41 protein-coding genes, 2 tRNA genes and 6 pseudogenes (2 of these 49 running past the window's edge) are annotated in these 57,671 nt (G+C 39.0%); 11 read left to right on the forward strand and 38 right to left on the reverse strand.

Features of this window, described 5'->3' with window-relative positions:
- Nucleotides 1-552, reverse strand: the 5' portion of a protein-coding gene (locus IPK31_21530; protein MBK8090269.1) for a DUF4270 family protein. Its footprint begins 777 nt before the window's first position; the window shows 552 of its 1,329 coding nt (coding positions 1-552); the start codon lies at nt 550-552; its stop codon lies beyond the left edge, outside the window.
- Nucleotides 553-673: 121 nt separating this feature from the next.
- Entirely contained in the window at nt 674-1,729 is a 1,056-nt protein-coding gene (locus tag IPK31_21535; GenBank protein MBK8090270.1) for a galactose oxidase, read from the reverse strand.
- 527 nt (nt 1,730-2,256) lie between these two features.
- Between IPK31_21535 and IPK31_21540 the strand changes: the two genes are divergently transcribed.
- The 3 genes from IPK31_21540 (at nt 2,257) to trxA (ending at nt 4,394) form a co-directional block, all read left to right on the forward strand.
- Nucleotides 2,257-3,138, forward strand: coding sequence for a histidine kinase (locus IPK31_21540; GenBank protein ID MBK8090271.1), 882 nt, complete (start codon nt 2,257-2,259; stop codon nt 3,136-3,138).
- A complete protein-coding gene (locus IPK31_21545; protein ID MBK8090272.1) occupies nt 3,135-3,941 on the forward strand; it encodes a response regulator transcription factor in 807 nt (268 codons plus the stop codon). Before IPK31_21540 ends, IPK31_21545 begins: the two co-directional genes overlap by 4 nt.
- 75 nt (nt 3,942-4,016) lie before the next feature.
- Nucleotides 4,017-4,394, forward strand: coding sequence for a thioredoxin (gene trxA, locus IPK31_21550; GenBank protein ID MBK8090273.1), 378 nt, complete (start codon nt 4,017-4,019; stop codon nt 4,392-4,394).
- Nucleotides 4,395-4,427: 33 nt separating this feature from the next.
- Here the strand turns inward: trxA and IPK31_21555 are convergent, their stop codons facing one another.
- From IPK31_21555 to IPK31_21575, 5 genes are read right to left on the reverse strand one after another with little or no spacing between them, the layout of a single operon-like run.
- The gene (locus IPK31_21555) at nt 4,428-5,237 is read right to left on the reverse strand and encodes a GHKL domain-containing protein (protein ID MBK8090274.1); all 810 of its coding nucleotides are present in this window, start codon (nt 5,235-5,237) and stop codon (nt 4,428-4,430) included.
- A complete protein-coding gene (locus tag IPK31_21560) occupies nt 5,234-7,771 on the reverse strand; it encodes a hypothetical protein (GenBank protein MBK8090275.1) in 2,538 nt (845 codons plus the stop codon). The genes IPK31_21555 and IPK31_21560 overlap by 4 nt, the downstream gene beginning before the upstream one ends.
- 17 nt (nt 7,772-7,788) lie before the next feature.
- A complete protein-coding gene (locus IPK31_21565) occupies nt 7,789-8,178 on the reverse strand; it encodes a hypothetical protein (protein ID MBK8090276.1) in 390 nt (129 codons plus the stop codon).
- A gap of 9 nt (nt 8,179-8,187) precedes the next feature.
- On the reverse strand, nt 8,188-8,970 hold the full coding sequence (mazG, locus tag IPK31_21570; protein MBK8090277.1) for a nucleoside triphosphate pyrophosphohydrolase: 783 nt from the start codon (nt 8,968-8,970) through the stop codon (nt 8,188-8,190).
- Between the two features lie 3 nt (nt 8,971-8,973).
- Entirely contained in the window at nt 8,974-10,098 is a 1,125-nt protein-coding gene (locus tag IPK31_21575; GenBank protein ID MBK8090278.1) for a DUF3667 domain-containing protein, read from the reverse strand.
- A gap of 191 nt (nt 10,099-10,289) precedes the next feature.
- On the opposite strand from IPK31_21575, the gene IPK31_21580 reads away from it, so the two are divergent.
- The 3 genes from IPK31_21580 (at nt 10,290) to IPK31_21590 (ending at nt 11,700) form a co-directional block, all read left to right on the forward strand.
- The gene (locus tag IPK31_21580) at nt 10,290-11,132 is read left to right on the forward strand and encodes a hypothetical protein (GenBank protein ID MBK8090279.1); all 843 of its coding nucleotides are present in this window, start codon (nt 10,290-10,292) and stop codon (nt 11,130-11,132) included.
- A gap of 89 nt (nt 11,133-11,221) precedes the next feature.
- A tRNA-Gly gene (locus tag IPK31_21585) sits at nt 11,222-11,294 on the forward strand.
- Nucleotides 11,295-11,451: 157 nt separating this feature from the next.
- On the forward strand, nt 11,452-11,700 hold the full coding sequence (locus tag IPK31_21590) for a GIY-YIG nuclease family protein (GenBank protein MBK8090280.1): 249 nt from the start codon (nt 11,452-11,454) through the stop codon (nt 11,698-11,700).
- A gap of 1,008 nt (nt 11,701-12,708) precedes the next feature.
- On the opposite strand, the gene IPK31_21595 is transcribed toward IPK31_21590, so the two are convergent.
- On the reverse strand, nt 12,709-12,912 hold the full coding sequence (locus IPK31_21595; protein MBK8090281.1) for a hypothetical protein: 204 nt from the start codon (nt 12,910-12,912) through the stop codon (nt 12,709-12,711).
- Between the two features lie 48 nt (nt 12,913-12,960).
- Complete coding sequence (locus IPK31_21600) at nt 12,961-13,983, reverse strand: glycosyltransferase family 2 protein (protein ID MBK8090282.1); 1,023 nt, start codon at nt 13,981-13,983, stop codon at nt 12,961-12,963.
- A gap of 60 nt (nt 13,984-14,043) precedes the next feature.
- Between IPK31_21600 and IPK31_21605 the strand changes: the two genes are divergently transcribed.
- The 4 genes from IPK31_21605 (at nt 14,044) to IPK31_21620 (ending at nt 16,423) form a co-directional block, all read left to right on the forward strand.
- A complete protein-coding gene (locus tag IPK31_21605) occupies nt 14,044-15,192 on the forward strand; it encodes a HAMP domain-containing histidine kinase (GenBank protein ID MBK8090283.1) in 1,149 nt (382 codons plus the stop codon).
- A gap of 139 nt (nt 15,193-15,331) precedes the next feature.
- A tRNA-Leu gene (locus tag IPK31_21610) sits at nt 15,332-15,415 on the forward strand.
- A 123-nt stretch (nt 15,416-15,538) separates the two neighbouring features.
- On the forward strand, nt 15,539-15,943 hold the full coding sequence (locus tag IPK31_21615; GenBank protein MBK8090284.1) for a DUF1801 domain-containing protein: 405 nt from the start codon (nt 15,539-15,541) through the stop codon (nt 15,941-15,943).
- 12 nt (nt 15,944-15,955) lie between these two features.
- Nucleotides 15,956-16,423 carry an SRPBCC family protein gene (locus IPK31_21620; GenBank protein ID MBK8090285.1) on the forward strand — a complete coding sequence of 156 codons (468 nt, stop codon included), beginning with the start codon at nt 15,956-15,958 and terminating at the stop codon, nt 16,421-16,423.
- 75 nt (nt 16,424-16,498) lie between these two features.
- Here the strand turns inward: IPK31_21620 and IPK31_21625 are convergent, their stop codons facing one another.
- The 21 genes and pseudogenes from IPK31_21625 to IPK31_21725 all read right to left on the reverse strand — a co-directional run bounded on the left by IPK31_21625 (nt 16,499) and on the right by IPK31_21725 (nt 47,988).
- Nucleotides 16,499-17,449: a glycoside hydrolase family 5 protein gene (locus tag IPK31_21625; protein ID MBK8090286.1), complete on the reverse strand. Its 951-nt coding sequence runs from the start codon at nt 17,447-17,449 to the stop codon at nt 16,499-16,501.
- Complete coding sequence (locus tag IPK31_21630) at nt 17,446-18,570, reverse strand: beta-mannosidase (GenBank protein ID MBK8090287.1); 1,125 nt, start codon at nt 18,568-18,570, stop codon at nt 17,446-17,448. The genes IPK31_21625 and IPK31_21630 overlap by 4 nt, the downstream gene beginning before the upstream one ends.
- Nucleotides 18,571-18,574: 4 nt before the next feature.
- Nucleotides 18,575-20,552 (reverse strand): annotated as a pseudogene (locus tag IPK31_21635) (glycoside hydrolase family 97 protein).
- A gap of 29 nt (nt 20,553-20,581) precedes the next feature.
- Nucleotides 20,582-23,479: a DUF4982 domain-containing protein gene (locus tag IPK31_21640; GenBank protein ID MBK8090288.1), complete on the reverse strand. Its 2,898-nt coding sequence runs from the start codon at nt 23,477-23,479 to the stop codon at nt 20,582-20,584.
- A gap of 79 nt (nt 23,480-23,558) precedes the next feature.
- Nucleotides 23,559-25,088 carry a TolB family protein gene (locus IPK31_21645; GenBank protein ID MBK8090289.1) on the reverse strand — a complete coding sequence of 510 codons (1,530 nt, stop codon included), beginning with the start codon at nt 25,086-25,088 and terminating at the stop codon, nt 23,559-23,561.
- 97 nt (nt 25,089-25,185) lie between these two features.
- Complete coding sequence (locus tag IPK31_21650) at nt 25,186-28,047, reverse strand: DUF5110 domain-containing protein (GenBank protein MBK8090290.1); 2,862 nt, start codon at nt 28,045-28,047, stop codon at nt 25,186-25,188.
- 32 nt (nt 28,048-28,079) lie between these two features.
- Nucleotides 28,080-28,568, reverse strand: a complete 489-nt coding sequence (locus tag IPK31_21655) for a hypothetical protein (GenBank protein ID MBK8090291.1) — start codon at nt 28,566-28,568, stop codon at nt 28,080-28,082.
- A 59-nt stretch (nt 28,569-28,627) separates the two neighbouring features.
- Nucleotides 28,628-29,047 carry a hypothetical protein gene (locus tag IPK31_21660; protein MBK8090292.1) on the reverse strand — a complete coding sequence of 140 codons (420 nt, stop codon included), beginning with the start codon at nt 29,045-29,047 and terminating at the stop codon, nt 28,628-28,630.
- Between the two features lie 134 nt (nt 29,048-29,181).
- Complete coding sequence (locus IPK31_21665; GenBank protein MBK8090293.1) at nt 29,182-31,431, reverse strand: glycoside hydrolase family 3 C-terminal domain-containing protein; 2,250 nt, start codon at nt 31,429-31,431, stop codon at nt 29,182-29,184.
- Entirely contained in the window at nt 31,428-32,672 is a 1,245-nt protein-coding gene (locus IPK31_21670; protein MBK8090294.1) for a glycoside hydrolase family 27 protein, read from the reverse strand. Before IPK31_21670 ends, IPK31_21665 begins: the two co-directional genes overlap by 4 nt.
- A 107-nt stretch (nt 32,673-32,779) precedes the next feature.
- A pseudogene (locus IPK31_21675) lies at nt 32,780-34,520 on the reverse strand (alpha-L-arabinofuranosidase).
- Between the two features lie 15 nt (nt 34,521-34,535).
- A complete protein-coding gene (locus IPK31_21680) occupies nt 34,536-35,756 on the reverse strand; it encodes an AGE family epimerase/isomerase (protein ID MBK8090295.1) in 1,221 nt (406 codons plus the stop codon).
- Nucleotides 35,756-36,985 carry a glycosidase gene (locus tag IPK31_21685; protein MBK8090296.1) on the reverse strand — a complete coding sequence of 410 codons (1,230 nt, stop codon included), beginning with the start codon at nt 36,983-36,985 and terminating at the stop codon, nt 35,756-35,758. Before IPK31_21685 ends, IPK31_21680 begins: the two co-directional genes overlap by 1 nt.
- An 18-nt stretch (nt 36,986-37,003) precedes the next feature.
- Nucleotides 37,004-38,833, reverse strand: coding sequence for a Na+:solute symporter (locus IPK31_21690; protein MBK8090297.1), 1,830 nt, complete (start codon nt 38,831-38,833; stop codon nt 37,004-37,006).
- Nucleotides 38,834-38,924: 91 nt separating this feature from the next.
- Nucleotides 38,925-40,084: pseudogene (locus IPK31_21695) on the reverse strand (beta-mannosidase).
- A complete protein-coding gene (locus IPK31_21700) occupies nt 40,081-40,305 on the reverse strand; it encodes a hypothetical protein (protein MBK8090298.1) in 225 nt (74 codons plus the stop codon). Before IPK31_21700 ends, IPK31_21695 begins: the two are co-directional and overlap by 4 nt.
- 163 nt (nt 40,306-40,468) lie before the next feature.
- Nucleotides 40,469-41,296, reverse strand: a complete 828-nt coding sequence (locus IPK31_21705) for a cellulase family glycosylhydrolase (GenBank protein MBK8090299.1) — start codon at nt 41,294-41,296, stop codon at nt 40,469-40,471.
- A 594-nt stretch (nt 41,297-41,890) separates the two neighbouring features.
- Nucleotides 41,891-43,039, reverse strand: a complete 1,149-nt coding sequence (locus IPK31_21710) for a hypothetical protein (protein ID MBK8090300.1) — start codon at nt 43,037-43,039, stop codon at nt 41,891-41,893.
- 17 nt (nt 43,040-43,056) lie between these two features.
- Nucleotides 43,057-44,753, reverse strand: a pseudogene (locus IPK31_21715) (RagB/SusD family nutrient uptake outer membrane protein).
- Between the two features lie 26 nt (nt 44,754-44,779).
- Nucleotides 44,780-45,586: a hypothetical protein gene (locus tag IPK31_21720; GenBank protein MBK8090301.1), complete on the reverse strand. Its 807-nt coding sequence runs from the start codon at nt 45,584-45,586 to the stop codon at nt 44,780-44,782.
- 32 nt (nt 45,587-45,618) lie between these two features.
- A complete protein-coding gene (locus IPK31_21725) occupies nt 45,619-47,988 on the reverse strand; it encodes a SusC/RagA family TonB-linked outer membrane protein (GenBank protein MBK8090302.1) in 2,370 nt (789 codons plus the stop codon).
- A 217-nt stretch (nt 47,989-48,205) separates the two neighbouring features.
- On the opposite strand from IPK31_21725, the gene IPK31_21730 reads away from it, so the two are divergent.
- Complete coding sequence (locus IPK31_21730) at nt 48,206-49,087, forward strand: helix-turn-helix domain-containing protein (GenBank protein MBK8090303.1); 882 nt, start codon at nt 48,206-48,208, stop codon at nt 49,085-49,087.
- A 37-nt stretch (nt 49,088-49,124) separates the two neighbouring features.
- On the opposite strand, the gene rhaM is transcribed toward IPK31_21730, so the two are convergent.
- The 8 genes and pseudogenes from rhaM to IPK31_21770 all read right to left on the reverse strand — a co-directional run.
- Nucleotides 49,125-49,439, reverse strand: a complete 315-nt coding sequence (rhaM, locus tag IPK31_21735; GenBank protein ID MBK8090304.1) for an L-rhamnose mutarotase — start codon at nt 49,437-49,439, stop codon at nt 49,125-49,127.
- A 37-nt stretch (nt 49,440-49,476) separates the two neighbouring features.
- Nucleotides 49,477-50,177: pseudogene (locus tag IPK31_21740) on the reverse strand (rhamnogalacturonan acetylesterase).
- Nucleotides 50,178-50,262: 85 nt separating this feature from the next.
- The gene (locus tag IPK31_21745; GenBank protein MBK8090305.1) at nt 50,263-51,024 is read right to left on the reverse strand and encodes a rhamnogalacturonan acetylesterase; all 762 of its coding nucleotides are present in this window, start codon (nt 51,022-51,024) and stop codon (nt 50,263-50,265) included.
- Between the two features lie 59 nt (nt 51,025-51,083).
- A complete protein-coding gene (locus IPK31_21750) occupies nt 51,084-52,886 on the reverse strand; it encodes a rhamnogalacturonan lyase (GenBank protein ID MBK8090306.1) in 1,803 nt (600 codons plus the stop codon).
- Nucleotides 52,887-53,128: 242 nt separating this feature from the next.
- Entirely contained in the window at nt 53,129-54,403 is a 1,275-nt protein-coding gene (locus IPK31_21755) for a glycoside hydrolase family 28 protein (protein MBK8090307.1), read from the reverse strand.
- 26 nt (nt 54,404-54,429) lie between these two features.
- On the reverse strand, nt 54,430-54,726 hold the full coding sequence (locus tag IPK31_21760) for a T9SS type A sorting domain-containing protein (protein MBK8090308.1): 297 nt from the start codon (nt 54,724-54,726) through the stop codon (nt 54,430-54,432).
- A pseudogene (locus IPK31_21765) lies at nt 54,700-56,539 on the reverse strand (rhamnogalacturonan lyase). Before IPK31_21765 ends, IPK31_21760 begins: the two are co-directional and overlap by 27 nt.
- A gap of 27 nt (nt 56,540-56,566) precedes the next feature.
- A protein-coding gene (locus IPK31_21770; protein MBK8090309.1) for a sialate O-acetylesterase crosses the window boundary here: on the reverse strand, nt 56,567-57,671 show its 3' portion. The gene runs 359 nt beyond the window's last position; 1,105 of the gene's 1,464 nt are visible here — the last part of the coding sequence; the start codon falls outside the window, past its right edge — the gene reads right to left on this strand; the stop codon is at nt 56,567-56,569.

Consider the following 57,671-nt stretch of genomic DNA (forward strand, 5'->3'; position numbering starts at 1 on the left):
CCATTCACGCCCCAGCGCATCAGATAACTTTACTGAAACGGCAGTGCCTGATCTTCCGTATAAATTCACTGTCCGTTCGCCAATCGGAACAGGATCGTAACCGAAGGATGAAGTATTGTAGAAATAATCGCCCTTTTCACTGTTCACAATATTTTCAGTAAGACGGTGTACTGCCAGTTTCATGGTTACATTACTGTCGCCATAAAAATTTACGGTTGGTTTTATGATCAGTTCCAGTGAATCAAAAATGGCATCTACATTATAAACTGTATTGGATGATGGCAGGTTGATCTGTGCAAAGGCCCTGGCTCTCATCACACCAAAATCAGGATCAGTATGATAACCTAAACAAAAAACACTGTGAGAGGAAGTTAAAAACGAATCAATTTTAAACGTAGCAATATCTGCTTTGTAACTGTCGATATAAGTAATGTTGGGATCTGCTTCTGAAGCCGTTTCACCAAAGTTGATGTTTACTTTTTCGCAGGAAGCAAACAACAGGATCAGTAAGAACAACGAAAAAAAACGGCTGCTGTGTTTGCTGTAAATCATGTGAAATTGTTTTGTTTGGATTGTTTGCTGTTACTGAGTTATATACAGGGCATGACAGGTTTTGCCGTATTTCCTGTGAACCTTATTCATTATTAACCATTTGCCATACCCTGTATAAAACTTAATTATCGTTATCATCCTGTTCTGTAGAAGGAAAGAATTCCCAGAGGTCATCAAAACGGTAACTGCTGTTATGCCCGGTAGTAATATATCCCCTGTTATTGATTGTAAATGCTACAGCTCCTTCTCTTGCAGAACCTTCAAAGCCTGTTTTCTGTAACCAGATATCAGTGGCCATATCATATTCCCATGTTGTACCAACTACACCGCTGATGCTGCCAACAGAGAGATAGGCTTTGCTGTTCATTACAAAAGCCACTGCATTGCTTCTTGTTATATTGGAACCATAGTCATCATCATAATCGTCATCACTTGCACTGGTGATTTTTCTTTTCTCTGTCCAGGCATTTGTCGTAGCATCATACATCCAGAAATCATTGAGGTAACTTCCGTTATTGATTCCTGATAAGATATAAGCCTGTTCATTGTACACAAAAACAACAGCATCGGTTCGTTTGCTTCCGGTTAAACTTGCTTTCTGTGTCCATGTATTTGTTGTTGGGTTATACTCCCATAAATCTTTCAGGTAGTTGCCATCATAACCGGTGGAAACATATCCTTTACCTCCAATGCTGAAAGCGACTGCACCATACCTTTCTGTACCGCCGAAATCTGCTATCTGTGTCCATGTGTTTGCTGCAGGATCAAATTCCCAGAAGTCTTTCAGTTTCCTGATACCATCATAGCCTGTACCAACATATCCTTTTCCATTGATGGTAAACGCAACGGCGCTGTTTCTTGCAGTGCCGGGGAAATCAGCTTTGCGGATCCATGTTCCCGTTGACTGATTAAATTCCCAGAAATCCTGAAGTCGGTCAATTCCATCATATCCACCGCCCACATATACTTTGCTTCCGATTGTGAATGTTACTGCTTCTGTACGTCCTACACCTTCAAACTCCGAACTTCTTTTCCAGTTGCCAACTACATCTGTATCGGTAGTGCTTGTTTTGCTGCAGGAGGAAAGAACAGCTATTACAATGAATAATATAAGCGTAACTGCTAAATAGCTTTTGTTTTGTTTCATGTGTTCATTTTTATTTGTTTTGGGCCACATAGTATATCCTTTGATTTCGCAGCAAATATTTTTCAAAACAGCGTCAAAGAAAATGTTAAAGGGATTAAAGAGGGCAAAACAATATTTAAAAAGGACAGATTTACAGCTGAAAAAAAGAATCCGTTATTCAGCTTACACAATGAAAGAACTGTTAGCATTTATTAACAGTAAGTACTGTTAAAGCTCCCGCAGAAAGTTTTCAGAACAGCTTCCGTTACACAACTTTGCGGCTTATATTAAAACAGGATGAGTGAACTGCTGAAAGAAAAGAAAATACTGTACAGGCTGATTGTAATTGCTCTTGTTACCACGCCACTGTTTGGCCTACTGGGTGGAACACCTTTCCTGCGCTTTGAATTTGATAAACTGAATTATTTTCTGCCGGGTATCTTCTTTAATTTTTCCATTACTCTATTAATCTGGGCCGTAAATATTTCACTGCTGCTGCTTTCCTGGAAATTTCATTTCCTTGAAAAATTATTCCCCGCTCACTCATCAGCATTGTTCTCTGTATTTCAATTTCAATTTTGCTTTCTTCTTTCTTCAGTAAAAACTTTCCACCACCACAGATCAGGTTTACTGCAAAAAATACTCAGGGAGATAAACTGATGCCTTCTCCTGTGTTGATTAAAAACGGGCTTCTCTTTACAAAAACAGATACAGGTTTTAAATCACTTACTCCTGATGGCAGGGGAATACCACCCCGGCGTTTCTTCTTTTTTCCGCAGGCGGTTCATGCATTAACGATCAATATTATTGTTTTGATCCTGAGCGAATTGATTTTGCTGTATTTCAAAAAGCAAAAAATTGAAGACGAAAATGTTTCACTGAGGCAGTTCAACCTGGAGGCAAAAAACAATCAGCTGAAAATGCAGTTACATCCGCATTTTTTATTCAACTCACTAAATACACTTCGGTTACTGCTGAAGAAAGATGCTGATAAAGCAGAAGATTATTTACTGAAGCTCTCGGATGTGCTTCGTTTTTCAACTACGTCAGCATTAGAACCGGCAGTAGATGTTGCCGATGAATTAAAACTCTGCTTAACCTACCTGCAAATGCAGAAAGTACGCTTCGCTGATATGCTGCATTTTTCTGTAACCAATGAACAGTTATTTTCAGCTAAAGGAATTGTACCTGTGTATTCTTTACAAACACTGGCGGAAAATGCCATCAAACACAATGCATTTTCAATTGAAAGCCCACTGTTCATTTATATTGACTTTGATGAAACAACCAATACAATCACTGTAAGAAATAAACTGCGCAGTAAGCAACTGATTGAAAGCTCTACTAAAATTGGTTTAACCAACCTGGCAGAAAGATACCGGCTGCTGGGTAATGAAACAATAAACATTTCAGATAACGGAGAAGAATTTGCAGTGAGTATTAAAATACTTTACTGGTGAACAGCATCAATCTTACAGCATTTCGTAAACCAAAAACAATCACTATGCCGATGAATATCGTTTTAATTGAAGATGAAAAAATGGTTTCAGATGATCTGGCTGATATTCTTCAGTCGATTGACAGTTCTATTATCATCAGTAAAACCATCAGCTCAGTAAAAGAAGCACTGGACTATTTCAAAACAGATACATCCACACAATTAATCTTCAGTGATATTCAATTAGGTGATGGTTACAGCTTTGAAATTTTTCATGCATTAAATACTACTACGCCTGTTATTTACTGCACAGCTTATAACCAGCATGCACTGGAAGCATTCGACAATAACGGTATTGCTTATGTGCTGAAGCCTTATACAAGAAAAACAATTCTGCAGGCATGGGAAAAATATAAAATGCTGCAACAAACTTTCAAGCAGCCTGTTAACTATGATGATCTGCTGGCAACCTTAACCGGCAGCAACCACAAGCCTCAAACCCTGCTGGTAAACAGTAAAAACAAAATTATACCTGTAAAAATATCCGACATCGCCTGCTTTTCAGTTGAGTATAAAACAACTTCATTTATTACGTTCAGCAACCAAAAATTCAGCATCAGTCACACACTTGATGAGCTGGAAAAAATCTGCGGTGCGGCATTTTTCAGGGCAAACCGTCAGTATCTTATCAACCGGGAAAGTATTAAAGAAGTGGTGCATTACAGCCAGCGAAAACTGTTTGTAACACTGGTGGTTAACACAACGGAAGATGTGATCATTAACAAAGTAAAAAGTACAGGCTTTTTAAACTGGCTGAAAGGATAGTCCACCTGTTTACCGTGTAACAAAAATCACTTAACCCTTTTCCTGTCTTTCTTAACTTTGCAGTAAAGAAAAAATATGGCAACAATCAAACTTACCACACAGGATTTTAAAGATAAGGTGTTTAACTACGAAACAGAGAAAGATTGGAAACATGCGGGTGCTTTACCTGCAATTATTGATTTTTATGCCGACTGGTGCGGACCCTGCAAAATGGTAGCGCCTGTGCTGGAAGAATTATCAAATGAATATGAAGGAAAAATAGTGATCTACAAAGTAGATACAGAAGTGGAACAGGAGCTGGCCGGAGTTTTCGGTATTCAGAGCATCCCGACTTTTTTATTCATTCCGGTTGATGGAGCCCCAATGATGCAACCGGGTGCGTTTCCTAAAAAAGTATTTAAAGAAATCATTGAAGAACAGCTGCTCAAAACAACAGTAAAAGAAGACGAATAAGTGATTGCATAACGGTCAGCTCTGGTTTACTGATCAGTTAATGACAGGCAGCTCCACAAAAAAGGTGCTGCCTTTTTCCTGTTCTGTTTCAAACCAGATCCTTCCTTTCATTTGCTCCACAATACTTTTACACATAGCTAAACCCAACCCTGTGCCTGACGTTTTGGTAGTAAAGTTGGGATAGAATATTTTTTCCTGCAGCTCAGGTTTCACTCCATTGCCATTATCCTGTACACGAATCAATGCAACATTTCCATTTCGTCTGAAGTCGATTTTTACTTCCGGTTCTTTACCTGCTGCTACAGCTTCAATTCCATTACGGATAAGATTGGTGAACAAACGGTTGAGCTGTGTTTTATCAGCCATTACAATAACAGGTTCGCTATTCTGATCAAAACTTACCCTGCCCTCTTCTTCCTGCATGCTGAAAAGATCTACTACTGATTTTATTGATTCACCAAGACTGACTTCTTCCAGTCGTGGGTTTCCGATATTGGCAAAGCTTGAAAAATCAGAAGCAATATTGGATAAATAATCAATCTGCTCCACCAGTGTTTTGGCTACACTCTGCGAAATATTTTTTGCATCGGGCGAATTGGAATCAACTGCTTTCTGCAGGTATTGAATACTAAGCTTCATTGGTGTAAGCGGATTCTTAATTTCATGCGCCACCTGTCTGGCCATTTCACGCCATGCACCTTCCCTTTCACTTCTTGCCAACAGGCTTGCACTTGCTTCCAGTTTCTCCACCATTCGGTTGTACTCCTGCACCAGTTCACCAATTTCATCATTACGCTGCCAAACAATTGCTTCATTCTCTTTCCCCAGTTTAATTTCTTTCATCTTATCACTGATGATAGAAAATGAATTGTGATACGGCTGGTAACAAAGAAGGCAATCAATCCTGCAATTAAGAAAATAAATGCATTAAGGTTGATGAGTGTTACAAGGAAGTTAGAGATTTCCTGTTTCAGTTCATTTTGCGAAGTGAAGTAAGGAATGTTCAGGTAAGCATATGTTTTCCCAGCTTCGTCACGCACCGGAACATAAATGCTCATGTAAGAACGGGTGCCTACTTTTTCATCTTCAATTGTTTGAATAAGATACTCTCTTGATAATTTATAATAAGCCAGTGGATCTGTTTTGCGGCTCAGCAATCCCTTGTTATAATAGTAAGGCTGCGAAGAAATTTTCAGGTTACCGCTGGGATCATAAATATTAACATCCACCCCGTGTATTTCAGAAATATGATTCACTTTAATCTGAAGTTCACCCGACGACATATCATCGTAGAGTTTCAATACATCATCAAAAATAGCATGTTCAGCAAGTGCCGCTTCCACTTCTGTTTTCATAATTGCAATGGTACGTGTAAGCCGTTCTTTATTATTGCGGCTGTGCCGGTTTATAAAAAAGAAAATGGTGGATGCACCAATTACCACGAATGAAAAAATACTGATGCCGATAATGGTAGAATGTACCTGGGTGCGGAATGTTAACTGCAAATGTTTTTTCCAGTTGGAAGGGCGGAAGCCAAACTGTGTTAAAAATCGGATGAAGCGGAACAAGGCACCCATAAACAGAAATACACAAAATAAATAGGCAAATAAGGTAATTGTTTCCAGCCACCTGTTTTGTGCTTTTGCAACTACCACTGTCAGGTTTGCCGAGGCTGAATACCAGAGTTCACTGTACCCGTTTTTATTAATGCGTGTATAAGAAGGTTGTTCTGTTTGCTTACGTGTAAGATGAATGGGGAAAGGATAATCGTTGAAACTGCTGATAAGTTCGTTGCTTTTATAAATGGCGTAGGCATAGGCCGGCATATTTTCCGGCACAAGGTTGAATGTTTTGGAAAAAAGTTCTGGTGAAAATTTTTCATCTGAATAACGCTTGGGTCTCGACAGAATAAATACATACCCAATCGGTTTCCCTATTGCTGTATCCATTACTTCCTTACGGGCGATATAATAAAATTTATCAAACGACTCTTCATGATACAGCCAGTCCCTTGCAGTTGTTGGTGTACTCTGCAGTTTGTAAATGGTATTAAGGCTGCTGAAAGAAGTTGAATCAGAATTATACAGCGGTTGTTCTGCACCGTCAAAGGTGAAAATTTCTGAATCAAACTTATTCAGGTAGCCTGTAAAATTTTCATTGATTAAACTGTCTTTTAAAAACTGGTTACTGCCACTGATGCTGAAACGGGAAAAATTATCCTGCAGGAAATCGCTTCTGAAATTACTGAGTGCAAGGCTTAACAGGTTTTCAGCCGAAGGATCAGTTTGCAGACTGAGTTTTTCTGCCATACGAACCCTGTCTTCCCACTCCTTTTTTGCATTATCATTAATGAGCAATGCAGTTAAGGAAACAGAAAAGAAGAACAGCCAGAAAATTGTTCTTCCACCCGATGGCAGAAACTTGATGTTTTTACTGTGAAACCTGAACAGCAATGCAATTACTAATAACCAGATCAGTAAGCTGAGATGAAAAGAAATGGCTTCTGAATTAATAGTAGCAGTTAAATAAATCAATCCAACAATGGCTAAAGAAATTTGCTGCGGTACAATTTTATTATAACTGAACTCTTTAAAAAAATCAAATAACCAGTCGATCAATAAAAAATAATTGAGCGCCAGTGTACCCAGCACACAAAAACCGGCAAAGCTGAAAACGGTTAAACTGAAGAAGCTGGTTACATTAAATGATATCTGCGAATCAGCAACAAGACTGCGTACAATATCACCAAACAGGATGGTTACTGCAAAGAGCAGAACAGCAGCAACAATTAGCCCTGCAGTAAAATTAAGCCTGATATGAATGGCCGGTTTTCCTTTTCCGTATTTCCGCATAAACAGCAACACCCATAACAGCAGAAAGGAATTAATCAGCAAATCACCCAATGACTTCAGAATATTATTTGACCCGTACACAGCAGGGTCAAACAATTCAAACTGGCGGAAATTTAACGGCACCGGAAAAAAGTAACTGCTTATACGAAGCGATAATATACAGGCGAGCAGAAACAGCAGCCCGAACAGGTAAGAACGTTTTATTGCCAGCTCAGCAGCCACTTTGTGCAGAAAAAACAGGAAGCAGAAAATAGCTAACAACCGAAGCACAACCGTAATCCAGTTAAGCGGCTGTGCAGAACTGTTCCTGTCTCTCAGCCAGAACAAAACCGTTCCGTCGTTACTGTTTACTGCAAGAGAGGTTGGAACAATATCACTGATAGAATAATACTTATCAATTCCATCGAAATAAGCAAAACCGTTACTGAGATAATTGGTGGTAATAAAATAATTCCATTTAACCGGAATCAGTGCCATTGCAAGACAGGTGCGTCCGTTTTTCAGTGTACAGGTTTTCTTGTACACCGTGTAATAACCATTGATCAGCTGTTCAAACCAAACACCATCGGCCCGCTGCCATAATTCATTGCCGGGTAAAATGGTTTGTGTATTCCAGAATACGGTTTGAATACCTTCTGCATTTTCATTGGCAACAAAATGAAATAATCTTTATTCAGCAGTTTCTGAAAAGAAGCTTTGCTGTATTTATTGCTGCTGAGGCGCTGCAGCAGTAAGGTATCTTTTAATATTGTATTGAAATCTTTTTCTCTTTTATTCACCGATCCCTGCAATGCACTCTTTACCTGTGCAGGCGCAGAACTGTACGACCAGTAATATTGAAACAGGTAAGAAAATGTCAATGCCCATCCTGCCAATAAAAGCAGAAATCCATTTTTGTATAAGAACTGGCGGATGGTTTGAATCTTATTCAATGTTTACTGTTATGCTTCCCTGTTTTTAATTTTAATGCGGTTCCAGATGCCGTCCATTTCTTCAAGCGTCATATTCACTAATTGCTTTCCCTCACCCACTGCCTCTTCTTCCATTTGCATAAACCGTTTAATAAACTTGCGGTTGGTACGTTCCAGTGCATGGTCGGCATCAATCTGCAAAAACCGTGCATAATTAACTAATGAAAAAAATACATCGCCCAGTTCTTCTTCCATTTTATCACGGTCATTCAACTGCACCACTTCTTTCAGTTCATTTATTTCTTCTTCTATCTTTTCAAACACCTGATCTTTGTTCTCCCATTCAAACCCAACCTGTTTTACTTTTTCCTGTATGCGGATGGCTTTCACCATAGAAGGCAACCCTTTCGGCACGCCACCCAGCACAGATGTTTTTCCTTCCTTCATCTTCAGTTTTTCCCAGTTGCGTTTTACATCTTCTTCATTACTCACTTTAACATCACTGTAAATATGCGGATGACGGCCAATGAGTTTTTCACAAATACCATTGAGCACTTCAGGCAAAGTAAACTGCTGCTGTTCGGTTCCGATCTTTGCATAGAAAACAAGGTGCAGCATTAAATCGCCCAGCTCTTCTTTTATATGCTGCCAGCTATTATCATCAATAGCATCGGCCAGTTCATAGGTTTCTTCGATGGTTAAATGCCTTAGCGACTCGATTGTTTGCTTTTTGTCCCATGGGCATTTTTCCCTCAATTCATCCATTATCTTCACTAATCGTAAAAAAGCATCCGAAATTTTTTGTTCTTCCATAACTTAAATATTAAAAAACGAATAAGAGAATAAACCAACAAACAGAAAACTGTTGATGAAAAGCGCTATAAATAATAACAGGAAATACTTAATGATTGTTTTAGCCCTGCCCTGCTGGTACATGCGGCGCATGGCTTTGTACAGATAATAAAACATGTACAGCCACAGAAAACCGGATATCCATTCAAAATCATTTACACCCGTAACTTTCTGCAGTTTATTAACACTGAAAATTAGCAGCAGGATTAAAAATGCAAATACAAACAAATGAATGGTAAATACAAGGTGGCTCACATAATAAAATTGTTTTCTTCTTATATACAGCAATAAAAGGATCAGTGCAAATAAAGGCAATGATACAAACAGCATTTTCGGTAATGAATGCAGGGCATGTTCAAACAATGCTTTATTAAATTTTGAATAATCACCCCCATACTTTTCATCCACAATAATAAGCCGGCGTTGAACGGCCCGTTGAATCCAATGATCTCTTTCTTCTGCAGGAAGGCTGTTCTGCGCAGAATCATAAGCAGCCATTGTTTTGTATTTAGTTTTCCTTTTGGCACTTGTACTGTCTTTCTCTGTTGTACTGTCTTTGTCACCTTTGCTCCATTTGTAAATACTATCCTTTGATATCCAGTTTTTACCATTGCCGCCTGGCATGATCTTTTCAATCAATGCAGAATCTTCTTTTGTGTCTACTGCATTTAAAGCTGCTTCTTTTGCCTCATTTTGTGTTACGGGCTTGGTTACTTTAGCAGCTTTTTTATCTGAGTCAGTTACTTTAAATACTTCCGGTGTTTTTTCACTTTCGGAAAAAAAACTGAAAAACATGATAAAGAAAAAGGCCGACGTAAACACATACATTCTTACCGGGTTCATATAACTGGCACGGCGGCCACGCAGGTATTCAGCAGTAAGGAAACCGGGTTTAAATAAAAGATAGCGGAGTGAAGCAATGAACTTTCCTTCAAAGTGAGTGATATCGTTGAAAAAATGCACCACCAGTCCCCATGCCGTTTCTTTCGGCTCAATATTCTCCTGCCCGCAAACATGGCAATAACTGCCAAATACCCTTGCATTGCAGTTAAGACAGTTTTTTTCTTTCCGTTCCTTTCCGTGCGACATCTCTTCGAAGTTTTGCTAAAAATAGAAAATCGGGGTCAACTTTAGCAAAGTTTTGAGCCCCGGCTCCTTTTTTACCGGAATGAGCTGCCCTTCAACGAAATTCTATCCGCAATTCTGCGTTATAATACCGGCTTCTCAAAAGGCAAAAAAAACCAGAAAGTATATCCACTTAAAATATCTTTGAGCCTATCATGCAAACAAAACATCTTCCATTTATCCTGTTTATCCTGCTTTCAATTCCTGTTGCCGGTTTCAGCCAGTTTTATCATAAAGACATTGTGAGTCTGAAACAAACCACCGATCAATTAAAGATTTACAAAGCCAATAAGGTAAAAAAAGTAGTGCTGAATTCTTTTGAACCAAGTGGCGAGCCTACTGATAAGTTTATCTGCTTCCAGGAAGTTTCCCCTTCCTTTAATTTTATTAAAACATACAGCCAGTCGGCGCAAACCATGCAATCGGTGCTCAACAGCCAGTTTAATTTTAAAGGACAGCTCATCCGCAGTGCCGACAGTTCCAATACCACCCTGAATGTTTCATCGTATACTTATGATGCTTTGGGGAGAATGGTTTCTGTTGAATCAGTTTCGCAGGCCTATGCCTACCAGACTAAAGAAATTGAAAAACATCAGTGGTTTTACGACACAACCGGTTTCCCGGTAAAAATGCTGCGGATCAAAAACAATACAGACACGGTTGAAGTACAATTTAAAGCCGATGAAAAAGGAAATGTTGCTGAAGAAGTTTGGCGCAGCAAGGGAGTTGAAACGCAATCCTACTTTTATTATTACGATGAGCAGAAACGGTTAACGGATATTGTTCGCTATAATGACCGGGCAAGAAAGTTATTGCCTGATTATATTTTTGAATATAACGAGCAGGCACAGCTTACTCAAATGACCACCGTACAGTCGGGCACCAGCAATTATGTTACCTGGAAATACCAGTACAACCCGCAGGGGTTAAAAACAAGGGAAAGTATTTACAGCAAACAGAAGGAATTAATGGGCTATATCACGTACAGGTACGAATAAAAAGGCGGGGCCTTTAAAAAAAGTTGGGTGAGATGTTTTGTCAATTAGTGCTGCTTCTTTACATTTGCAACCCAATCGTTCTTTTTCAAGCGGAAGTAGCTCATTTGGTAGAGCACGACCTTGCCAAGGTCGGGGTGGCCAGTTCGAGCCTGGTCTTCCGCTCAGTTCCCGCCCAAGGCGGGATTTTTTTTCACCTTCTTGCCCCGGTGGTGGAATTGGTAGACACGCAGGACTTAAAATCCTGTGACCCGCAACGGTCGTAACGGTTCAACTCCGTTCAGGTGCACATTGAAAGCAAAGAAACTTGCGTTTTTTGTTTATGCACTTTGTATATATTTTATACTCCCAAAAATGCGATCGCTATTATATTGGCTTTTCTGCTGATGTGATGGCCAGGTTAGACCGTCATAATACAGGGAAAGTAACCGCTACTAAAAATTGCAGACCATATATTTTAAAAGCTGCAAAAGAATTTCCTACTGAAACGGATGCACGGAAAGAAGAATACCGTTTAAAGAAGATGAAAAGCAGAGTTTATCTTGAAAAATTAATTGAGGGGAATTGGTAGACACGCCCCGATCTATAATCGGGGTGACCCGCAACGGTCGTAACGGTTCAACTCCGTTCCGGGGCACATTGAAAGCAACGAAAGTTGCTTTTTTTGTTTTAATACTTCTTTCAACTTATTCAACGACAACAACTATTCACTTCTTTCAAATTCAGGTAGCGGTATTAAACTGATTACTATCATACTAAAGTTTAATAATTCGCAGCATTTACTTTTAAAAATGATTATATTTTAGTGCAGGTAAGAACACAAACAAACCTGTTAATCGAAACGATGATACAGTCTATCGATACCCATAGAGTGAAAATTTTGAAACTGGTTTTGTTATTACTATGTATTTCACTTTTTATTGTATCTCTATTTTTGTTACCCTTCACGATAGAAGGTGACAATCCAAAACCATGGCCGATTGGATTATGGTGTTTTTTACTGGGATGGTTGACAGTTGCGAATGGTGCAGGTATTTCCTGGCTGGCAAATCCATTTCTGATATTAAGTTGGTTTATGTTTCATCGAAATATCAAGACTACAATATGGCTAAGTGCGTTTGCGGTATTCTTTTGTTTTTCCTTTATGTTTTTTCATGAAGTTGTCACTAATGGAGCAGGACTTACTAAAAAAATAACTGGTATTGGAATCGGATATTACGTTTGGCTAAGCAGTAGTGTTATAACTTTTGTCTCAACTATCATTCTTCTAATCTTTCAAAGTAAGCAATCTTTTATACATCCGCATAAACTGGATTCTTAAGGCACTTAAGATTAGCTAATGCATCAGTCGAGTCCGGCAATCAACATTTCCAAGCTATTGAAGGGCGCACCTGAACCAGCTGAATGATTATCCTTTCAATCTTGTTAATCCCATAAATCCCGGTTCAGACAATTAGCTGCGAAGAATTCCCGGAGTACAAGTGTGCGACGCAACAAACGATTCATTGAAAATATACAGCCGGTATCAACGCAATAAAAAACCGCCTTTGGGCGGTTTTTTCTATTAAAGAAGAATTTCTTATTTATACTTTGGTGTGTACAAAGAACTTTCAGGTACTTCTACAGCTGGCTTACCTGTGTAACGTGAGCCATACAGTTTGTAGCATCCGCCGAGTAAAAAAGCAGCGATACAAAAGATCTGTACATAAAACAGAAAACGGGATGAAATAACCCAGTTACTGGTAATGTCCTTGTGCTTTTGATCAATTATTTCCTTTGCCATGTTGGTTAATTTTCGTTGCAAATGTAAGGGATGATTGGAAACATCCGGTTATTTGGTCTTCACAATTTCAGAAAAAATTCTTGTTTTTTTTATGAAATACTTCCACACAATACTCCCCCCGTACACCCCCTGTAACGGAGCATATCCGATCCTGTCCTTTTTCTGTTTACCCAGGAACCATGCAGCAAAGGCAAAGTGTGCTTTGTAAATGGCTTTCCAGTAGTTGGTATTTCCTGTACTGAGCAGGGTTTTCCATGCTGAGATGGCATCTAAACAAATCCGCAGGGGCAGCTTCCAGATCAATTGCTCTAAAGGCATGTTGCGGGTGATCATGATGAGGTTATTCCGGAAGTTGAGAAACACTTTCAGCGGGTTACCTGTTGGCAATGTGCCGCCTCCTACATGGTACACCACCGATTGCGGACAAACATAAATAAGATAACCGGTCCGCTGCATCCGCCAGCAAAGATCAATTTCTTCCTGGTGGGCAAAAAAGAATTCGTCGAACCCACCCAACTCATGATACAGGTCTGCTTTTACAAACATCGCTGCACCGCTTGCCCAAAAGATGGGTGCAACATCATTGTACTGACCATGATCTTTTTCAAGCACATCAAACACCCGGCCTCTTGAAAAGGGATAACCCAATGCATCGATCCATCCTCCTGATGAGCCTGCATATTCAAACATTTCTTTGTTCTGATAAGAAAGGATTTTCGGCTGGCAGGCGGCAACCTTACTGTTGGCTTCCATCAGTTCCACAATGGGTTCAATCCAACCAGGTTCAACTTCCACATCACTGTTTAAGAGTACATAATAATCTGCTTTGATTTGCTGCAGGAAAAAATTATAGCCTCCTGCGAATCCATAATTCTTGCTGCTGGTAAGGATTTCAACCATTGGAAACTGCTGCTGCAAAAAAGCAACTGAATCATCGGTTGATCCATTATCGGCAATAATAATCCGTTTGTTGATATAGGTTGATGCAATAACGGAAGGGAGGAACTGTTGCAGGAATTTTTGACCATTCCAGTTTAAAATAACAACAGCAACAGAGGGTTGATGGGACAAGTGTGAAAATATTTTTTCAAAAATAGCTGTTGCCAGCCAAACCTTGTCTAAATTAGGCGCATGCTTTTTCAATATTTTAACTGGCGTACACTTTTAGCACTGATTGCTATTGGTATTGTTACAGGAACCATCTTTTATTCCAATTACCTGGCAACACAAATTGCAAAAGATGAACGGGTGAAAGTGGAGCAATGGGTGGAAGCCGGGAAATTCCTGATCAATGCACCGGTTGATGCGGATACTAAACTGCCTTCCCTGATCCGCAACGAGCAGAAATCGATCCCGATTATTGAAACAGATGAGAAAGACAGCATCGTCAGTTTTATCAATATTGATTCAGCAAAAGCAGCAGCTGACAAAGATTATGTAAAGAAAAAACTGAAATTGTTTAAAACACAAAATACCCCGATCATTCTTGAAGTAAATAAAGAACCGCTGCTCATTAATAAATATTATTACGGTCATTCGCAGCTGCTGCTGCAGGTACAGTACTACCCCATTGTGCAATTATTTATTGTGGCTTTGTTTATCCTCATCACTCTTTTTTCACTGCAGGCAAGAAACAAATCAACACAAAACCAGGTATGGGCAGGTATGGCCAAGGAAACAGCACACCAGTTGGGCACGCCTGTTACTTCTTTACAGGGTTGGGTTGAAATGCTGAAAGAAAATGCCGGTAATGAACAGATAGCCACCGAAATTGAAAAAGATGTGAAACGGTTAAGGCTTGTAAGCGACCGTTTTGGAAAAATTGGCAGCACACCACAGCTTGAACCAAACAATGTGGTGAGGCAGGTGGAAGAAATGGTGGAGTATATCCGCAAGCGTACAACCGAAAAAGTACATCTCGAAGTAAAAAGGGCACAGGCCGATATGATTGCTTCTATTTCACCTCCCCTGTTCGACTGGGTAATTGAAAACTTATTAAAGAATGCACTGGATGCAATGGATGGCAAAGGCTCGATTACTGTTGAGATGACGGAAGAAGAACGTACCATCATTATTGATGTAACCGATACGGGCAAGGGAATTGCCTTTCAAAATATCAGCCGTGTATTTAAGCCGGGCTTCACCACCAAAAAACGTGGATGGGGATTAGGACTTTCGCTGAGTAAACGAATTATTGAACAGTATCACAAGGGCCAGCTGTATGTAAAAGAGTCGGAGTTGGGCAAAGGCACTACTTTCAGGATTGTGTTGAAGAAATAGCTGCAAGCCACCCGCTGCAAGCTGCGAGCAATACAACATCCTAATTTATTTTACCTTTTTTGGTTCTTAAAATAAATTTGACGGGGTGCGGCAGGCATTTTACATTTGCTGCCCGCAAGACATGGTGTTGAACCTGCCTGCCCGGGTGTTGAAATTGGTAGACAAGCCACTTTGAGGTGGTGGTGTTCGAAAGGACGTGCTGGTTCGAATCCAGTCCCGGGCACGAGTAAAACTGAGAAGTCCTGATAGTGAAAGCTATCAGGACTTCTCAGTTTTTGGCATTAACTTCATCGTCAGTTTTTCAACTGGCTTCTCTGCCAAGCTCACAATCATTAAACTATCTCATATGGGAAAATTAGCAGAAATTAAAACGAAGCAAACTTCTTCCAGTGTAGAAGCTTTCATTGAAAGTATCTCCGATGAACAAAAGCGTAAAGACAGTTATGTGATCCTTCAACTGATGGAAAAAGCTACCAAGGAAAAGCCCAAAATGTGGGGCAGTTCAATGATCGGTTTTGGGAATGTAAGATATAAGAGTCCTACCAGCGGCAGAGAAGTAGACTGGTTCAAAATTGGTTTTGCTCCACGCAAAGCTAATTTATCCTTACACCTGATTGATCTGACAAGACAGGCCGATGCATTGACTAAATTAGGTAAACACAAAACGGGCATGGGTTGTGTTTATATCAATAAACTGGAGGACGTTGATATAAAAGTGCTGGAAAAAATGATCATCGCAGCAGCGAAATAAAATAATATACAAATGCAATCAGAAATTATCTCAACAACACCTGACTGTGAAATTCGAAGTACAAGAATTGTCAATTTTCCAAGAGAGCTTGTTTATACTGCATGGACCGATCCAAACCATTTAAAAAACTGGTGGGGACCAGCCGGATTTTCAAATACTTTTAATGAATTTGACTTTCGGGTAGGCGGAAAATGGCGTTTTATCATGCATGGGCCGGACAAAGGAAACTATCACAATGAATGTGAATTTATAGAAATAGACAACCCGGCTTTGATTGCATGGAAACGTTATTCGAAACCAATTTTCCAGGTAGTTGCAGCATTTGAAGAAACAGCTGCAGATAAAACAAACATCATTTTCAGAATGCTTTTTACTTCAGCAGATGAGTGCAGCAAGGTGAAAAAATTTGCAGTTGATAAAAACGAAGAAAATTTCGACCGGCTTGAAGTTGAATTAGCAAAAATGTCTTCATTGAAATAAAACACATTTACACAATACACACAAAGGCAATTCATTTTGAATTGCCTTTTGTGCTATAAATTTCTGACTTGTTTTTTACTTATAGTTTTTCAAAAACTGCTGTGTAACCCTTCCCCATTCTTTTACATCTTCCAGTTTCCATCCTCCTTTTGATGCAGCTGATGGATTTAAGATTGAGCAGGTTTCTTTTTTATCAGAAACAGACCATGCAACCCAGCTCAGTTTCCGCTCATTCATCCAGTCAACAAATGCTTTCCATTCTGTCTGATCAATTGGTCCATCACCGCTTGCTTCCATTCCTGCACATTCAGAAACAAAAATGGGTAAGCCCTTCTGGATAGCTTCATCTGTACGGTCACGCAGCCATTTTTTATGTGTGCCGGCATAAAAGTGCATGGTGTACATAAGGTTGTCGAAACCTTTAATGGGATCTGCAGCAGGTAAATGAATATCCTGATCCCATTTAGGTGAACCAACCAAAATAATATTATCCGGATCATTGGCACGGATCACTTTAATCAACTCTTCAGAATATGCTTTTACTTCGGCCCATGTTTCATAATCAGGTTCATTAAATAATTCATAGATGACATGGGGATTACTGCCGTATTTTTTTGACATTAATGCAAAAAACTCTAGGGCTTCTTTGAGATGTATATTATGATCGTGCCAGTCGATGATTACATATACATTTTCTTTGATGCAGGCATCAATTACATTGGTCATTAACTCAACTGAACGTGCAGGACTTTTTAAATAACCACTGTCGTTCAGTTCAATACCCATTGAAGCACGGATAACTGTGCTGCGCCAATCAGTAACCAATGTATGCACGGCCCCTTTATTATAAAACCGTGGCCAGAGATTATGCCAGCCAAAACTCATTCCATGTAATACAACAGGATTACCATGATCATCAACTAACTGTGTTCCTTTTACTTTTAACTGTCCATATGTTTTTACCGGTTGTGATTTACCGGCAAAACAAATTGAGCTTAAAAGAATAATCAAGAGTAATTTTTTCATCGTTTATATATTTTTTTCAGATCCTTTTCAAACAGTGTATATGGATCGTTATGAAATTGAAGAAAATTTTGTTCTGAAACATGCCCCGGGAAGGGTGCATAATAATGTGTCGGGCTTTTGCTGTCGTTCCGCCACACCAGTACATAACACAACTTTAGTTTACTTCGTTGCAGTGTTGCCAGCAGTTTATCTGTCCACCAGTCAGTATCAGGAATTGACTCAAGGCCTGTTTCGGTAAAGGCAGCAAGCTTCCTTGATTTGATGGCGAAATCAGAAACGATCTTTAATTTCTGATAACCGGAATCGAGATTGTATTTCCCATAGCGGCCAAAATTGCCGTAGTTATCCATGCCAACCATATCAACATATGTATTACCCGGATAACGTTCCAGGTATTCTTCTTCCGTTGTAAATGTATTATCAGGCGAAAATGCATAAATGAAATTATGCACCTGCAATGAATCACGCAGGTAAGTAACTGTAAAACGCCAGAGGGTTTTAAACTCATCAACCGTACAATGACTTTTACCCCACCAGAACCAGTCACCATCAAATTCGTGATAAGGACGAAAGATCATTGGGACAGCCTTTCCATCATTGCCTTTCACTGATTTTGCCAGCTCAGCAATTGTTCTGAGAATCGTTTTATACTGCTCATGATGCGTTCCACCCGGAACAATATTTTTTACAGCAGCAGCAACGGCTGAATCATTCCAGTAGAAAGATGTTGGGGTAACAGGATTATTAAAATGCCAGGAAACAGTTGTTACTCCTCCCCTGTTGTAAGTATCTGCAATATTTTTACGCAGAGAAGCTTTTTCTTTTTCAATCATATTCTCAGGCCGGCCTGATAAACCGCTGAAGTCAACACCAATTACTGCAGGATGTGAACCTGTTACTGATTTTACATCACTTCTGTTTTCATCACCAACCCATCCATGCCCGTATTGAGTTGCATGCTGATGACCGAACAGGATATACTTTTGTGAAAGCTTATGTAAATTATTAAACAATGCTTTTGTTTCTTTTGTTGCCAACGGATCAATCAACTGTATTTTCTTTTGGGAAAAAGAAGCAGTTGAAAAACCAAGCACTACTAAGAAAGAAAGTATCAGTTTCATGTTTTTACTTTTTTGTTATACGCATTGCAAAACCACCGCCGGGAGCAAGATAGATCTTCATTTTTGTTGAGACAGTAATGCTGCTGGTTACTTTTTTATAATCTGTTGCATCCCTGTCGGCATTTAACCCATCAGCAAAAACAACTGCTTCATAATTTCCCCTCACCTAAAAAAAGAAAAATCAATTGTAAGATCCCTTTCATTCCAGTTGGTCATTGCACCCACATACCAGCTGTTTTCTTTTTTCCGGGCTATTGCAACATACTCTCCCAATTTTCCATCCAACGCAACTGTTTCATCAAATACAGTAGGTACACCTGCAATAAAATCTGTACACTCCTGTTCTTTCATATATGCAGTGGGGTTATCGGCCAGCATTTGTAAAGGTGCTTCAAATATTACATACATGGCCAACTGGTGACAACGTGTACCCTGACTCATGGGCAGTGAATGCAGCGGCCTGAAATATGGTTTGGTTGCATTCCGCATGGCACCGGGTGTATAATCCATTGGCCCTGCAATCATACGGATGAAAGGAATCATTACATCATATTCCGGCACATCATCATTGGGTGTCCATTTATTATTCTCCAATCCTTTCACTCCTTCAAAATTTACTACGTTGGGATAAGTTCTTTGTAAACCTGTTGGTTTAAACATACCATGATAGTCGATGATGAGTTTATACTCTGCAGCTTTTTTGCAATGGCAAACAAAGATGAAACCATTGGCTGATCATCCCTGTCCATAAAATCAATCTTAAAACCTTTTACACCCATGGCTGCATACTTACTGAAAGCTTCGTCCATTTTTTGATCAACTGCATACCAGCCGGCCCATAAAATGACCCCTACATTTTTTTGTTTACCATAGTCAATGATCTCTTTTAAATTCATTTTGCCTGATACTTTCATGAGATCCAAGTCATCGCTCCATCCTTCATCAAGAATGATGTATTCTAATTTATTGGCAGCAGCAAAATCGACATAGTACTTATAAGTTTCGGTGTTAATTCCTGCTCTGAAATCAACATGAGAAATATTCCAGTCATTCCACCAGTCCCATGCAACTTTGCCCGGCTTTATCCAACTCTCATCTGCAATTCGGGAAGGGGCAGATAATTTTTGTACCATATCATTATTGAGTAAAGCAGCATCATTATCACTGATAACAACTGCACGCCATGGAAAATTTCTGTTTCCATTTACTTTAGCAATATAATCAGCTCTTTTACTTACCATCGTATTCAGTTTGTTGTAGCCTCCCTGGAAAAACTCCAGTGGATAAGGAGCAAATACTCCTTTCAATCCATTGTTTGAATTACTGTTTACAAACATGCCCGGGTAATCTTCCAGGTCTGCTTCTAAAATAACTGCTTTCTTTTTCCCCTCATTAATCAGTACAGGTAAAAAGCCAATCGTATCTGTATATACTTTTGAAACAGTTTGTTTTGTGTACAATGCTTCGTACGACTGAATGTATTGTTCTGTACCACGCAGGTCACGCACATAAGGAATAAGTGTTGCATAGTCTTCATTAAAATTAAACTCAGCCTGTTCTGAAAAAACAGTGATCATCCCTTTTTTCTTTGTGAAAAAACGATAAGCAACTCCATCATTGTATGCCCTTACAATAATTCCATAATCAGACTTGCATGTAATTGTAAGCTGGTTATACTGATCAATCACCGATTTCTTTTTATACAACAGTGTATTAAAGGAAGTATTAACAGAAACCGTCTTTACTGAAATCACTTTTACGTTGCGACCCAATACTTCGCCATTATCTATTGTAAGTGAAATGATGGATGGCGCAATAATAAGATCAGCTTCATGTTTTACTGACCAGCTCAATGCAGTACCGGCTTCGATTGTTACATCAATCTTGTTGTCGGGTGATGTAACATGATATACTTTTTGCTGCTGAGCAAGCAGGGTTACTGAACTGAATACTGATACCAGTATGATGATTACCTTTTTCATAAGCGATAAATACTAATTTGTTCCTTGAATTAATTCCCTTTTACAGCAGGTCTTGCATCTGCCTGCACAGCCTGTATTCTAATTTCACCATGCTTCAATCCGTTTGCAGTTGCAGTTACAATAATTTCACCCGGCTCACCGGTTGACTGAACAATAACCTGTGCAAGTCCGCTAAATAATTTTCGTTTCCATTGTGCCGGTGGAAAAACCATCTGTATAATTCCCGGATCCTGGTTCACATTTTCCCAATCAAATTTTTTCAACAAAGGAGTTGCCACAATGGAGATGCTGTTATTACATGCATGCAGTTCGGCTGTATTTAACCTGTACCCTTCTTTATTACTTTCTTTAAAATTTGCGGCAATTTCTTTCCCATTAATATAAACAGATTGTTCCTTTCCGATATTTTTATAATATAGAGTAATGATTGCTTCTTTATAATTAGCAGGAAGTGTAAATGTTCCCCTGTATACAAGTGCTTTCACTGATTCACCGAATTTTTCAGTGCGATCATCTGTAAAAGCAGGCTTCCAGTCGGCATCATTTACAGTTGCTGCCGTTTCATTTCTGCTGTTGAGATCAGGTACAGCCTTTTCTTTCAGGTTCGTGATTTTTGAGGTTGTAATCGTTTCAATATATTTATCCGGTTCAAGAGAAGTGGGATCACCATTCCCGACTCCAATAATTTGTCCGGGACCAGAGACAGAAAACTGTATTTCATCATTTGCAGTTGGCACCTGCAGATTATTCCTGTCATTCACGGCAACTGTTATAATGGAGATATCTTCTTTATCAGCTTTAATTGTTGGCTGCTGCGCATTGAGCTGAATACTTACCGGCTGATCGGTTGTTTTCACTGTCTCTGTTATCAGCTTCTTTCCATTCGTATATCCAATTGCACTCAATGCTCCTGCTGAATATTTTACTTTCCATTCAAGATGTCCGTTTTTTGGCATCTGCTTTTTTCCCAACACTTTTTTATTGAGAAATAATTCCACTTCGTCACAATTGCTGTAAACCCATACATCTATTTCTTGTCCTTCTTTTCCTTTCCAGCTTGCCTGTCCGGCAGGCAGGTTCCAGTGAGGTAAAATATGCAGAGTCGGTTCATCTGTCCACCATGATTTAAGATAGTACACATTGTCTTTTGCAAATCCGCATTGATCCAACATGCCGAAATAGGAACCGGTGGAAGGAAACCCGAAAGGAGTTGGCTCGCCACGGTAATCAAAGCCCGTCCAGATAAACATGCCTGCTAAATAATCCCTGGCTGCATAATGTTTCCATCCGTCTTCAATACTGTAAAAATTTGGATATGGTTTTTTATCGTAAGCTGCAATCAATTGTTTTTTCTGATCATCAAAATAAACACCTCTTGTTGCACGGGTGCTGCCTTCTTCTGTTCCCCAGCTGGGCTGATTGGGAAATTCTGCATGATGTTCATCGGTATTAATCTGACCGATATAATTATAGCCCATCACATCAATTACATTGGAAATTCCTTTTCTCCATCCGCCACTTACTGCTGCTGTTATAAATCTTGTACTGTCAATTGATTTTGCAAATGCCTGCATTGATGATGCAATGCTTGCACCCAATTCATTCCCTTCTATTCCCCATTCTTCATTACCAATACTCCAGCTGATAATACTTGGATGATTCCTGTCACGAAGCATGAGCCGCTTCAAATATTCATAATGTGTGGATGTAACACCCATTAAACGGTTTTCATCAATCACTAACATTCCCAACCTGTCGCATGCATCCAGTAACTCAGGTGTTGGTGGATTGTGTGAACAGCGGTATGCATTCACCCCAAACTCTTTTAATTTTTTTATTCTGTAATCCTGTAAAGCATCAGGTAAAGCAACACCAACTCCTGCATGATCCTGATGATTATTGGTGCCATGAATTTTTACAGGCTTCCCGTTCAGGAAAAAGCCTTTTGCTGCATTGAAAGAAATGGTGCGTATTCCAAATGTTGTTTCATAATGATCAATGATATGCCCGTCTTCTATAACATCTGTACTCAGTTTGTATAAGTAAGGTGTTTCAAGCGACCATAATACAGGATTTGAAACAGGTATGCTTACTGAAATATCTTTTTGCTGATAAGAAGAAAAACTGATTTGTTTACTGCTTGTATTTGCAACTGGCTTTCCTTCTGCATTAAGTATTGTCTGAACAATATCAACAGTTTTGTTTTTCAGTGATTCATTGATCAACGTTACCTGTGCCGAAACATCTGCTGCATTGTTCTTAACCGTTGCTGTAACAAAACTTCCATCTGTTGCCACATGTAAAGGCGAAATCTTATTGAGCCACACGTGCCTGTAAATTCCTGCACCTTCATAAAACCATCCTTCTTCCATTGTTGCATCAACTCTTACAGCAATCACATTTTCACCACCATAATTCAGGTACTCAGAAATATTGTATTCAAATCCTGTATAGCCGCTTGGTTCTGTTCCCAAATAAAAACCATTCACCCACACAATAGAATTACGAAACACGCCATCAAATGCAATGCTGATATGTTTTCCTTTATCAGTTGCCGGGATTTGAAATGCTTTACGATACCAGCCAATACTTGCATCTGGAAAATTTCTGCCGATTGCTTTAAATCCATGACTTGCATTTGTGTTACTGCTGAATGGCTGTTCAACTGCCCAATCGTGCGGTACATTTAATTTTCGCCAGGAACGGTCGTCAAAGTTTGCTGCTGCTGCACCATCACCATAACTGGCTTTGGTGAGATAAGAAAAGTAGCTGGTGCCGTTATCAAAATCTTTTTTGGTATCAAACGGATGACCAAATGCAAAGCGCCAGTCAAAATCCATGAGAAGATGCTCTCTTGGTGAAAACATTTCGCTTTTACTTTGAGAATAAGCGTATCCTGTGCTTATTATAAGTATTACTGCAAACATTATCAATTTCCGATTCTTTATCATTCTATGGTTATACACTTTCGTTACTTAAATTCTTATTCATTTATTTTCAATTGCATCATTTAATTGATCCGTTGTTACTTACAAATGCAATTCTCTTACTATCCGGGCTCCAGCTCGGCGTATTGATTGTTCCCTGTCCGCCATACAAATAAGCAATAACTTTTGGCGCACCACCACTAACTGGCATTAACCGCAACATGACTCTTTTGTAAAACGGATGATCCGTTGGGTCGATTGTATTGGGGAAAGATAAAAAAGCAATCCATTTATTATCGGGACTGATATGAGCAAACCAGTTGTTATACTCATCAAAGGTTAATTGTGTTTGTTCACTGCCATCAGTTTTCATTCGCCATAACTGCATTGTTCCGCTGATGGTACAATTGTAATAAATGTATTTTCCATCGGGTGAATACTCTGGCCCATCAGCTAACCCTTTTGTGAGATTTGTAAGTTGTACTTCCGCACCACCATTAATTGGTTTTTTATAAATATTATATACAGAGCTTTTCAAAATCCGTTGTGCAGTGTAAACAACATCCTTCCCGTCTTTACTCCAGCCATGCAGATAAGATGGAGTACTGTCGGTAACTATTTTTGGTTCTCCACCAGTTAATGGCAAATAATAAACAGTGCTTCCTCCACCAGACATGCCATCCCTGTGTGATGAGATTCCAAGCATTTTTCCATCAAAAGAAATTACATGATCATTATTATTCCTTTTTGCATTTCCAGTATTCAATACAGTTGGTTTACCCCCGGTCAAGGGTAAGGTATAAATACTGCCACCCTGGTTAAACAGTAAACTGTTTCCATCAGGCATCCAGTTCGGAGCTTCAAATCTTCCTTTATCTTCATAGATTACTTTTCGTTTACCATCAAATACATTCATAATTTCCATTCTGCTGCCCAGTATCCCATCCGTATATCCATTATGTGTATCAGGTACAGTTTGTTCAATACGTACATTCCATGCCTCACCCTCTTCCAGCACATCCGGATTATGGCTGCACATAAAAATTCCAGCGAGTACTTCATCGGGCATTTCAACAGCATCTGTTCTTCCAATTTCCTGCAAAGGTTCTCCGGGATGTGCAACACGCATGATGAATACTTTCCCCAGCCTCTCAAGTTGTACGATTTCTGTTTCATTCTTTTTTGTGAAAATTTCATCCTGCGGGTCACGCATATGAGCTCCACGCATTCTGCGCCATTGCATAGCAATCATTCCATCACCATGTACAGTTGCTGTCATGTGTGCAGCATCATCGCCTTCACTGGCTCTCACCATCCATCCAATTTTGCGATGAGGATCAACGCCCTTACCAATCAGTTTAAAATTAGCAGTAAGTATAAAGTCGCCTTTGATTTTATTGTATGCATAGTGAAACTCATCTCTTCCAAACCAGATATTATAACCGGCACCTTTGAGATGATAGCTTTGCTCAGAGACATTAAACGCTGCGGCTCCTTTTAATTTCGGATTACCAATATCAGCATGATTACTGAAATCGCCTACTGGATTTTGAGCCATAGAAATAGTTGCATTTAAAAGTAAACCGATGATGATAATTAGTTTATTCATATCAAGTTATTTTAGCTGCTTATCTTTCATTACACTATAAGGTCTGGTTTCATGATCTCAGGCTTTCGTTAATAATCCATATTCAGAAGCTTCCAGACTATTTTAAAGTCACAACTAACTTCCTGCCCGAATATTTTACTGTTTTATCAGTCTTGCTTTCGAAATTCATTACACCAGGTTTTTCTTTACTGATCCATACAATTTTAAATGTCCTGTTTTTCAGCTTTCCGTTAAAGCTTCCTGTTCTGTCACTTATTGTCAGTGTACCTGTCCCTTCATCGTAAGAAAAAACAATTTGAGAGAAAGCTCCCTTCTCATAATTGTAGTTGAGATTCTCATCTTCATACAGTGTAAAAGAAGCATCCTTTCCAGTGTAAACAAATAAAGTAATGGGATCGGCAGACTTTTCACTTGTATACTGTAACTCTGGCCCAACAGGAATGATTGATCCTTCCTTTATATACAAGGGTAATGTTTCGTAAGGAGCATCTGCTGTGATTGTTTGTCCACCTTCCAGGAATTTACCTGTATAGAAATCATACCACCCATTTGCATTTGGCAAATACACTTCACGGTTTCTTTTTTCATACTCATACACAGGGTTGACAAGAATTGAGGGGCCGAACATAAACTGATCAGCAATATTTTTTACTTTTTCATCTGTACCAAAATCCATTGGCAGGCCACGCATGATGGTATAATTATCGTGGTATGTTTTTCCAACTAAAGAATAGATGTATGGCATCAACCGGTAACGCAGCTTATTATAATAGAGCATGCTTTTGTATGCAGGATGATCATCGGGTGCTATATTATAAATTTCACGGTAAGGAAACTGACCATGTACCCTGAATATCGGACAGAACACACCATACTGATACCAGCGTGTTGTCTGCTCCCTCCACTCATCTAAATCTTTTCCTTTTGCATTTTCATATCTTGGCTCAACTGCAAAACCACCAATATCAGTTGTCCAGTAAGGCATACCCGACATACTGAAATTCAACCCTGCAGGAATTTGATTTTTAAAATCTTCCCAGCGGCTTCCAATATCACCGCTCCATGTTACTGCTGCATAGCGTTGCAGGCTAGCATATGCTGACCTTGTAAGAATAAATACTCTTTTGCTGCTATCAGCTTTTCGTTGGCCTTCATAAACACCCTGTGCATTGACCAGTGAAAAGGCATTGAAGTTTTTCGTTGATGAACCGAAATAATTTGGTCCGCTGAATTCTTTTCGTTGCTGCGGTGAAAGGTTACTGGTAACATCAGGTTCCGTTGCATCCATCCACCATGCATCTATTCCTTTTGAAAAAAGGCTTGTATTCATCATATCCCAAAACATCTTTCTGGCACCGGGGTGATAAGGATCGTAAAAACTTGATAAATATCCTTTGCCAATCCAATCCCTTTGCCTGTTCGCCACGTTACGTTTATAAATCCATCCGCTATCATTTAGTTTTTTATAGTTAGGGATTCCTTCATAAAATTTTGCCCATACCGAAATCATCAGCTGTGTCTTGTACTTTTCATGTAAAGTTTTTATCATTCCTGCAGCATCCGGGAAACGGGTTTTGTCAAATTCATGACTGCCCCATTTATCTTCTTCCCAATAACTCCAGTCAAGTACAATATTATCAATCGGGATCTTGCGCTTCCGGAATTCTGCAACCGTGTTAATAATTTCATCCTGTGTTTTATAACGTTCCCTGCTTTGCCAGAAGCCCATTGCCCATTTCGGCATCATGGTTGCTTTACCTGTGAGTTCCCTGTATCCACTGATCACTTCATCGATATTATTTCCTTTGATGAAATAATAATTGATCTGATCACCTGCTTCTGATTCAAATGCAAATTCATTTTTTTCATTACCCTGCAACGGTTTTAACCAATGACAGGAAATAAATGATTCACCTGATGTTGGATCCCATTCAATTTTAAACGAATGCTTTGTTCCTTTTTCCAGGTTGATCCTGATCAACTCTGTACCGGGGTTCCATCCCTGTCTCCATCGGTTTGCTAAAAGTTTTCCATCGATATAAATTTTTGCATATCCGGCTGAACGTATATTAAAAATATGTTCACCGCTGAATCCGCTTTGAATAAAACCTTCCCATGTAACAGTCACTTTTTCGAGTATCACAGCATCAGGAAGATTTCTAAGTGAAGGGATATAACTGTAATCAATTAATGATTCAGGTCTCGTGGTTACAACTTTTGAAGGATCCTTTTTATCATAGTAGGTTGCCGTTAACCAACCCTGATCACCTTCTTTTGAAAAGAGTTTTAATGTTGACAACTGTTCATACTCCCTTGTATCAATTGATTTGGTAATGGAATTATTGTCCCACAGTATTCCATAGTTCTTACTGGAGGTCATAAAAGGAACAGCCACTTCTGTATTATACTGTGAAAGTAATACCTGTGTTCCTTTATAATTAAATACGCCTGCCTGGTGCTGTCCAAGTCCATACAATGCTTCTTTCTCATCGCCGGCAAATGCCTGACGGATGATATAGGATTGCTCACCATCCAGCGTTGTTCCTGTAAATGATTTGCCTCCTCCTTTTGTTTCCTGTAAAATTATTTTTCCTTCTTTATCTGTAAAACTAATTTCACCCGTAACAGCTGAGATATTTACATTCACAGCTTTTGTTGATAAAACAATCAAACCATCTGCTTCTTTCACATCCCAGTTTACAGCTGGTCTTACTATTTCTACAACCATCAGACTTTTATCAGAAAAAAATGAATCTGCCGGGCTTGCGGTTATGTGCAGGATATGATCTGAAACTACCTGCACTTTCAACATCTTCACACTGCTTCGTGCAGGAGATTTTATTTTTACGATAATACCATCATTGAGTTTAACATAATTCTGTTGTGCTGCTGTATTATTAGTTGCAAAAATAAAGGCACAGAAAAAAAGAATGATGGCAGGTAACCATTTCGTACGCATATTAACCGGTATTTAGTATGAATCAATTGTGCTTACCAGTTCATGATCTTTTTTACAGCAGCAGTCAGCTCTGTGGCAATTTGCTGATGCTCTGCAAGGTCAGGGTGGTAATCACATCCACTGTTATATTGTTTTGAAAAGAAAAAAGTTGCGACTTTTTTATCTCCTTCTTTATTCACTTTCTTCTTCACTGCTGTTAAAGTATTTTTCATAAATGCTTTCAACCCTGCATCGGCCATCGGGCTGCTTAACAGAATGAACTGAGCATTGGGATAATAAGCACGCAGCTGATGAATAAATGAAATATAGTTCTCACAGAACTTAGCAGAATCCTGTACACCATCATTCTGACCAAGACAAACCGTTACCACATCGGGCTGATAATTTTTAAAGTCCCAGTTAATGGTATCATTCCTCATACTGATCTTATCAAACACAGGCGGCATAATGATATTCATATTACAGCAGCTGCGCATTAAACCAATGCCTGAAACAGACGACAAATGATATTGTGCATTCACTGTTCTTGCTGTAACTGCACCATAACTTAAATAGGCATTGTGCTGATCATGCCAAACACCTATGCCACAAGGATTTCAGAAGGATCTGCACTCGCTCCACAGGTAATAGAATTACCAATGAATTCCATTTTCCTTACAGGCTTTGCTGAAGGTTCTGTCAATTGCTGACAACGAAAACCAACCAATTCGAGGTAGCCAATATTTGCTTCTGTATTTTTATGCAACGATAAGGTATGCGGCCTGGCAGATAATTCCACATCAACTGCAATTGTATCATGCGCTGATTTTGTCTGCATACGTTTTGCAACTCCATCAACCACGAGTTCCAGGTAATTATGATTCTTACCCCAGAGAACTTCATCGTTCAAAATGATTTCACACCTGTTCCCCGTAAACTGTATGCTGATATAAACACCCGGCTGCCAGAAACGGGGAAGTTTTGGATTTGTAAAATCAATTCTTCCCGTGTACTGAATCATTGGATGATCTGCTGCAAAAAATTGGAGTTGACTTTGCTGCGCTTCTGCTTTTGCACAAAACAGAAAGCATGCAGATACACATAAAGGAATTATCAACCGCCGGAAACAGTATTGAAACTGGATCATAAATCAGGTTAGTTATAATTAAACTTCACTTTATTTTTTCCAATGATTACTTCAAACTCACCCGGTTCAGTTACTGTCTTCAATTGTGCATTTACAAAAGCAAGGTCATTTTTATTAATGGTGAATGTTACGGTTTGCATAGCACCTGCTGTCAAGTATATTTTCTTGAAAGCCCTTAAACGTTTCATACTTGGTGTAATGCTTGCATACACATCATGCGTATATAATTCTACAGTATGTTTGCCAGGCCAGCCTCCGGTGTTTTTTACCGTAACACTTACTGTTAACTTTTCATCGCCTTTTAATTCTGTTGTGCTTAATTGTATATCGCTGTATTCAAAAGTTGTATAACTCAATCCATGACCAAACGGATACAATGGATTATAGCCTGTATGAATATCATCGTTAAATACTTCCCTTACATCTTCTGAAGGTTTACGGTCGTACAAAACCATTTCACCCATACTGCGTGGATAACTGAATGGAAGAATTCCATCAGGATTATAATCACCAAACAATACATCAGCTACAGCTTCACCAGTTTTTTTTCCACTCCAGTAAGCCATTAATATCCCTTTTGCAGGAGGTTCAATATTGGTGATAAACTTTGGTCTTCCTTCTGTTAACACCAGTATCACAGGTTTGCCTGTTAAGTAAGCAGCAATTGCAAGATCTGCCTGATTTTTATCCAATGCAAGATCAGGCGTATTGCCTGGACTTTCAGCATAAGCATTTTCTCCAATGCATAAAATAATTACATCAGCATTTGCAGCTGCATTTGTTAATGCTGCAATATCATAGTTCATGGAATTATCAAAACCCTTTCCTGATGTAGTGATAATATTCGCTGCCCCAACTTTATCTTTAATTGCCTGGTAAATTGTTTTGCTGTCGGTGGGATACCACTGCTCCTCTTTCCCCTGCCAGGTATAACTCCAGCAGCCATTCAATGCACTGATGCTTTGTGCAGACGGACCTGCAACCAGCACTTTTGTATTCTTAGAAAGTGGTAATATATTGTTTTGATTTTTTAGTAATGTCATTGCTTCACGTGCTGCATCCAGTGCAAGTGTCTGGTATTCCGGTTTGCCAAAATTTTCAAGTGCTGCTGATTCAGGATATGGATTCTCAAACAATCCTGTTTTCATTTTTAACGTCAGGATTCTTCTTACAGCATCATCAATACGTGTCATTTTCACTTCACCTTTCTTCACTGCTTCAATCAGTAAATCATAAAACGAAAAATCACTTGGAACCATGCTCATATCAACTCCGGCATTTACAGCCATCACCACAGCTTCTCTTGGGGTTGATGCTACATGATGCCAGTTGTGCAAACGGATAATATCTGCCCAATCGGTAACAATCAATCCTTCAAAACCAAGCTCCGTTCTTAGTACATCGGTTAATAAATATTTACTTGAATGTACCGGTACACCATTAATTTCACTGGAATTGATCATGATGGTTGATGAACCTGCTTTCACAGCTTCCCTGAACTGTGGCAAATAATATGCTCTCAATTCTATTTCAGGTAAATAAATCGGCGTCCTGTCTTTTCCGTTTCTTGATGCAGAGTACCCAAGATAATGTTTCATACAACTGGCTACAGCTGTTACGCTTTTTAATCCATCTTCTTCATAAGCGGTTATTCCTGCTGCTCCCATTTTCTTAACAATGTATACGTCTTCACCATAAGTTTCAGGAAATCTTGACCATAAAGGCTGACGGCCGATATCAAGTACAGGAGCAAAGTTCCAGCGTACTCCTGATGCTCTTAATTCCTTTGCAGTAACTTTTGCTGCAGCAGCAACCAACGCAGGATTTCTTGTTGCAGCCATCGCAATATTTTGCGGGAACAAGGTTGAATTGAGTGTATAAGTTTGACCATGTATGGCATCCAAGCCATAAATAATCGGAATTTTTAAACGTGTATTTTTTGTTTCATCCTGGATCTGTGTAATGATCTTTCTCCATGTTTCTACATTCAATGCATGCGCAGTTGTGTTTAACAGAGACCCTACTTTATAATCAACCACTGCTTTTTTCAATAATGCAGGATCAAGCGATCCATCTTCATTGGCCCAAGCTCCTTTGGCAACTACAGCCAGTGTAACCTGGGTCATTTGTCCAACTTTTTCTTCGAGGGTCATCTTTTTTAAAAGATCTTCCACCTTTGGTTCAACTGGTTTACTTTTCTGATTGATGGCTGCAACTGAAAGCACAGCAATAAGAAGCAATGCAACTAACTTTTTCATTTTGATTTTTGTTTGATCTTTTTAATAGCCGGTTTTTCAACTGTTAATCTCAGCATTACCACATCATGCCCCTGTACAATTCCTGTCCATGCGTTCTTTGTTGTTCCGATTTCTTTTTTCATCCACAGGTCTTTAATGCTGTAAGCTGTTGCATTAAAATTGATAAACGTATTGGAAACAGAATCAGATACAGGGTTTTGTTTAAAATCATAAGTCACCGAAACAGGCTTTTTACTGCGGTTTAAAAAGCAGATGGCAAGTTCGTTGTGAGCAAGTGGTTTTATCCATGTATCAACACTGTCCTTTTGCTGATAAAGATAAGCCTGCACTCCCAAAGAATCCTGATCAACAGCAATTGCTTCTTTATCTGTGAGAATTGAAATGGTTTCTTTGGTCATTGAACGTAAATCATTACCGGCAATCAACGGGGCTGCCAGCATGCACCACATGGAGAAATGTGCCCTGTCTTCACTTACACTCATGCCATTTCCCACTTCCATCATATCAGGATCATTCCAATGATCCGGACCTGCATACTGGCGGATATTTTTGCGTATATCAATAATATGAGTTACTCCCAAACTCTTCCAGGTACCATGATCTTTTATACAGTCAAAACAATTATAAATATCACCACTGATGCGCCATAACTGCCCGATATCTTTTGCCCATAACCAGGGTTCATAAGTACCCCACTCACATAAACTAAAAACTATTGGACGACCAGCCACTTTAATAGCGTTGCTCATTGTACGGTAAGCTTCTTTTGCCGTAATGCCTTCTGTACTGCACCAGTCGTATTTCAGAAAATCAATTTCAAGCGAAGCATAGAAACGTGCATCCTGGTATTCGTATCCTCTTGTTCCGGGATAACCTGCACAGGTTAACGTACCTGCACAATTATATAAACCAAACTTTAATCCTTTGGAATGCACATAATCAATAACAGTCTTTAGTCCATTGGGAAATTTTTGCGGATCGGGAACAAGGTCGCCATTTTTATTCCTTTCTTTTGCCATCCAGCCATCATCTAAAACAATATAGTTATAACCTGCATCCTTCATTCTGCTTTTAACCATATCATCTGCAATTTCCATTACCAGTTTTTCAGAAATATTTGTTTGAAAAGTGTTCCAGCTGTTCCATCCCATTGGTGGAGTTGGGGCTAATCCTTCAAACTTTTGTGCGTAAATAAGTGAAACAGAAAAAGTCAACAGAAATGCAAGTGCAATTTTTTTCATGTGTTCATTTTGTATTTTTTATTTGTCACATAGTATATCCATAAAAATCACCACCTCCATTGTCAAAATAAGTACACTGATTTTTATGGATATTTCATGTGCTGGATTTATTTTTTATCAACTGTCATAATTACTGCTCCTAATGCAGGGACTGTAACCCTTATTCCGTTTGCTGTTACAGATGATCTTGCTTTCAGTGTATGATAATTTACCGGACCACCTGCATCCAGGGTTGGCCCCACGCCATTCACCAATACCTTACGGGAAAATTCGCCATTATCATTACTGCCTTCCAAACTGTACCAGTAAAACCTGTTTCCATAATAGAAGTTTTTCATTTTCACAACCACTGTTTGTGATGTGGGTGAAGTATTGATCAGTGTTACATTTACCTGGCCGGATGTATATGTAGATGAATAGGCCTTAATACTTACGCCACCTGTTACCGTATTATTCACCAGCCTGTCGCCCAGCATTTTTTGAAAGTAATACATATAATAAAAGCTTGGGCGTGGACTCCACTTGGCAATACCCGGTTCATCGCCACTGCTGAAAAGGCCATGATCATTCCCATTGCTCCATCCGTTTAATAAATCCCAGCGTGCAGACATTCCATATTTATTTTTCAAGGCTTCTCCCATTACCAACAAAGCAAATAAGCCACTTGTATTTGATACCTGTTGTTTTGAATCTTTTGCCCACATATTCCATTCGTCCAAGGCAATGGGTTTTACTGTTGCTCCATTTGTTTGCAAAGCCTGTGTAACAAAGTTCATCATTGTACCGGGAACTGATAATGCAGATGACAGCACTACTCCTGCACTTGAATTTTGATCAAACGGGGTAAAATAATTATGCACCACATAAAAATCGGCTTTGTTACCTACTCCGGGCATCATACCCGCATTCCAGGTTTTCATGGTATTGGTTTGCCAGGATTCTGTTGCAGGTGCTTCAACCGTAACAGCACCAATATAAATTTTCTTACCAATTTCAGTTGCTGCTTTTTGCATAGAGTCAACAAACACTTTAAAATGCTGGGCATACAAAGCACCTGTTAAAAATTCAGGCTGACCATCTTTGTTTGCAGTAAGATCGATACGGTAACCCCATTCCCAATTGCCATAATTTTCATTACCAATTTCCCAGTACTGTGTACGTCCATTATCATAACGTACCCAATCGGCTGCCATGTGAGCCGCATCAGCAACAGGATTTGTACCTGTGCCATAGCGTGCATACCCGTAATTAATTGTAATGATTCCTTTATTATTTGTTTGCTGCAACATGGTATAATAGTTATCCAGGTTACACTGCCAGTTATAATTTGTTTTACCGAAGTTGTAAGTTGCCGCTACTTTAGTACCATCATCTTTTGTAAACATGGTTGGCGCACCGGGCGGATTTACACCTTCCAATGCATTCCAGAAATAAGCATCACTGGAACTGCCGCCGGAAAACGGATAATATGCGGATGCAGATTTGTAACCGGATCAATAAACTTTGGATCACCTGCTACAGGACCCATCCACCAAACAGCATTGTGTCCAAATTCAGATAAAGGAATTTTGTAATGATAGATGTGGCATCAACAGTAACTGTATTTGTTGCAGTGGCAGGCATGCTTCCTTCATCAAATGAAGGTGCTGTAAATGTTCTTGGCTGCCAGTCATCCAGGAAAAAACCAATTGTATTGGCAACCGGAGGATCCACGCCGGGTACAATTACTGTATCTGTAATAACAGGCGGAGTTGGTGGAGCAGGCGTAGCACCTTTATTTTTTTTACAACTTATTGTCAGTAATATCAACAGCAATAAGAGAACTGTTTGAGCCAAATTCTTTTTCATACAATTACAATTTAATCAGGGTACAATTGAAATACGTTTATACATTTCTATACAGGCCCTGCTGTTATGATAAGGGCATTTCCAGAAGCCTGCTTTTTCTTTCTGCATCAGTGAGTAATCTTTATTTACTCCCCAATACCACTCACCGTTTTCTTTATTAAGAATATGTTTCTTTACAAAATCCCAGCTTTGCAGAGAGTATCGAAGATATTTTTCTTCCCTGGTTAACTGCCAGGCATTATAAAAACCAATCATTGCTTCGGCCTGCGGCCATGAATGCTTTTCATGAATCAGTGCATCTTTCTCCGGCTCATATTCATACCACAACCCTCCATCAGTATCCAAACCTTCAGCTGCCGCATCAGCTATTGAAATGGCAAACTGTTTAAATATTCCGATCAGAGATTGATGTTCTATAACTTCTGCACATTGCTGCAACAGCCATGATGCTTCAATATCATGCCCATAAGAGTGCAGAGTTGATTTTGATACCCATTCATCAGTAAAAAACAGATGGAGATGGTGATTTTCTTTGTTGATGAAATGCTGCTGAAATAATTCAAGCAGGTGAATGATTTTTTTTCTCAGTCCATCATCAGGCCATACTTTATAAAGTTCTGCATAAGCTTCCACTATATGCAGATGCGTATTCATTGTTTTTCGTTCATTGTCATCTTTATCACTTAAACGTAAGTCATCTGCGTCTTTCCACATCCGGTCAAAAGCTTCAATATATCCGCCTTTCTTTTCATCAAAACTGTATTGCTCAATACTGTTATACAAATCCTTTGCAAAATGCAATGCCATTCCATTACCGGATGCTTTGTAATATGCTGCCATTCCATAAATGCAGAATGCAAGTCCGTAAATCTGTTTCCTGCCATCTTTCATCTGTCCTGTTGAATCAACAGACCAGAAAACGCCTCCATACTCATGATCAAAAAAATGATTAATAATATAATTAAACGCAGTTGTGGCTGTGTTTAGGTGCGATTGGTCCCTTGTGAATTCATAAGCAGCAGAGAATGCCCAGAGTATGCGGCTGTTAAGAACAATTCCTTTCGGAGCAGTTCTGTCGGGAATATTTTCATTGTTGATGCTGCCATAAAAACCACCCTGCTCTTTGTCGATGGTAAAATTCATCCAGTAAGAGAGAATTGTATTCAGTTCTTCTTTCATTTCAGATTTATACTTTGCTAAGATGTCTGAACTGATATCTGCCTTCAGGGTTGTCATTACTTGAGAGATGTTCTTGCTGATTTTTCTGATTTACTATGCTCAACTTTCACCAACTCTTCCGATAGATTTTTATCGATCAATGCAGTTAATGTTTTAACTGTTTCGGCCGATCTGTATCCATCAGCTGCTGTATTAACAACATAATCGAGCAATTGCTTCACCGTGGAAGTTGCCACATGCAAACGTGTATCAGAGGAAGCGTAATAAATAAATACAGTTCCGTCATCATCTGCAATCCAGCCATTACTGAACACTACATTCGATACATCTCCAATGCGCTCATCAGCTTCAGGTGCTATAAAATAACCGGCAGGCTTGTAAATTATTTTCGTAAGATCGTTCAAATCAGTCATAAACATATACAGCACATATCTTAATCCCGCTGCTGTATTTCTTACGCCATGAGCAAGGTGCAGCCATCCTAATTTTGTTTTGAGCGGTGCAGGCCCCTGACCATTCTTCATTTCATAAACAGTATGGTATATTTTTTTATCAATAACTGTTTCCTTATCAATCTTTGCATTTTCAATTGAATCACTTAATCCAAAGCCAATGCCTCCGCCTTTTCCTGCTTCAATAAAACTATCCTGTGGTCTTGTATAAAAAGCATATTTCCCATTTACAAATTCAGGATGCAACACTACATTTCGCTGTTGTGGCGATGGTGTAATAAGATCATTGAGTCTTTCCCAGCTAACCAGGTCTTTTGTTCTTGCAATACCACATTGAGCAATGGCTGAAGTTTGATCTCCTTCTGAAGCTTTCGGATCTCTCCGTTCTGTACAAAACAATCCATAGATCCATCCATCTTCGTGCTGTACCAAACGCATATCATACACATTGGTATCGGGCACACTGGTTTCAGGCATTACCACCGGGTAATCCCAGAATTTAAAATTATCAATTCCGTTAGGGCTTTCAGCAACAGCAAAGAATGATTTACGGTCAGCAGCTTCAACCCTTGCCACTACAATATATTTATCATTCCATTTAATAGCACCTGCATTTAAAACTGCATTGATTACAAAGCGTTCCATCAGGAATGGATTGCTGTCGAAATTAAGATCATACCGCCAGAATAAAGGAGTATGAGATGCTGTTAATACAGGGTTTATATATCTCTCAATGATTCCGTTTCCTGATCCTTCTTTTGAGTTCGTTTGCTGCAACAGGGTCTCATGACTTTTCTCCAGCTTTGCTAAGCGACTAAAGAAATTACTTCGCATACATTATAATTTAATTGTTCAATCTTCCAGTTTATTCCACCATGTTTTCTTTAATATAAATCCAATAACAATCAATATCACCACTGTAATTAACAGGGGTAATTTTAACCAGAGTACGATATACATTGGCAAAATGGTTAAACAGCATTGAGCGACAATACCAATCACCACATTAAACATATCCAGCTTAAACCGTTTATTTGGTTCAAACGAAGGATTATCCTTTATCACCAGTTCATGAATTGGTTTCCAGAAACCCCATGGACGCACCGTACTGTAAAACTTTTTCAGTATTTCCACTTCAGTAGCAGGTGCGGTATATGTTCCAATTAAACAGCCTGCAATTGACAAAGCAAACAATAGCGGGAAGTAATACAGAAATTCAACCCCATTAAAAAATCTTGAAAAGACTAATGCTCCTGCAATACCGGTTAACATACCATAATAAAAACCATTTGCATTAAACCTCCACCAATACCATTTCAACACATTGGCAGCTATATAACCTCCATACAAACCTGATACAATCCATTGCAGGATACTGTTAACATCCTTTGCAAAAAAACCGAGTGTTACACCAACTGCCACCACAATAATTCCTGTGAAATAATTCATTCCCATAATCTTCCTGGTAGATGCATGAGGATTGACATACTTCAGGTAGATATCATTTACGATATATGCCTGTGCAGCATTCAGTGTGCCGGAGAAAGTGCCCATAAATGCTCCCAGCAAACCTGTTAACACAAGGCCCAAAATACCAACCGGTAAAAAGTTATTGATAGCTGCAGGAAGCACACGTTCAAAATCCGTTCCCCCTGCACCATTACTTAAATTCAGCTGATTATAATACAGTAAGCCAAGTACAGTAAGTCCAATTACCATAAAATACCTGATGGGCAACAATACAACGGAAACAAAGCCTGTCATTTTCGATGCTTCCTTCGGCGATTTTGTTGACAATACTTTTTGCATATCATAGTTCGGTGCAGGACCGGCCAGTGAAGCAAACACTCCTTTAAAAATCATCATCATAAAAAAGATGCCGAATAAACTGTATCCATCCTCTGCAATTTTTTTGTTGGCATCTTCAACAATACCGGCCCAGTTCATATCCAGGTTCCAGCCAAAGAATGGATTGTCCCATCCGGCAGGAACATTCAATGTATTTCCATGCAGATGCATCATGGCTATAACTGCTATGGCAATACATCCCACAGTCATGATTGCATATTTGATCAAATCGCCAATAACAATACTGTGCATGCCTCCCAAAATGGAATAGAACATAGCAAACAGTGTAAATACAATTCCATAAAAATGAGCTACGTATTGTGGTGCTATATCAAAAGGAATATAAGGCTGTACCAAATTCCACGGAACAAATATTTCAATGAACTTTCCCAACCCGATAAATCCATAAGCCAAAAAACCAAGACAGCCAATCAGTGCAAATGCCACAACAATATTGTGCGATCCTGTTACTCCTTTTCCTTTCAATCCAAATCTTGTTTGCAACCACTCAGCTCCTGTATTTGCGTTTGATCTTCTCAACCATTTAGCCAGGAACATCATATTAAATACCTGGTTAAACACCGGCCACAAAAAAGGCAGCCACATACTTTTTATTCCATATACAAAACACAGGGATACCATCCACATGGTGCCGCTGATATCAAACATATCAGAAGCATCACTTAAGCCGAGCATATACCAGGGGAGTTTTTTCCCGCCCATCATATAACTCTCTTTATTTTGTCTGGCTTTTTTCCGTAATACCCATCCAATAATCAGCATAGAAGCGAGGTACAGAATAACAATGCTTATATCAATTAATTCTAATTTCATCCTGTCTGTTCAATTTAATTTCCCGGTTGTTAAAAATGTGCAGGCTGAAGAATCAGCCCGCCGCCTGATTATGATTATGAACTAAAAAACATTACCTGTATAGTTTTTCATTTTTTACATCTTTTTCAAACAAGGTGCTGTTCAATTGATAAAACTCAACAAAGTCATTTGCTGAAAGCTGCCCTTTAATGGTGCATAATAATGCATCCGTTTAGTACTCTCCTGGTAACCATGATTGCGCCATACCAATACATAGGAAATTTTATTATCACCTATTGCTTTGAGCAAGGTTTCAGTCCACCATTTTTCATTGGGAACAGATTCAAATCCAGTTTCTGCCAATGCAAACAGTTTATTTTTCTCTGCAGCAATTTGTCCAACCATGTTTAACCGTGAATTTGTATTCTTTATAAACCCTTCATTTTTCTTTGGGTCTCCACTTTGATAAGTATCAAAACTTACCATATCCACCACATCATCGCCCGGGTATCTTTCTAAAAATTCTTCCTTTGTTTTAAAGTCGCCGCCTGTATTATATACCCATAAAATATTGTGCAGTTTTTTTTGTGTATGCAGGTAATCAAACGTGAAACGCCAGAGAGATTTATAATCTGAAACGCTGCAATTGTTTCTGCCCCACCAAAACCAACTACCGGTGTGTTCATGAAAAGGACGGAATAAAACAGGTATCATTTCTCCTTTGCTGCCTTTCAATGCTCCAAAAAAAGAAGCAACCTTATCGAGCCATTGTTTATATAATTCATGATTAGCACCTCCCGGTATAATTGATGCAACTGTACCATTTGTTGTATCCCATGCACTGATCCCCTTTCCAAACGGGCTGTACATATGCCAGCTGATAGTTATTACTCCTCCTCTTGCATAACCATCTTTGATGAACTGCTGCATCTGATCAAAAGGCACAGCATCCAGGTTTTTAGTTTGGTCAAGTTCCAATCCGCCCAGTTCCCATCCATATACTGCCGGGTAATCACCTGCAACATCTTTTATATCACTTCTTCCTGCTGAGCCTGTCGAAGCATCATATTTCCAGTTAACACCATAAGCCAAATCATCCTGGTGGCCAAACATGACCCCTTTAGATGATAATTTCTTTAAATTATTATACAGACTTACGGTTTCCTTTGTTGCCTTTTTATCTGTTGGTAATTCCTGCTGTGCTTTTGCCTTGCAGGCAAACAGAAAGAAAACGGAAATAAAAACAATGATATGCTGGCTGTTGTATTTCATTTGAGTGCACTTAATTTTTTTGTAAAAGAACTGACTACTTTCCAGGTACTGATATCTGCATCGAACACAGAATTTAATCCCTGTTCTTCAACCGGAGGATCGCCCAGTACATCATCCCCTTTTTTCCAGAGTAGCTGTTTGTAAGAAGGACGGCCACTTCCGCTGAATGTCCAGAAATTTGCTCCTGCAATTACACCACTCTGTTGTGCATCTTTCAGCAACTGATTAAATATAGAAGTATAATACCTGTCTCTGAAAGAAGTAGATGCAGATAATAAAAAGAATGACCATTCCTGGGCAAACCAAATTCCTCAACCACTAAAGGTTTGCTGATCTGTTTAGCAACAGCTGCATGTTTTTGTAATATAGTCTGTTGTTTTTTCACTACTTCATCAAAACTTTTCCAATAGCAGTGTCTGTAAACCATCCCCAGTTTTTGGGCCAAATATGGATGGTTGCATAATCAATATTTTTATCTGCATGGATCGCTTCAAACACATCCATATTCTCACTGCCCATTTCACCTTCGCTGCCAATGGTAATTAAATGATGCTGATCCATTGACCTGATGTATGCAGCTGTATGACTGATAAAATTTTTATACGCATCAATTGCTGCCGGGCGCATGGGTCTTGGTTCATTGGCAATTTCCCATGCCATGATGGAAGGATCGTCAGTATATTTTTTCTTAGTGATTGTGTTGATTCTTTGTACAATCAATTTTACCTGTTGTTCATATTGCAGCATACAGTTTGAACAATTATAAAACTGACTCACATAATCCCTCATTTCACCCCAGCTTAGTTTACGCTGCAGTACAGAATCAGCAATCAATCCATTCCAGTTAAGGTATTGTAAAAAGCCCCCGCTCCATTCCCAGTTGTTACTGAAAAAGATAACGGCTTTCATTTTTCGTTTTTCTATTTCAGTAAGTAAAAAATCAAGCCCTTTTAACTGATCAGTACTGAATACACCGGCCTTTGTTTGCAAAGCAGGCTCAACTCTCGGAACACCATTAATCTGTCCTTTGCCTTCAGCACCGGCCATTACACGGAGATTGTTAACCCCTTTGCTTTTCAAAAAATCAAGTTCTTTTCTTATGCGTTCTTTTCCTTTTGCATCATTTGCCACTAAACCTCCATACCAGTAATTGACCCCGATATAATAATAGGGCTTATTGTCAATAAAAAACTGTTGTTGTCTGCGTTGCACAAAGGATTGGGCATGTAAAGTATCATGCAGTAAGAACGCCAATAAAAGAGCATAGTAACAACAATCTTCATTTCATATAACTTTTACATGGATTTAGGTCATCTTTGAAAATCCGGGTACGTTTTAAAAAACCGGTTCAGAATCGATGCTGAAATGAACCAGTTCATGAATGGGTTTCTGGAAACCCCAAGTAAGCATAGTACTGTAAAAATTACTGAGTGTTTCTATTTCAGGAGCCTGTTGCATTGAGCGTTTCTTTTGCTGCCTATATTTTATCACCGGGTCATTCATTTGATTGTTGGAACAGTAAAGGGTTTCACAATACAAATGCCTGTAAGCCACAAGTGAAGAGAAAATAGCTTTTAAAGGAACATATTAACATAATAGCTAAAAAAAACCTGTTTAACTCTTCAGCAATCCGGGTGGCGTTAAACAGGTTTTTTGCAGAAATAGAAAGAAGCACGCAGGATCTTATCTGATTTATCCGTAAGATTTCATCGAAATAATTAACGATTTCAAATTTCTATTTAACCAAAACTACATCATCAAAATATAATTTTTCATCGCCTGAATCCGGTCCTTTAATGAAAAACCCTAATTGCTGCAGTGTACCGCCTGTACTCCAAAAACTAATTGAACTGATGGGAATTTTAAAATAAGTCCAGACACCCGGTGGTACTGTAATTGGATTAGACCCATTTTGCCCATATCCAAGTGATGAAGTGTTGGTTTGAATATTAACCGTTTGAGATGCAGCTCCACCATATACCCAAAAACTAAATACTTATAAGATGCATCATATGGCAAACTTGGATACCAATTTTGAAAACCTTCAATTTTCCAACCGCTCTTCGGAAAAACTCCCATAAAAGAAGCTGAACCTGTTTTAAAAATAGTTGTTGATATACCTGCCAGCCCTGACCACGAACCATTTTCCCAGCTATTTTGATACCCATCTGTGAAAATCTGGTAAGCATTATCAAGATTAACTAATTCCTGTGCTGCATTTAGTGTTGTAGCTGTACCCGCTGAAGTATAGTTAAACTGTAAAATTCCTCTTGTAATGGTTGTTGTAGGGAATTGAAGCACTAATACAGAATCGTTTTTACTAATAATACTTGTAGTGGCAGTTCCCGGAGATGATCCTAAAAGATTTACTCCTGTTACTGATGCAAATCCTACACCACTTAATGTAATTTGTGAACCTGCATAAAAATCGTAATTGGAATAAGAAGATACTGTTGGCGGTGGTGCTATAATAGTAAACTTATAAGTTGCTTTACCATAAAGAGTGGTAACCACAAGGCTATCTTTTGCACTAGGCCCATAATATGGTGTTTTTGATGGCACTTGAACAACTATTGAATTATCAGTTAATAGAGCACGGTTAAAATATGCTGAATACCCGTTAAATGTTATGCTTGTTACACTTCCCAGGTTAGTCCCGCTGATTAAATAATAATTACCAAGATTGCCAGCAGTAGTAGTGGAATCAAAAGCATTTATCCGGTTTTGCTTTTGTTTAAGTGTTTTGACAACATTACCTCCTGCATCATAAGATATTATTGTGTCATACGTTGTTGTAGTATCTGTTTTGCTCCACGTATGAACAGAGGCAATAGTGGGCGTGCCAGTTCCCGGATCAAAGCCAAGGCTGTTATATTTTTTGCAGGATCCCATAAATACCAACCCAATTAATATGGCTATCCAGTAATTTTTTTTAGAATTTAGTATATTATTCATATAATTTATTTGATAATTTAAAATTTATATGGTACAGGGGCTCCTAATAAAGCAGGGTCAGCAGAAGCTTCTGTAGCCGGATAAGGCAACAGGAATTTTGAATCATTTAAAGTAAAACTGCGACCGGAACCATAGCCGGTTATTTCACCTGTGGTGCTATTTATATTTACAGTGCGTCTATCTTGACCGTTAATGATTTTTATTGCAACAGGGTGATGACCAGAAACAGGACTATTACCTGTATTAACGTTAGGCTGATAACCATCTATACGCTGTAAATCGTACCAATAATCTCCTTCAATGGCAAATTCTAACCTTCTTTCATTAAGTAATTGTTTGTAAGTAAAGCTGGTTAAAGCCGGTAAACCTGCTCTTTGACGAACTTTATTTAAATAGCCCAAAGCAGTTGCATCGGTACAAACAGCATTGGTATCAATTCCCGTCCGGGTTGAACGCCTGCAATTTTACCCAAAATAGCTTCTGCAGCAATTAAATACATATCAGCGTATCGAAGAAGATAAGTATTATTTGAAGTTGCCTGAAATGCAGTTAATCCGTTGTTATCATCGGGTGTTCCTACCACATACTTTTTCATTCCGGCTCCAGTTCCCTGAGCATTAACTGCTTTATAGAGTTTGCCCCCAACTGTGGTATCAATTCGTGCAATATAGTATCCCCCGTCTTTTTTATGCAGTTCGGGGTAAAAATCATGATCTGTCATGATAGTACCATGGCGGCGAACAACATCACCTGCATTTGCAAAAGCATTTTGCAAATCAAGGCTTGGCCCTAATTCGCCCCATCCATCGCCGGTACCGGTAATATCCGAATTAGGACAAATCACAGATTGATGTTGGTTTCCAAATCCATAACCACCATTAGAAGTCCATTGCAAAGCAATCATTGATTCTTTACAATTGTTGCCGGCTAATTCAAACATCTGAACATAACTGCCCGGAGCATCCAAACCTACCAAACCAAATTCGCCGCTGTTAATTACAATTTCTGCCTCAATTCTTGCACTATCATATTTCTGTTGATACAAATAAACTTTTGCCAATAAACCAGAAGCGGAGGCACTGGATGCATGCCCTGTACTTGCTACTCCCGGTTTACAATTAGCTTTCGCAAACTGCAAATCCAATGCAATAAATTTATAAACATCGTTAACCGGATTAGTAGGTACTGAAGAGAAGGTACCAACAAAAGGAGCAGGGTCGGTAATGATAGGTACATTACCAAAAATACGCACCAGATAAAAATAAGCTGCTGCTCTCATTAAATGAGCTTCTCCTAATGCGTTATTAACTACGCTTGCAGGTACAGCCGAAGCCGCACCAGGCAAATTGTTGATTAACGCATTTGATTGTGCTATTACAGTATAAAGGGAGTTCCATGCACTGGAAACAGTTTGAGTGGCATTTCCTGCGCCAAAAGCGCCAAAAGCATCAAATGAACCGTCAGTTCCTGCCCAACATATTGCATTACCACTTTGCAAATCACCCATGGCTAAAAGCGCCTTTCCATTAAGACCAAACCATGGCGCTGCATATAAAATGTTCGTACTAGATTGAACCTGATCAGTAGTTTGATAATAGGTACCTACTGTAGAAGCATTCTCAGGTGGGCGGTTAAAGAAATCTTTTTTACAACCTGTAGCTGCTATAACAGCCAAAATTCCCAACCCTGCTACATATTTTATTTTAGTTATCATTTTTATTTTTTTAATGGATGAAGCAATTAAAATTCAGCATTTAAACCAAATGTAATCACCCTTGGTGTTGGATATCTTCCATAATCTATATTTTGCAATATTGGGTTTTGATTTAATGAACCTACTTCAGGATCTAACCCAGTATACTTGGTAAATACATGCAAATTTTGACCGCTGACATAAATTTTTAATTGATTCAATTTTGCTTTCTTTGCCCATTTTGCGGGTACAGTATACCCCAAACGAACGTTTTGTATTCTTAAATAAGAAGCATCTTCAAGAAATCTGTCTGACATAACTAAGTTGTTATTCCCAAAACTTGCTCTTGGTGCAGGAATATTGGAGTTGGGATTAGATGGTGTCCAATAGTTAGCAGCATCAGCGTTTTGATTCATGTATAAGCCATACATACCCATAGCCTGAAAATTAAGAGCATTTAATATTTTTCCACCCTGCGAACCGGTTAAGAATATGGATAAATCAAAGTCTTTATAAGTAAAATTGTTACTTATACTGTAAGTAAAATTGGGGTTTGGACTACCTAAGGAGTATTGTTCGTTAGGTCCACCTTTGCCATCATTACCTTCATACATAATATCTCCATAATAAATAGTATTGGATAAAGACCTGTCACTGCTCACCTGTTGAGGAGAACCAAGAACATTTTGAGGATTTGCCACTAAATAAGCTAACTGAGCCTGCGTTTTAATAATACCCGCAACTTTATACCCGTAAAATTCTCCTACAGATCCACCGGGTTGAGTTCTTGTAGCATAAATTTGAGGGCCAAAACCAGTAGATATAATACCGTTTAATTCAGGGAATCCGTTCAATGAAATTACTTTATTCCTATAGTGAGAGAATACTACAGTTGTTGACCATGTAAAATCTTTTTAACAAAATTCCGGCTTGTAATATTAAATTCAAATCCTTTGTTTTCAATTTCACCCGCATTTACCCAAGGTGATTGCACAACCGCTACATTGGAGTATTCAGCTGTACCACCACCGAGGAAAGAAGGCAAAGGTTGCTGAAAAAGAAAATCCTTTGAAGTTTTCTTATAAATATCGAAAGAAGCGTCAATACGATTATGAAGTAAACTAAAATCCACACCTGCATTTTGCTGTATGGCTGTTTCCCAGGTAAGATCCGGGTTGCTGAAATTAGCAACTCTAAAACCCGTGCCTAATCCCGTAACTACAGGATTAATTGCCGAGCCATAACTATATTGTGGAATATTAGAATTACCAGTGGCGCCGTAGCCTAACCTGACTTTAAGATTACTCACCGTTTTGTTTATTTTATCCATAAACGGTTCATCTGATATTCGCCATGAAACAGCGACACCGGGGAAATAACCAACCTGATGCCCTTCGGCAAAATTAGAGGAACGGTCACTACGGGCACTTGCAGTGATGCTGTATTTATTATTAAAAGTATAAATAGCACGTATTAAATACGATTCCATTGAAGTACTGCCTTTGGGTTCATTCAACGTATTGGAAGATTGCGTTCCTAAATTTAAAGTTTGAATAGTATTACCTGCTGTAAATCCTTTGGTACTGGCAATAATTCCGCCATAATTAGATTGCCATACTTCACGACCTAACAATGCGGATACTACATGTTTACTCCCGAAAGTATGATTATAATTCAAATGCTCCAGCCAGTTCCAATAAGTACTATGATTATTATTTTCCTCCAAAACAGCTAATGTATTTGAAAAGGCAGGCGGGAAACCAGGAGCTCCATAAGCATAGGTCGGATTATATATTTTAGCCTGTCCCCAATTAAAATCTCCATCAATTTCGGAGTGCAACGTAAAATCTTTAAAGAGCTTGATATCGCCATAAATCCGGCCTTGTATATTGCTTCTTATCAAATAATTTGTAACGCTTAATGCCCGTTGAAGTGGATTTAACCCTCCCATTGCCTGGCCGCCTGCATCAATAGCAGGTCCTGCAAAACTTCCATCGGCATTATAAACAGCAACATCAGGAGCTTGCAAAAGAGCACTATAAATAATACCATAATTGTTTCCCAATAGGGTATTGGCTTTGTTTTGATTGGCAGTAATGCTTACACCCGCTTTAAACCATTCTTTTACCTGTGAGTTAATTGATGTGTGTATTGAATAACGGTTAAAGTCAGAACCTATAATAGTACCATCCTGTTTAAAATAGCCACCGGAAATATAATAATCAGTTTTAGCATTTGCCCCTGAGATGGAAAGGGTATGACTGGTTTGGTTGGCTCTTCGAAATATTGCATCCTGCCAATTAGTACCTGTACCCAATTTGCCCGGATCAGCAAATTCTATCCGGCGGGTTGTGCCAAATAAATCGGCAAGATTATTTTCAAACCGGGCATATTGCGGGAGATCCATCATTTTCAAAAACTTTCCCTGCTCCTGAATCCCGTAATAAACATCATAATTAATTTTTGCATCACCAACTTTCCCTTTCTTGGTAGTAATGATTACTACACCATTAGCACCGCGGCTGCCATAAATAGCAGTGGCAGAAGCATCTTTTAATACATCTATTGATGCAATATCATTTGGGTTTATGCTGGCGAGTACGCTGGGCTTTTGCTCTTGTGTAACAGGAGACAAACCGCCAAAAACTCCGTCATTCGATGATGCCTGTGAAGGAGCATTACCATCAATGGCCACCCCGTCAATTACATACAAAGGTTCACTTCCACTAAAAGAAGTAATACCTCTGATACGTACCGAAATGGCTGCTCCTGGTTGACCTGAGTTTGCAGTAACAGTTACACCGGCAGCTCTGCCTTGAAGCATTTGATCAACAGTTGGTTGAGGAATATTAGCCAGTTCTTTGGATGTGACGGATGAAACCGCACCATTCACATCCCCCCTTTTTTGAGTTCCATAGCCAATTACCACAACTTCACTAAGATTGGTGTCAGTTACATTTAAAGTAACAAGAACCGTTGTTTTCCCTGTAGTAGATACCTCAATTGGTTTTGAGCCAACATAAGAAATTACCAAAATAGCAGTAGGTGATGAAACATCAATCCTGAATGTTCCATTTGCATCAGTAATTGTTGCAATTTTTTCTCCTTTAATAGTTACAGTTGCGCTGGCAAGAGGAGTGCCTTTTTGATCAGAAACAACTCCGGTAAGAGTTCTTTTTTGCGCAAAAATGGTTAGAGAAGACAATAATAAAATAATGATCATAAAGATCGCATGGGAGGAGCTTGATTTTCTCATATAGCAAGAATATTTATCCAAAATTAGTTTTTTGAAGTAAACAGAACTAATACTATTATATCAAATAGTAGTACTTTATTGGTATACTGACGAAGATCATTATCTGAAAGTATTGGTATTACTGAATATATTGCGTAATATGGTGTAACACAAAAAATAAATAAAATAATACTATTTTATCAGGCAATTGATAATTTTACAACAAACAGAATTTCTCATGCAACCGGTTATACTCAGAGAAATCACCCCTCTTACCAGTAGTGATTGCTTTACCATATTTACAAGAACTAAATCAGAATTTGATTTTCCATTTCACAGTCACGAAGAATTAGAACTGAATTTTATACGAAATGCAAAAGGTGCCAAACGTGTGGTTGGTGATCATATTGGTGAAATTGATGAGCTGGAACTTGTTTTGGTTGGATCGAACCTGCCACATGTTTGGGAATCACATAAATGTAAAAGCAAAGAAATAAAAGAGATCACCATTCAGTTTCACAAAGACCTCTTCGATGAAAAATTTCTACGCCGCAACCAGATGAGTTTTATCCGCAACATGCTGGAGCTTTCTGCAAAAGGGATTTCCTTTTCCAAACAAACCATTGAACAGATTACACCGAGATTGATTGCATTAAGTAAGAAACAGGGTTTCGATTCTGTGCTGGAATTACTTTCCATCCTGCATGATCTTTCCGTTTCAAGAAATATGCATACGCTGTCCGTTGCCACTTTCAATAATGCAGAAGTATCCTACAACAGCCGTCGTATAGAAAAAGCATTTGAATACATGAATCAGAACTTTCAAAAAAATATTACGCTTAATGAAATTGCGAAGCTGGTGAATATGACAGAGGTTTCATTCAGCCGTTTCTTTAAAACCAGAACAGGCATTACATTTATTGACAGCCTGCTTGAAATAAGATTGGGGCATGCATCAAGACTATTGATTGATACAACTCAGTCCGTTTCAGAAGTAGCTTATAACTGCGGCTTTAATAATATATCCAACTTCAACCGTCTCTTCAAGAAAAAGAAAGATTGCACACCAAAAGAATTCAGGGAGAATTACAGTTTTTATGGAAGCAGAATATTTATTTAACAGGGAACCTTCCCACTCTTTTATACATGCCCGTTTATTAAGGCAAATAAAAAACTTCTTTCAGCGGAATGCTTACCGGTGAATTATCCGCATTGCTTTCCATCAGGTCTTTCATATAGGCCCACCACCTTTTCATCACCGGATGCGATGGTAAACTATCGAGCTTTACAGCATCCTCTATTTTCATTACACCAAAGAGAAAACTTGTTTCTTCGTCGAGGAAAATGCTGTACTCGCTGATGGTGGTTTGTTTCAGTAACTCCTGCAGGTCGGGCCATAAGGCATCATGTCTTTTTTTATACTCTTCCTCTTTGCCTTTAAACAGTTTCATTTTAAATGCTACACGTTGCATACAGATTATTTTAATAAATGAAAATCGTTTTACTCCTTTACTTCATATAGTTTACCAATGAACCGGGCTTGATTTCTTTCAATGCCTTTGCCACTATGTCAGCATTTACTTTAGCCCCATCCATATTGGTATGTGTATGATCAGATGGAAAGAATGGCTTTACTGCTTCTGCTCCCATTTCTTCATACTTTGCTGCAACCAATTCATTCAGGTTAATAAAATAAGCACCTTCTTCTTTTGCAACCTGTTCAGCCCATAAAGCATAACTGTCTGCAGAGCGTGTTACTTTACCATCTTTCCAGTTGTTGCGTGGCACCAGTGAACAAATAATCGGGATGGCGCCTTTCGATTTTGTTTCACGCACATACTTACGCATATACCAGCCGTAACTGTAAACCGTTTCCTTCATTTTACGGATGGGATTATAAATTTCTGAACTGTCGTTACCAATACCACGAATGGTTCCTCTTGCTCTTGCCGTATCATCTAAAGGGCTTGCATCATTATGACCAAACTGCATAATTACGTAATCACCTTTTTGTAACGCAGCCATAATCTTATCCCATCTTCCTTCAGTAATAAAAGTACGGCTGCTTCTTCCGCCAATAGCATGATTACTGATACTGATCTTCGCTGTATCAAAATAATCATCAATAAAACTACCCCATCCCCATCTGCCGTTTTCTTACCGGTACCATCACCATTCTTTACAGTTGAATCACCAATAATATAAAACACCGGTTTTGGATTGCATCATTGTAAATGATAAGATTCAAGAACAACGGAAATGAATAACAGCTTTTGAAATTTCATATTTATAAATTTATGTTCTACACTTATTTTTAAGATAACTAATTGCAATGGACCTGTCGCTCAAATTACGAATACCCTGTACAACAGATGCTGCATTTACTTTTGCACCTTCCACATTGGTATGTGTATGATCGCCGGGGAAAAACTTTTTCACTTCATCCGGCCCTAACGCATCGTATTTGTCTGCAGTGATACTGTTCAGATCAATAAAATAAACCCCTTCGCTTTCAGCTACTTCTTTTGCCCATTTGCCATAATCTCTATCTGCCCTTTTTACTTTGCCTTCAACAAACTGGTTGCGGGGGATCATTGAACAGATGATGGGTCTTGCACCTTTTGCTTTAGCATCTTTAATAAACTTTTTCAAATACCAGCCATATGTGTGTACGGTTTCAACAGTACTGTCTTTCCATGTCAATTCAACTGTTTCATCACCTGTGCCTCTTAATACACCACGGTAACCCGCTCTTGAAGTATCAGGCCGGCTGCCTTCGTTATGACCAAACTGTATAATGACATAATCACCATTCTTTAATGTTGATAAAACTTTCTCCCACCTTTTTTCTTTAATAAATGTTCTTGTGCTTCTTCCCGCCATTGCCTGGTTGCTGATGTTTATTTGCGTTGAATCAAAGTACTCGCCAATCATTTCACCCCATCCGCATTGCGGACGGTTAGTATTTCTGACTGTTGAATCGCCGATAATGTATATTGTTGGCTTTTCGTTTTTAATTATAAGAAATGAAGTAAGCACAGCTCCCAACATCAACATTCTTACACTGAATCTGTGCTTCTGTACAAACTGAAAAAAAATATACCCTTTCATAATTTCTATTTCCTGTTAATAACAATATTTGGCTTTGCAGGCATCTTCATTCCTTCACCAATATAATAACTCACATGTGGTGGTTGATTGTAAGCTACATTCTGCCAGGCAATACTTAAACGGTATTGCGGATTATGCATAAGTGTATACAATTTAATTTCTGTTGGAATAGATGTTGAAAATATCCGCAACTCCTTACTGTCGGTTGTGCGGCATACAAGTTCTTCTCTCCAGTCGCCAAACAAATCGGCACTCAAACAGGGATTTGATTTTGTTCCGTTATTACTAACACAGCCAAAATCTCTTCCATCAAATAATTTTACTGATGCACTGTTGATATAATCCCATTTACTGATGTTCACTCCATTCAACACTTCACTTAAAGCATCACCATCCCAGTAGATGCCCATATTACAGGGAGGAGTTTTTTCAGCAATCTTATTTCCTTTGTTATCAAACATACCTGTAATTCCTGCACCAGCAACCCAGCATTCAAAGCCGGGATAGCGGGGATCAATATCCAACGCCAAAGCACGGCCCGGACCTTCACCATCATCGCCTGCTTTTACTGAAGCTTTTTTCCAGATTACTTCGCCTGTTTTTGCATCACGAAAATTTGCACCTGCATCACCGAAACGTTCCTGGATACTGAACACTTCAAGTCCGGGATGTTGCGGATCAAGATCACTTACATGCAATGCATCTGCATGACCGATACCAGTTGTGTATAATCCTTTACCGTTATCATCAACTGTCATTTGACCGTATACAATTTCATCTTTTCCATCATCATCTACATCTGTTACTGTTAAATTATGATTACCCTGTCCTGCATAAGGTTTATTACCGGATTCATTTGAATCAAACACCCAGCGTTTCACTAACTTTTTATCTTTTAAATCCCATGCAGCCAAAACAGTTCTTGTATAATAACCACGGCACATTACTAAAGAAGGATGTTTGCCATCGAGATAGGCGATGCAGGCAAGAAAACGATCCATGCGGTTGCCATAACCATCACCCCACATGGTTTTTAGTTCGTATTCTGTTGGATTGAGAGAAGCTGGATATCGTGGAGGATCGTAACTGACAGTTGATATGGCAGCACCTGTTTGTCCGTTGAACACTGTAAGAAATTCAGGGCCACTTAATATATAACCACGCTGGTTGCGATAATCTTCTGTACTGTCGCCAATCACTGTACCTTTTCCATCAATTGTTCCATCAGCCGTTTTCATTGCGATCTCAGCTTTTCCATCACCATCTAAATCATACACCATGAACTGTGTGTAATGTGCACCTTCACGGATATTTTTTCCAAGATTGATCTGCCACAAAAAAGTTCCATCCAGTTTATAACATTGAAAAATGGCGACATCAGTGATGCCTGCCTGTGAATTATCTCTTGCTCTTCCCGTCATGTGAACAACAATTTCATATACACCATCTCCATCCATATCTCCCACACTTGCATCATTGGCAGAATAACCGGCCGGTGTTTGCAGTGGAATAGATAAGTATGGTTTTGCCGCTGCCTGTAAGGTAAAGGATGAGCCCTGCTGTTCTTCTTTCTTATTGATGATTGCTTTTACTGTATAAATGTTTACAGCATTTGTATCAACTGATTCATCCGTAAACCCTGTTGCTGTTTGCAATGGAGCTTTGTTAAGCTTTGCTGTTTTTCCATTCACAGTACGATACAGGTTAAACGACAGATCATTATTTTCTGTGCCAAGTAAACGCCAGCTTACAAATACTTTTCCGTTACCGCTGTTAACTGCATACACACCACGGGTAAGATATTCCATCTGGTATTGTGCCTTCACCTGAAACAAGGCAAATAAGCAAGCAAAAAGCAGCAACTGTTTTTTCATTTTAAATTTTTAATTACTAATTATTAATTTCTACTGTTTTAGACGCTCCTGCTCTTCAATACCTGCAGCCGTTTTCTTTTTTTCTTCAGGCTTTGTTATTTCAATGACTGTATTGGTAAACTTCCAGCCTTTTGCAAACTCCATTGTTCCCAATGTGGCTGCTGACAGGTAAGAATTCAGAAACTGGAAATTTTCAATTTGGAATTCACTAATCCGTTTACTTCAAACCCTTTCTGTGCGTTGGTGATCTTTACATTCTGGATGTAAAAATTCTTTGCATAAGGAGTTCCTCTTTCAGCAGGAGTTACTTTTTGCAGCATGGATTTCCAATGCGGAGGAATTGTTTCCATTGTGTACCCTTTGGGCAATTCAGAATAACTGTAAGCAGGATACCAGTTGAGATTAAACTGGTACGCATTACGTACTGAATCTAAAACAGAGTTTACAAAATATACATCTTCCACTGTTCCCCCTCTTGTGGTTGCTGACTTTATCCGCAAGCCGTTATCGGTATGCTTTGCCACAAGATCAGTACAATAAATATGACGGATACCCCCTGATGTTTCACTGCCAAGGGTTACAAGCCCTGCTCCCCTGCGTGCAATAGATTTTCTGATCACCACATATTCTGTGGGACGGTTGACTCTTAACCCATCCCAGTCTCTTCCAGCTTTCAAACAAAAATTATCATCGTTGCAATCAATATCACAGTTTTCAATCAACACCCAGCTTGATGAATCCACATCAATACCATCTGTACTTGGACCGCTTCCATCTTCGTTATTTTTAATCACCACTCCATCAACAGTTAAGTTGTTTGAATAGAGTAACTGCACAGTCCAGAAACCTGCGTTCTTAAATGTTAACCCTTTTACTGTAACATCTGATGAACTTTGTACCAGCAATGTGCGTACACGTTTTACATCATAATCAACAATCCAGCGGAGTCCTTTTGCATCATACTCTTTTCTTGTTGTCCAGTATTTGTCCCAGCAGAATTTTCCTCTTGCATTGATAATTCCTGCACCGGTAATGGCTACATTCTTTACATTAATTGCATTGATCAGTGCAGCTGGCCAAATCATTTCAAGGCCTGCAACACGGGTATCAATATCAGGGTAGTCACCAAAATCTGTTGATCCAAGAATTAATACACCTTTGTCGATACGCAGATGAACATTGTTCTTTAAAAACAAAGCGCCTGTTACATAGGTGCCGGGTTTAAACACAACAATACCTCCGCCCTTTGCAGCACATTCATCAATTGCTTTCTGAATTGCTTTTGTATTCACCGTTACTGTATCACTTACTGCTCCGTAATTATTAACGGTATAAATTGTTTTGGCCGATGGGAATGATCTTGCACCCACTTTCTTCACCCATGCAGGTGCAATGGCAACCTGTGCAGATGCCTGTATCAAAAAAAGTACATGCGAGTAAAGTGAAAAAATATTGTCTGATTACATTCGCCATCTGTTTATTTTTTAATGATTTTTTGTGTACTTGATTTTTTCTTCGATTGTATTTTCAGAAAATAAACTCCAGGCTGCAACTCATTTCCTGTTTCTATTGTTCCGTTTCCATTTCCCTGTAAGATCAGTCTTCCATTTGTATCAAACACCTGGAAGGTATACGAGCTGTTCAGTTTAATAATAAATGATTTTACTGACGGGTTAGGAAATACATCAACTGCCAAATCTGTTACTGAAACATCTCTTACAGGAGTTGTTACATTATTCACCAGTTGAATGTTGGGTTTTGGTGCTGCAGCCATTCCTTCTCCCAAATAAAAGCCGGGATGTGGCGGTTGATTGTATGCAGCATTTTGCCACGCAATCGCTAAACGGTACTGCGGATCGTGCATGAGTGTATAGATGCGATGCGTTGTTTCATTCACTGTTGTATAAATATTCAGGAATTGATTATCGGTGCTGCGGAGAATGATCTCTTCTCTCCAGTCACCAAGAATATCAGCTGTTAAACAGGGATTCTTCTTGGTTGAATTGTTAGAACCTCCGTATCCCAAACCTGTCTGGTAAAGCGTTAACAACCGGTTTGAACTATTGGTATTGTAATTCCATTTATCCAGCACATCACCATCTAAAATTTCACGCAACAAATCACCATCCCACCACACTGCATGATTAATACTCGGGCGTGATGGTCCGATAGAATCACCTTTACAATTATAAAGAGTGTTTGTACCCCAGCACTCATATCCTTTGTAACGTGGATCAATATCACCTGCTAAAGCACGGCCGACATCGCCGGTTGTATTTACACCCCAAATTGATTGACCTGTTGCAGCATCAATTATACGTAATCCTTTGCCTGCATACTTTGCAGGTTCCTCATAACACTGCCAAATTTCTAAACCCGGACGATCAGGATCCATATCTGTCATGTGCAATGCATCTCCATGTCCCAATCCATTGGAGAAAAAACCAGTGCCATCATAATTCACAGCACTTGAACCATTATATATTTCATCTTTACCATCAGCCATTTGCATCTCCAACCGTCATCTGGTGATTACCCATTCCTGCGTAGCTGCCATTACCTGATGTATTACTGTCAAAGATCCAGCGCTGTACAAGTTGCCCGTTTGTAAAGTCCCATGCACTGCGAACAAGTCTTGTATAATATCCACGACCAAAGATCATACTTGGTTTTACTCCATCGAGATAAGCAACACAGGCAATAAAACGATCAACACGGTTGCCATAACTATCACCCCAACTGCTAACTGTTCCTCTTGCAGGAGTATAATTTTTTGTATCCATTGCAGCTCCTGTTAAACCATTGAACACTGTTAAGTATTCAGGACCGGATAAAATATACCCACTTCCATTGCGGTAATCTTTTGTTCCATCGCCTATTACTGTTCCAATACCATCTTTTGTACCATCACCGGTTTTGCAGGCCACTTCAGCTTTACCATCGCTATCAAAATCATAAACCAAAAACTGTGTGTAATGTGCTCCTGCACGGATATTAATTCCTAAATCAATTCGCCAAAGTCTTGTTCCATTCAGTTTATATGCATCGAGGTATACATTTCCGGTATAACCTGATTGTGAATTATCTTTTGAATTTGTGGGATCCCACTTTAAAATAATTTCATATTCACCATCTCCATCCACATCCCCCACACTTGCATCATTGGCAGTGTAAGTATAAGCAACTGCATCCGGAGTTGTTCCGCCCACCGGTTGCTGTATCGGAATCTGCTTGTATTGCTGCGACCAGACAGCTGTTGCTTTACTATTTGTTTCTTCTGTTCCGTTGATCACTGCCTTTACTACATAATTTCCATTTACAGAAACGTTATCCTTATAATTGGTTGCACCGGTTACTGGAGTTGCATTAATTTTAACAGCATCACGGTAAATATTAAAAGTTGTATTGTCAGGATCAGTACCGAATAAACGCCAGCTGAGAAATACTTCATTGGCACTTGTACGCACAGCCACTGTGCCCCTGTCAAGGTTCTCCATCAATCGCTGTGCAAAAACAGTTTGCTGCAAAAAGCAGAACAAAACAGTTACTGTAACTACTGTAATTTTTTTATTTATATGAATCCACATGCTGATCATTTCTGTTTCAATTCATTATCAGTTACTGAATCTGTCTGTACGGAAAGGCATAGCAGGCAGTCCATCTTTATTAAACAAGTTGGGCTGTGCTGCTTCATTCCATGCAAAGCGTATATACTTTGGCTTTTTTATTTCTGCTGAAAAAACTTCAACTCTATTATTTTTTATCACCGCAGTTGCAGGTACAAATATTCCATCCTTCCCTGCAATGCTGAACCAGCTTAACGGTTGCCCATCGCTGCTGATTAATCCATTTCCTGCATGTGAAAAACTGAGTATAAGTTTATTCCTTTTTCTTTTTACTGATTTAATAACAGGGCCTGATGACTCACCCACATTATGATCATACTCTCTTGCTAATGCTTTAAGTGCCAGGCGATGTGCAACTACCCATTTGTAAGAAGGATGAATATCTTTTAAATTATCAACCAGGTCGGTTGTTACAATCATATCTGTCCCAGGTATAACTGTACACATTGCCTGTGCTTCCCAGAATTTTGGCAATAACTCCGCACTATGCTTCTTAGGGTCTTTTCTTGATGTATATAAAAAAGGTGAAATCTGCACGGTATAAAAAGGTAGCGGATCACCATTGAATAAAGTCCTCCATGATTTCACAAATACTCCAAATTTTTCAAGATAAGTTGCCTGGTCTTCAATCATGCAATTACTTTCGCCCTGGTACCAGAGTACTCCTTTTACTGCAAATGGAATCAACGGTTCCATCATTCCTTTATACATCTGGCCCGGGTGCATTCCATCAATCTTAAATGTATCACTTGTAATAAATTGTTTAAATGCACCATATTGTTTGTATGCTGACGCTGGAGTCCATTGTTCAATTCTTGTTCCGCCCCATGAAGTTGAAATAATACCGATGGGCACATTTGTTTTTTCATAAATTTCTTTGGCGAAGAAATAACCGATAGCAGAAACATATCTTACAATTGTATCATTTCCATCTTTCCATCCTTTTGTTGGCAGTTCAGGGAATTTATTCAGTACACGTTCCACATATAAATAACGGATGGCACTTGGTTTGTTCGGTTTATTTACTTCATCTGCCGAAAGATCGGTTCCGTTTTTTGGTGCTGCATATTTTTTTAATCTTCTGTCTAATGGA

This window comes from Chitinophagaceae bacterium (genome assembly GCA_016713085.1).
GTDB lineage: Bacteria > Bacteroidota > Bacteroidia > Chitinophagales > Chitinophagaceae > Lacibacter.

Bases quoted from the DNA above. Each gene is read 5' to 3' on its own strand.
- IPK31_21645 (MBK8090289.1), bottom strand. From the start codon at position 25,088: ATGAATAAACTAATTATCATCATCGGTTTACTTTTAAATGCAACTATT.
- IPK31_21725 (MBK8090302.1), bottom strand. From the start codon at position 47,988: ATGAGAAAATCAAGCTCCTCCCATGCGATCTTTATGATCATTATTTTA.
- IPK31_21660 (MBK8090292.1), bottom strand. From the start codon at position 29,047: ATGATTCAGTACACGGGAAGAATTGATTTTACAAATCCAAAACTTCCC.
- IPK31_21745 (MBK8090305.1), bottom strand. From the start codon at position 51,024: ATGTTGATGTTGGGAGCTGTGCTTACTTCATTTCTTATAATTAAAAAC.
- IPK31_21625 (MBK8090286.1), bottom strand. From the start codon at position 17,449: ATGAAAAAATTACTCTTGATTATTCTTTTAAGCTCAATTTGTTTTGCC.
- IPK31_21760 (MBK8090308.1), bottom strand. From the start codon at position 54,726: ATGGCTGCAGCACCAAAACCCAACATTCAACTGGTGAATAATGTAACA.
- IPK31_21750 (MBK8090306.1), bottom strand. From the start codon at position 52,886: ATGGAATATCTTACCCGTGGTGTGTATGCAGTTAACAGCGGTAACGGA.
- IPK31_21685 (MBK8090296.1), bottom strand. From the start codon at position 36,985: ATGCGAAGTAATTTCTTTAGTCGCTTAGCAAAGCTGGAGAAAAGTCAT.
- IPK31_21630 (MBK8090287.1), bottom strand. From the start codon at position 18,570: ATGAAACTGATACTTTCTTTCTTAGTAGTGCTTGGTTTTTCAACTGCT.
- IPK31_21605 (MBK8090283.1), top strand. From the start codon at position 14,044: ATGCTTTTTCAATATTTTAACTGGCGTACACTTTTAGCACTGATTGCT.
- IPK31_21710 (MBK8090300.1), bottom strand. From the start codon at position 43,039: ATGAATAATATACTAAATTCTAAAAAAAATTACTGGATAGCCATATTA.
- IPK31_21590 (MBK8090280.1), top strand. From the start codon at position 11,452: ATGCACTTTGTATATATTTTATACTCCCAAAAATGCGATCGCTATTAT.
- IPK31_21640 (MBK8090288.1), bottom strand. From the start codon at position 23,479: ATGTTTGCAGTAATACTTATAATAAGCACAGGATACGCTTATTCTCAA.
- IPK31_21595 (MBK8090281.1), bottom strand. From the start codon at position 12,912: ATGGCAAAGGAAATAATTGATCAAAAGCACAAGGACATTACCAGTAAC.
- IPK31_21650 (MBK8090290.1), bottom strand. From the start codon at position 28,047: ATGCGTACGAAATGGTTACCTGCCATCATTCTTTTTTTCTGTGCCTTT.
- IPK31_21730 (MBK8090303.1), top strand. From the start codon at position 48,206: ATGCAACCGGTTATACTCAGAGAAATCACCCCTCTTACCAGTAGTGAT.
- IPK31_21575 (MBK8090278.1), bottom strand. From the start codon at position 10,098: ATGTCGCACGGAAAGGAACGGAAAGAAAAAAACTGTCTTAACTGCAAT.
- IPK31_21535 (MBK8090270.1), bottom strand. From the start codon at position 1,729: ATGTGGCCCAAAACAAATAAAAATGAACACATGAAACAAAACAAAAGC.
- IPK31_21690 (MBK8090297.1), bottom strand. From the start codon at position 38,833: ATGAAATTAGAATTAATTGATATAAGCATTGTTATTCTGTACCTCGCT.
- IPK31_21555 (MBK8090274.1), bottom strand. From the start codon at position 5,237: ATGAAAGAAATTAAACTGGGGAAAGAGAATGAAGCAATTGTTTGGCAG.
- IPK31_21680 (MBK8090295.1), bottom strand. From the start codon at position 35,756: ATGACAACCCTGAAGGCAGATATCAGTTCAGACATCTTAGCAAAGTAT.
- IPK31_21665 (MBK8090293.1), bottom strand. From the start codon at position 31,431: ATGAAAAAGTTAGTTGCATTGCTTCTTATTGCTGTGCTTTCAGTTGCA.
- IPK31_21670 (MBK8090294.1), bottom strand. From the start codon at position 32,672: ATGAAAAAAATTGCACTTGCATTTCTGTTGACTTTTTCTGTTTCACTT.
- IPK31_21620 (MBK8090285.1), top strand. From the start codon at position 15,956: ATGCAATCAGAAATTATCTCAACAACACCTGACTGTGAAATTCGAAGT.
- IPK31_21615 (MBK8090284.1), top strand. From the start codon at position 15,539: ATGGGAAAATTAGCAGAAATTAAAACGAAGCAAACTTCTTCCAGTGTA.
- rhaM (MBK8090304.1), bottom strand. From the start codon at position 49,439: ATGCAACGTGTAGCATTTAAAATGAAACTGTTTAAAGGCAAAGAGGAA.
- IPK31_21580 (MBK8090279.1), top strand. From the start codon at position 10,290: ATGCAAACAAAACATCTTCCATTTATCCTGTTTATCCTGCTTTCAATT.
- mazG (MBK8090277.1), bottom strand. From the start codon at position 8,970: ATGGAAGAACAAAAAATTTCGGATGCTTTTTTACGATTAGTGAAGATA.
- trxA (MBK8090273.1), top strand. From the start codon at position 4,017: ATGGCAACAATCAAACTTACCACACAGGATTTTAAAGATAAGGTGTTT.